We start from the raw sequence: 55,074 nt of genomic DNA, 5'->3' as shown, positions 1-55,074 counted from the left end.
TCGATCGCGCCGCCCGCCCCGACCCGCAAGGCCGCCGAGCGCACCAAGCACGCGGTAGTCAAGCAGTACCCGGTCGGCCACTTCGACGTGTACTTCGACGACGTGTTCGAGCAGGTCGTGCGCGATCAGACCGACTTCCTGGTGTCCGTCCTGCGCCCGTGACCGGTGGGGCACCATGGATGTCATGGAACAGCTCAGCTCGCGCACGATCTATACCAATCCGTGGATGCGGCTGCGGGAGGACACCATTCGCCGCTCCGACGGATCCGTCGGGATCTACGCCGTGGTCGACAAGGCCGACTGGGCGATGGTCGTCCCGTTCGACGGGGAGGGTTTCCATCTGGTCGAGCAGTACCGGTATCCGCTGGGGACGCGGTGCTGGGAGTTCCCCGCCGGCACTCCGCCGCAGGGCACTGCCCCGACCCCGGTCGAGTTGGCGCACAACGAGTTGCGTGAGGAAACCGGGCTGCGGGCCGACCGGATGACGTTGCTCGGCACCATGGCCTCGGCGCCCGCCTCGAGCAGCCAGCGCGGCCACTGCTTCCTCGCCACCGGCCTTACTCCCGGGGAGCCGCAGCGCGAACCCGAGGAGCAGGACATGCGCATGGCCTGGTTCTCCCGCGCACAGCTCGAGGCGATGATTCTGCGCGGGGAGATCATCGACCCACACGCGGTGGCGGCCTACGGCCTGCTGCTCATGCACGAACGCGGCCTCGGTTCCCCGGCGGGCGGCGTTCACGTGCCGGGCTGAGCGCTACTGCGGTGCGATGCGGGTGTTCTGGAACGAGGTGAACAACCAGCGGCCACCGGTGCGCACGGCCGTGCGGATCTGCACCGTCGGGGTCCGCGGCGCCAGCGGGTCCGCGCGCAGGACACTCACTCCGTAGGTGACGAGGACAGCCAGGTCGGCGACCGGAAATCGCACGGTCGTGCGCTCCGGATCCGAGAGCCGGGTGCCGTGCATGAAGCCGTCGAAGCCTTCCTGCATGACCGTCGCCAATTCCGCACGGCCCTGGATGAACTCGCCGATCACGGAGACGAAATCGGCATCCTCGGTGAAGGTGGCGGCGAACGCGGTGCCGTCACCGGCAGCCCAGGCGGCGGACTGGGCTGCCAGCAGCTGCCGCACGGCGGCCGCATCAGCGTCTGTGGTCATCGTGGTCTCCTCTTCTCGCTGTGACGAGCCTACTGTGCGGTACTGCGGCTGTGCGAAACGCTCGATGTGCCACTGCTGGAACGCAATACGCTGCTGCCGACCGCTGGCTACGCCCCGCCTTCCATGAGTCGCCCGCCGCCCTCCGCACCATCGCTGCCGCATCACTCCGACCGGATTCAGAGCAGCAGGCGCATCTCGAATTCCATTCGGGGGTCGCCCGGCTCGACCGGCCCGCGCCGTCCCGTAGGCACGAATCCGTGCCGCCGGTACAGCTTCTCGGCGGCGGTATTGCCCTCGGCCACGTCAAGGCGCACCGTCGCACAGCCCCACTCCGCCGCCCAGCTCACTGCCGCGTCGATCAGCAGATCCGAGATACCGCGGCCGCGGACACGCGGATCCACCCACATCGAGATCAGGTGGGCGCTCGCCGCATCGGTGATCACCCCCACCGTGCCCACCGTCTCGGTGCCTGCCGTCGCCGCGAACTGCGCCCGCGCTCGCAGCACGTCCCGCCAGTCCTGCGCGGTCCGTGCCAGCGCCTGCTCGATGGTCTGGCCGAACACCGCCGGCGCGTCGCGCAGCGCGCGCAATCGCACCTCGCGGAATACCGCCCACTCGTCGGGCTCCAGCCGTCTGATTCCGACGGTGCCGTCAGTTTCCCCCATGCTGCGATTCCAGCATGCCGCCCCGGCGCCGGGCAACGCGATTTCGGGCTGGGAACGACGACAGGGGCGCATCACCGGGTGGGTGATGCGCCCCTGGGGGTCGAGCTGGGATCAGATCGGCTGGAAGCCCGCGCCGACGCCGCCTGCCCGGTTCAGCACCTCGAGGATGACCCCGATGGGCTGGAAGTAGGCGGGCGAGTGGATCGGGTTGGCGCCGCCGGTGCACGGGACGTCGAAGTCGAGCGGGCCCAGGCCGGTGAGCCTGCCCTGGTTCATGCCGACCAGGCGGTCGCCGACGACGACCGGGCCGCCGGAGTCGCCCGGCTGCGAGCAGTACTGGTTGATCGAGGTGCCTTCGAGCTCACCCCACACCACGCCGCAGCTGCGGCCGCTGGTGCGCCCGTCCGAGCACACCGTGGTGCCGGGTCCGGGCGGGCTGCCGATGCCGGCGACGGTGGTCTGGCCGACGGTGCGGACCGGCAGTACCTTCGACGCATCCAGCTGCAGGACAGCGAAATCCAGGTAGTCGCCGTCGTCGGAGAAGGCGACGGTGCCGATGACACCCGCGTTGAGCGCCTGCTCGGCGCCGACCCGCGCCCCCGTCGGCGCGCAGTGGCCGGCGGTGAGGCCGACAAGGCGGCCCGCGTTGTCATGGCCGATGGCGGTCAGCGAGCAACCGGAGTTGTTGTCGAAGACGATGCCCGAGGCCGCGCCGAGCACCACGCTCGGATCGGCCGACACGCTGCCCGCGCCTGCGGACGCGGTGAGCGCCCCCGCGATGGCCGCCGCGAACGCCGCCATCCGTAGAAACCTCATCAAGTACCTTTCTCGATGGCCGCGGCATTCCGCACGCCCGAGTACCTTTCGGGCGCCGGGGCGTCGTCGTTACGCCGACCGCGAACCGGGGCGACCGTACCGCGCCCCGGCGACAAGCGGCTAGCTCACAGGTAGGAAATGTCGTTGACGAGGCGGACAGAGGCGCCGCCGTCGGGGTAGAACTCGGCGATGCACAGCGACGCCAGGTCCAGGTGCAGGCGGTACAGCAGCGACGGGCCGACGCCGAGGGCCAGCTGCAGCAGCGTCTTGATCGGAGTGACATGGCTGACCACGACGATGTTCTGGCCCGGATACAGCGCGACCAGATCCCGGCGCACGCCCGCCACGCGTTCGCGCACCTGATCGAAGCTCTCGCCGCCGGGGGCGGGAATCGACGGGTCGCCGAGCCAGTCCGTGTGCAGTTGCGGATCGCGCTGGGCGGCCTCGGCGAAGGTGAGACCCTCCCAGTCGCCGAAATCGGTTTCGATCAAGCCGTCGAGGACACGCAACGGCACATCCAGGGCCGCGGCGGCGGCTTCGGCGGTGGACCGCGCGCGCTGCAGCGGAGAGGTCACGACGGCGGCGATATCACCCTTGGCGGCAAGCATTTTCGCGGCCCGCTCGGCCTGTTGGCGGCCGAGATCGGTGAGCGGCGGATTGCCGCGACCGGAGTAGCGGCGCTCGATCGACAGCTCGGTCTGGCCGTGACGCAGCAGCAACAGCCTCGTCGGCCTGCCGAGCGCACCGGTCCAGCCGGGAGCGTTGGCCGAAACCGGCTGTGCCGCTGTGGTCTCGCCATCGAGCGCCGGGTCAGCCGCGCCGGTATCGGCCTGCTCGCTCGCCCTGGCACCGGCGGCGGGCACGGCCACCTGGTCGCCCGGGGCGTGCCCGGCAGAGACGGCTTCGCGGACGGTGCCGACGACGGCGCCGTCGTCCATCGCCTCGTTCGCCAGCCGGTCGGCGTGGGAGTTCTCGGCGCGTGGAATCCAGGTGAAGCTCACCCGGTCGAAGCCCGCGACGAGCGCCCGCGCCTGTTCGGCGAGCGGAATCATCGACGGGTGCTTCACTTTCCAGCGTCCCGCCATCTGCTCGACGACGAGCTTGGAGTCCATCCGCACCGTGACCACCCGCGCACCGAGCTCGGCCGACGCCTCCAGACCGGCGATGAGACCGCGATATTCGGCGACATTGTTGGTGGCGATGCCGACGTATTCCTTGCGCTCGGCGAGCACCCGCACATGATCGGCGGCGAAGACCACCGCGCCGTAGCCGGCCGGGCCCGGATTGCCGCGCGAGCCACCGTCGGCTTCGACGATCACCTCGTGCACGCTCATCGGCGCACCGATCCGATCACAGCCCCGATTCCTTGGTACGCACCATGATCGCGCCGCACTCGGGGCAGCGGACCACGGCGTCGGGCGCGGCCTTGGCGATGCGCTGCATCTCGCCGCGATCGATCTCGATCCGGCAGGCGCCGCAGCGGCGGGCCTGCAACAGGGCTGCGCCGACGCCGTGCGCCGAACGCTGCTTGTCGTAGACGGCGAGCAGTTCGTCGGGGAACAGGCCGATCAGCCCGTCCCGGTCCTTGTCGCACCGCTGCTGCGCCACGTCGAGATCGGCCAGTGCCTCGTCGCGCAGGCGCTCGGCGTCGGCCAGGTCCTGATCGGCCTTGCTCAGGCGGGCGCCCGCGTGGTCGTGGTCGGCGGCCATGGCTTCGCGCTGCTCCATCACGGTCAGCAGCTCGTCCTCGAGCACCGAGCGGCGACGCTCCAGGCTGCCCAGCTCGTGCTGGATCTCGGAGAGCTGCTTGGCGGCGACGGTGCCCGCGGTGAGCATGCCGCGGTCGCGGTCCTCGCGCTTGCGGACGGCGTCGACCTCACCCTCTAGCTTGCGGATGTCGCGATCCAGATCGTCGATGCCGATCTCCACCGCGACGGCCGCGTCCTTATAGCCGTTGCGCTCGGCCGCCAGGCGCGCCACCTCCTGCTGCTCGGGCAGCGCGCCCCTGCGGTGCGCGATCCGCGTCAACTCGGCATCGACAGTGGCGAGCTGCAACAGCTTGGACTGGACCGACGGTTCGACATTCAACGCGCACGAACTCCTGAACACAGTGGACGGATGGGTTGTTCAACCGTACCGCGCCGCGGGGGGTGCGCACGCCATGACCCGAGGACTGCCGCCGGGCCGGCGTTCGCTCAGCCGTCGACGTGGGCGTGGGTCAGCCGGTGACCGTCCACGGGTCGGTGCGCAGGGTGGATACCCGCGTGGCCAGGCCGGGCAGGGCGGTGCGGACGATCTGCTCGGCCTGACCACACCAGGGGAACTCGGTGGCCCAGTGGGCGGCGTCGACGAGGGCGGGGCCGCCGCGGCGGAGGTGTTCGTCGACGGGGTGGTGGCGCAGGTCGGAGGTGAGGTAGGCGTCGACGCCGGCGCGGATGGCCGCGTTCAGGTAGGAGTCGCCCGCACCGCCGCAGACGGCCACCCGCTTGACGACGCGATCGGGGTCACCGGCCGCGCGGACGCCCCAGACGGTGCGCGGCAGGCCGACTCCGACGCGGGCGGTGAATTCGCGCAGGGTTTCGGGCTCGGGGAGTTCGCCGATGCGGCCGATGCCGAGCGAGGACGGCAGCGGTGCGCGTTCGGTGACGTGGTAGGCGGGTTCCTCGTACGGGTGGGCCGCGCGCAGGGCCGCCAGGACGGCCAGGCGCGAGGTCGGCGCCGCGACCACCTCGACGGCGTCCTCGGTGACGGTCTCGACGGTGCCGACGACGCCGAGCGCCGGATTCGCGCCGGGCAGCGGGCGGAACTGGCCGGTGCCCGCGGTGTACCAGGCGGCTTCGCGGTAGTCGCCGATCGCACCCGCGCCCGCGGTGAACAACGCCGACATGAGCGAGGCGGTGTGGGTCTGCGGGACCTGGATCACCCATTTGTCCACGGAGGCAACCGGTTTGGGGTCCAGCGGACCGGTGACCGTGAGGCCGACGGCGGCGGCCAGCGCATCGGAGACGCCGGGGTCGGCGGAGTCGGCGTTGGTGTGCGCGGAGAACAGGGCGCAGCCGGAGCGGATCAACCGGTGCAGCAGAGCGCCTTTGGGCGTGTCGGCGGCGACGGTGTCGACCCCGCGCAGCAGCAGCGGGTGGTGCACGACCAATGCCTGTGCGCCCCACTCGATCGCCTCGTCGACCACGGCGGCGGTGGCGTCGACCGCGAACACCACCTTGGTGACCTCCTGCGCCCGCTCACCACAGACGAGCCCGACCGAATCCCACGATTCGGCCAGCCTCGGCGGATACGCCGCGTCGAGCACCCCGATCAGTTCGGCCAGGTCGGTCACCGCCGCCTCCTTCGTTCCGTCGACATGCCCGTCACCCTCGGGGTGACGGGATCACCTTGCACCACAACGATGTCCGCCGATTTCCGGCCGCACCCGACTCGCCGACCCCAGCCGGTGCGGAGCGAGTAGACGCCGGGCTCCGGTGGCGGATCGATTCCCGGACTCCGTCGGCACCGACCTGCACCGACCTGCACCGACCTGCACCGACCTGCACCGACCTGCACCGACCTGCACCGACCTGCACCGACCTGCACCGACCTGCACCGACCTGCACCGAGGCGATATCACCCGTCGCCGAGCGGACGTCGAAACCGGCGTGCGGGGTTCGGCAGGCGCGCTCACCACAGCACGGCCCGCAGACCTTCGATCAACCGGTCGACTTCGGCCGGGCCGCGCACGGCCACGCGCAGATGGTCGGGGCTCAGACCGGGAAAAGTGTCGGCGCGACGGACGGCGATGCCGCGGTCGGCCAGGCGCTTGCGCACCAGTTCGCCGTCGGGGACGCGCAGCAGGAGGAACGGCCCGGCGGCCGGGGTGTGCACGTCGATCCCGAGAGCGGTCAGGCGATCGATCATGGCGGTGCGCTCGGCAGCGATCAGGCGGGCGTCGCGCTGGGACTCGACGACAGCCGACGGCGCGGCGGTGGCGATGATCGCCTCGAGCTGGAGGGTACCCAGCGGCCAGTGCGGACGACCGTGGCTGAGCCGGGCCAGCACCTCGGGAGCGCCGAGGGCGTAACCGCAACGCAGTCCGGCCAGCGCCCACGTCTTGGTGAGGCTGCGGAGCACGATCACGTCGGGTGCCGACAACGCGGCCAGTGACTCCGGCTCGGCGTGCAGTCCGGGGTCGGCGAGCGGCGCCGTCTCGGCATGCGCCACAGGCTCGGCATCCAGCGCAGGCTCGGCGGCCGCCACAGGCTCGGCGAGTGCCGCATGTTCGGCGTATGCCGCATGTTCGGCGTATGCCGCGGACTCCGCGGGCGCCACAGGCTCGGCGTGCTTTGCGGGCTCGGCGTGCAGCGCGGGCTCGGCGAGCAGCGCGGGCTCGGCGTGCAGCGCGGGCTCGGCGAGCAGCGCGGGCTCGGCGAGCAGCGCAGGCTCGCCGTGCAGCGCGGGCTCGGCGTGCTTTGCAGGCCCGGCGTGCAACGCGGGCTCGGCAAGGTCCCGCACCACCGCGTCGGCGAAGGCTTCGTCGACGACGACGAGGCGCCCTGGCCGCCGCAACGCGTGGATGGTGGCCGCCGGGTGCAGGATCGAGGTGGGGTTGGTTGGATTGCCGAGTACGACGAGATCGGCATCCTCGGGGACCAGCGCGGGGTCGAGTGTGTACGGCCGTTCCAAGATCACCCGCGTCACCGGGACGCCCGCTTCCCGCAATGCCAGTTCGGGCTCGGTGAAGGACGGGTGGATGACAGCGGCCAGGCGCGGGGCCAGGCGGGGCAGCATGGCGAACCCTTCGGCGGCGCCTGCCAGCAGCAGCACCTCGTCGGGGGTGCGGCCGTGGCGGGCGGCGACGGCGGCGCGGGCGGCGGCCTCGTCCTCAGCGCTCGGGTAGCGACCGAGGTCGTCCAGACGGGCGGCGAGGCGACGGCGCAGCCAGGCCGGTGGGGCGGCGCCGCGGACGTTCACCGCGAAATCGAGCATCCCAGGGCGCGCTTCCACGTCGCCGTGGTGGCGCAGCATCGCGGGGTCGACGGAGTCCTGGAACACAGTTGAACACCCTACGTGGCGGCGATTCGGCGGCTCGGGCGAGAATGGCTCCGTGGGACAGCTGCACGTGTCATTCATCTGCACAGGAAACATCTGCCGCTCGCCGATGGCGGCGAAGATGTTCGAGGCGCATCTGTACCGTGCCGGTCTCGCGAACCGGGTACGGGTGACCAGCGCGGGCACCGGATCGTGGCATGTCGGCGATCCGGCCGATCCGCGTACCGAGACGACGCTGCGCCACGCCGGCTATTCCACCGACCACATCGCGGCCACCTTCGGTCCCGAACATCGCGACGCCGACCTGATCGTCGCCCTCGACACCGGGCACGACCGGGAGCTGGCGCACCGCGGCGTGCCCACCGAACAGCGCAGGCTGCTGCGCAGCTTCGACCCCGCCGCCGACGGCCGTGACGTGCCCGACCCGTACTACGGCGACCAGTCCGACTTCGACCTGGTCCGCGATCAGATCGAAGCCGCTGTCCCCGGCCTGCTCGACTGGGTGCGCGCCGAACTCGACGTCCGCACCCCCGCCGACGCGCAACGCTGATGCGCAAACTCACGTTCCTGCTGCGCCCGAGCTGGCTCATCCTCGCCGTGATCGTCGCGGCGTTCGCCTACCTGTGCTTCACCGTCCTCGCGCCGTGGCAGCTGGGCAAGAACACCAGCACCGAGCACCGCAACCAGCTGATCGCCGACTCGGTGCAGGCCGACCCGGTGGACGTGGTCAGCGTTCTCGACGGAGACCCGACCGCGCACACCGAATGGCGCAAGGTCACCGCGAGCGGCGCGTTTGTCCCTGACTCGACCGTCCTGGTACGCCTGCGTCATCTCGACGGCGCCCCCGGCTACGCCGTCCTCGACGCCTTCCGCCTGGACGACGGCCGCACCCTGCTCGTCGACCGCGGCCTGGTCGCCGCCGTCGACGGCACCCGTCCCCCGGCGATCGCCGCGCCCCCGACCGGCCCCCAGCGCCTCGAAGCCCGCGTGCGCGCCTCCGAAGGCGTGGTCGCGGACAAGCCGCCGAGCACCCAGGACGGCTACCGCCAGGTGTATACGGTCGACACCGCCCAGGAATCCACCGTCCTCGGCACCCGGCTCACCGATATCCCCACCGGCACCGACAAGGGCGGCTACCTCCAACTGGCCGAGGGCCAGCCCGGCGCCTTCACCCCCACCCCGCTCCCCCAGCTCGACGCGGGCCCCTACCTCTCCTACGGCCTCCAATGGTTGGCCTTCGGCATCATGGCCCCCCTCGGCCTCGGCTATTTCGTCGTCGCCGAACTCCGCGCCCGCCGCCGCGACCGCGCCGGCACGGAAGGCACCTCGACCACCGAGACCACCCCGGCCGACGAGCAGGCCACCCCGGCCCCGCCGACCACCGAAGCCCGCCTGGCCGACCGCTACGGCCGCAACCGCTGACGCCGACACGACCTGCTTCGTCAAACCGGTATGCGGCGACATGCCGCGGGTGCTGACCATCGTGTTCGGCTTCGAAGCCGTCCAGCCCGGCCGCTGAGCACCGGCTGATCCGGCATACAGGCGAGGCGTCGAACGGACATCTTCGGCCGATGAACGCTCCCGTGTTCAGACCTCCACGTTCGGGTCCGCACGGCGTCTGTGCCCGTTCTGGTCTATCCAGCCCTCGTGATCATCCTGCTGATCAAGCGGCACTCCATAGAACCGGCCGCCGCTCAGACAGGTCAGCCCCGCACCGCGTGCATCCCCGCAACCAGCACCGATACCACCAGCGCGCCCACCTGAACCGCCTCGGACATGCGAACCGCCCGGCGCAGATCGGCCGTGGTCGGCGCGGGCCCGTCACCCAGCGTCGGCCGGAGTTCGGCACCGTGCCGGTACTGGGTCCGGCCACCGAGTCGAACACCGAGGGCACCGGCCATCGACGCTTCCACGACACCGGCATTCGGGCTCGGGTGCTTGGCCGCATCCCGCCGCCACGCCCGCCACGCGGCGGCGGGCGTCCCACCGACCAGCGGCGCGAGCGCGGCTGTGATCAGTCCGGTGACCCGGGCGGGAACGACATTCGCCAGATCATCGGTCCGCGCGGCAGCCCACCCGAACCGCAGGTACCGCTCGTTGCGGTAGCCGACCATCGCGTCGAGCGTGTTGACAGCCCGGTACCCGAGCAGCCCCGGCACCCCGGCGACAGCGCCCCACAGCAGCGGCGCGACGGTCGCGTCGGCGGTGTTCTCGGCGACCGATTCCAGCGCCGCGCGGGCCAGCCCGTCCGCGTCGAGCACCGACGGATCACGTCCGCACAGCGAGGGCAACAGCTCCCGTGCCCCGTCGATGTCACCGGCGTCGAGCCGCTCGGCCATCGCCTGCCCGGCGCGCGCCAGGCTGCGTCCGCCGAGGGCGGTCCACGTGGCCAGCGCGGTCGCGAGCACACCGCCGCGCGCGGCCAGCACCCCGATCCCGACCACCGAGCCCACCGCGACCACCTCGTGCACCACACCGGCACGTCGATCGTCGGCATAGGTCATCTGTTCCAAAGCCGCTGCCGCTGAGCCGAATCCGGCCACCGGATGCCAGCGGCGCGGATCGGCGAACACTCGATCGAGCGCGAATCCCAGCATCAGCCCGACCGCGGTCGATGTCCCCTTCTGCACCCGGCCGAGGGTAGCCGACAGCGGGAATGTCACACCCGTCCCCGCTGGTTCGTCATCTCTGCGACCACCCTCATACACTCGCCCGGACCGGGCCAGACGACCGAACGGCGAACCACGATGACCGACGCACCCCAGCAGCTCGACCAGGCCGAACTGGCCCGCCGCTTCGAGGAACACCGCCCCTATCTGCGCCGCCTCGCCTACAGCACGCTCGGCAGCCTCACCGACGCCGAGGACGTGGTGCAGGACGCGTGGCTGCGCCTGCAACGCCACCACGAGGCGGGCAAGGCGGGCGAGATCGACAATCTGCGCGCCTGGCTGACCACCGTTACCGGCAGGCTCGCCCTCGATCAGCTCGGTTCGGCGCGTGCCCGCCGCGAACAGTATGTCGGCGAGTGGCTGCCGGAACCGCAGGTCACCACCTGGGACGACCCGGCCGACCGGATCTCCCAGGACGAACGGGTCACCACCGCGCTGCTGGTCGTGCTGGAATCGCTGTCCCCGGCTGAGCGAACGGCTTTCGTCTTGCAGGACGTGTTCGGCATGACCGGTCCCGAGGTCGCCGAGGTCGTCGGCCGCACCCCGGCCGCCGTCCGTCAGCTCGCCTCCCGTGCCCGCAAGCACGTGGAGTCCGGCACCCCGCGCTTCCCCGCCTCGCCCGCCGAACAGGAGAAGGTCGTCTCGGCGTTCTCGCTGGCCTGGCGCTCGGGCGATCTGAGCTCGCTGCTCGGCATCCTCGACGAGAACGTGGTACTCACCGCCGACGGTGGCGGCAAGGTGCCCGCCATCCGCCAGCCGCTGCACGGCGCCGAGCTCATCGCCAAGGCGCTGCTCGGTTGGTACCACGCGCCGTCGGCGTCCGGGGCGTGGGGCCGGGCGGTCCTGGTCAACGGTGTGCCCGGCCTGGTGGTGTTCGACGGCGCCAATACCGGCGTCTTCTCGTTCGTCATCGATGCGGGCCGCATCGTCGCGATCAATATCGTCCGCAACCCCGACAAGCTGCACGACCTGCCGACCGAGGGCGCACCGGACTGGTACCTGGGCGCAGGCGAGTAGGAGCTCAGACGCCGAGCGAATACCCGTGCGCCGCGGCCACTTCGGATGACAGCAGTTTTCCGTCGACGGCCGTGAGCCCGGCAGCCAGTCCGGGATCGGCGGCGCACGCACCACGCCAGCCCTGGTCGGCGATCGCGGTCGCGAACGGCAGGGTGGCGTTGGTGAGGGCAACGGTGGAGGTGTGCGGCACGGCGCCCGGCATGTTCGCGACGCAGTAGAACAGCGAATTCGCCACGGGGAAGGTGGGATCGGCGTGCGTCGTCGGCCGGGTGGAGGCGAAGCAGCCGCCCTGGTCGACGGCGATGTCGACGAGCACCGAACCGGGTCGCATCCCCGCGACGAGCTCGTCGGACACCAGCTTGGGCGCCTTGGCGCCGGGCACCAGCACCGACCCGATCACCAGATCAGCGGCGAGCACGGCCTTTTCGATCTCGAGCGCGTGCGAGGCGAGGGTGCCGACCCGGCCCGCGAAGCGGGCGTCGAGCTCGCGCAACCGCGCCAGATTGGTATCGAGGACGCTCACCCTGGCGCCCATCCCGACCGCGACGCTCGCCGCGTTGGTCCCCGCGACGCCGCCGCCGAGCACCACCACATCAGCCGGGCGCACACCGGGGACCCCGCCGAGCAACGTGCCCTCGCCGCCCATCGGCGCCATCAGGTGATAGGCGCCCACCTGGGTGCCGAGCTTGCCCGCGACCTCGCTCATCGGCGCGAGCAGCGGCAGCGAACCGTCCGCGCCCCGCACCGTTTCATACGCGATCGCGGTGATCCCGGAGTCCAGGATCGCGTCGGTGCATTCCTTCGACGCGGCCAGGTGCAGATAGGTGAACAGCACCTGGTCGCGCCGCATCCGCGAATACTCCTGCACGATGGGCTCTTTCACCTTCAGGATCAGCCCGGCCTCGGCCCAGACCGCGTCGGCGTCCGGCACGATCCTGGCGCCCGCGGCGAGATAGTCCTCGTCGCCGAATCCCGAACCTGTTCCGGCACCGGCCTGCACGAGCACCTCGTGCCCGTGCGCGGCCAGTTCGGTGGCGCCCGCCGGGGTGAGCGCCACCCGGAACTCCTGCGGTTTGACCTCCGCCGGCACACCGATCGTTTCGCCTGTTCCCGTCATTGCGCCAGCTTAGGACTCCCGCCGACGGGAGTCAGCCGGTTGGATCATCGCGTGTCGGAGCCAGGTTCACGGTGACGGTGTCACCGATGCCGCCGCGGGAGCGGCGCCGGTGGTGGTCGTCGCAGGCGGCGCGGCGGACGTAGCCGCCGGTGTGGTCGTCACCGGTTGCGTCGTGGCAGGCGGCGCGACGGTGGTCGTCGGCGGTGTTTCGCCGCACTCGCCGGGGCCACAGTTGTCGGTGCCGCAATCCGGACCCGGCATGCAGGTGTGGCCCGGCGGCAATCCGCATTCGTTGTGTCCACAGCTGTCCGTGCCGCAATCCGGGCCCGGCACACAGGTGTATCCCGGCGGCGGCTCCTGCGTCGGCGACTGATACCACGACGACTCCGGCGCCTGCGTGGGCGAGTGATACCACGACGACTCCGGCGCGGACTGGCCACCCGGCACCGCGGCACCGCCGTCGCCCGGATTCGCAGACGGCGTCACCGAACTCGTCGCAGGCTTCGTCGTGGTGACCGAGGTCTGGGACACCGAACTCGACCCCGGCTCACCCGTACCTGACCCGTTCGACGAACATGCGGTCAACGCCAACACCAACGCGACCAGGGCCAGCAGCACCCGCACCAGCGCGCGTGACCGGCCACTCCTTCGCTTCTTCAGCAACTCATCTCCTGCAGTGGTGGAAACCCGCGCCCGGTGAACCTGGCGCGGGCGATCGAATCCCCGAGTTCTGAAACCAGTCGTTTCGACAACTAATCATTTTGTCTGCGGCCGCCGTTAACAGTCCTGACCGGCCGCAGCCTCGGAAGCGCAGCCAGCAGCCCTCAGACCGCGAATACCTCACCCCGCACCGGAATGCGAAGCTGCCCAGCGCGATCGGCATACGCGAAGGTGCGCTCGAGATAGTCCAGCGACTCGCTGAAGTGGCCCCAGCCCTCCGCGTGCACCGCGACGACGACCGCGTCACCGAGAACGGCGGCGGCCTGAACGGCGGTGCGCGCGTTGAGCGTCACGTCGCTGTCGCCGAACCGGCCGATATTCGCGGCGCCGATATTGAGCACCGCGACGTCGATCCGCCCGATCCGCTCGACGATCTGCTCGACCAAGGGGACGGACGCGTTGTCGCCGGAGACGTAGACGGTCGGCTCCCCCTCGGCACGCAGTACGAAACCGGTGACCACGCCGCTGAGCGGCTCGCAGCCCTCGGGCCCGTGCAGCGCGGGCACCGCGGTGACCTCGACATCGCCGACCGTGACGGTCTCCCATGGGACCAGCCCGCGCACGCCGTCGATCCGGCCCGCGGCATCGGGTGTCGAGAGCACGGTCTCGACCTGAGCCAGCAGCGCACGCCCCGCGGTGTCGAGGTTGTCGGCGTGCTGATCGTGCGAGAGCAGCACGACATCGATCGTGCCGATCGCCTCGACCGGCACGGCGGGACCGCTGAGCTTGTGCAGCGTGATCGGCCCCGGGTAGTCGCCCGGCTCGTCGAAGGTCGGGTCGGTGAGCCAGGTCAGGCCCGCGTACCGGAAGCGCAGGGTCGGACCACCGATGTGCAAGGCGTCGAGCAGCATTGGGCGGGTGATCGTCTCGGTCATGCCGACAACTTTCGCCGACGGCGACACTCCACGACAGTGGCCTCCAGGTCGACCATCGCTAAGATCGGGCCATGCGCTCGGTGGCGGTCATCGCGTTCGACGGGATCAGTCCGTTCCATCTGTCGGTGCCGACGCTGGTGCTCGGCCGGTCCGGCACCGGCATCGACGGCGATTCGCCCTACGACGTGCGAGTATGCGCCGAGCAACCCGGAACCCTTTCCACCGCAGCGGGTTTCGACATCACCGTGCATCACGGCCTCGACACGGTGGCCACGGCCGAGCTGGTGGTCTTCCCCGGCTGGCTGCGCGGCCTGGACGTCTCCCCCGCTCTGAACGACGCGGTGCACACCGCGCACGCGAACGGCGCCCGGCTGGTCGGCCTGTGCCTCGGCGCCTGGGCGATCGCGGCGACGGGCCTGGCCGACGGCCGCGAACTCACCACGCACTGGGCCGCCGCGGAGGCCATGGCCCGCGCCTATCCGCGAGTCCGGGTGCGCGCCGACACGCTGTGGACCGACCTCGGCGACGTGATCACCTCCGCGGGCGTCGCCGCCGCCCTGGACTGCTGCCTGCACATCGTCCGCGGCGACCTCGGCGCCCGCGCCGCCACCGAGCTGGCCCGCGCGCTGGTCACCGCGCCGCACCGCAACGGTTCGCAGGCCCAGTTCATCCCGGTCGCGGTCCCCGAGGAGGACACCGCAGACCCGATCGAGCAGGCGATGGTGTGGGCGCGCACCCACCTCGAGACGGGGATCGATCTCGACATCTGGTCGCGCGCGGCGCTCATGTCGCGACGCACCTTCACCCGGCGCTTCCGCGAACGCACTGGCACCAGCCCCCAGCAGTGGCTGTTGCAGCAGCGCACCGACCATGCCCGGCTGCTGCTGGAGGCGACCGACGAGACCGTCGACCGGATCGCGCGCGACACCGGTTTCGGCAGCGCGGTGAGCCTGCGCCACCACTTCCATCGCATGCTCGGCACCAGTCCGGCGGCCCACCGCGCCCAGTTCCGCGGGGCGGCGCGATAATCACCGCATGATCATCAAGGTGTCCGGGTTCGCGCCGGAAATCGACGACACTGCCTGGATCGCGCCGAACGCGACCGTCATCGGACGGGTGAGCCTGGCCGCCGAGGTCGGCGTCTGGTATTCGGCTGTGCTGCGGGGCGACCTCGAGCAGATCATTCTTGGCGCGCGCACCAATATCCAGGACGGTTGCGTCCTGCATGCCGACCCCGGTTTCCCGCTCACCGTCGGCAGTGGAGTCTCGGTGGGACACAACGCGATTCTGCACGGCTGCACCATCGGCGACGACGTTCTGGTCGGCATGGGCGCGACCGTCCTCAACGGCGCGGTGATCGGCGCGGGCAGCCTGATCGCGGCCAATGCCCTGATCCCCGAGGGTGCGCAGATTCCGCCCGGCTCGCTGGTCGCCGGTGTTCCTGGCAAGGTGCGCCGGGAGCTGACCGAGGCGCAGCAGGACGGGATCAAGCTCAACGCGGCCGTCTATGTGCACAATCTGGCGGCGCATCGCACGGCCGAGGTGTTGTGAGTCGTCACACTGAGCAAGTGACCAGTTGGGATACCTGATAGCATTTGCCCTGCGTATTGCGTCCGGCCATAGAGTGCGGCGGCCGGCACCGGATACGCGAGGTAGGAGGTATCACGGTGGCATACATGCATTCCGGTGTGCACCGAGCAGGGGGACGGCTCAGCGTGGCCGATATCGCCGCCCAGCCCGGCGGAATCGAGGCACTCCAGTGCCGGGTTCACGAATTACGTTCTCGCGGGGTTCACTTCGCGGCCAATGCGATCGAGCAGGAGATGGTCGCGCTGGATCTGTCGCCACAAGGATAATGGGACGATGCCTACCGTCTCGTCGATCCTCGCGCGGATACTGGAAAAGCCCGTCACCGACGGGGAGAAGCTGCTCGACAGTGCGCTGTCGGCGTTTCTCGACTTCGGCATCAAACGCACGAGTATGGGCGAGATCGCCCGGCGGGCAGGCATCAGCCCCGCCACCCTGTACCGGCGCTACGAATCCAAGAACGACCTGGTCGAAGCGGTGGGCGTGCGGGAGGCCCAGCGCTATGTCGCCGAGATCGACGAGCGGGTGCGCGCGGTCACCGAGCCCGGCGAACAGCTCGTCGAGATCTTCGTCGCGTTCGTGACGACCATCGCGGGCAACGAACTGCTGCGCAGGCTGCTCGGCACCGAACCGGAGATCATCCTGCCCAGGCTCACCACCGAAGCGGGCCCGATCCTCGCGGTCGGGCGCGGCTATCTGGCCGACAAGCTGCGCGAATTGCAGGCGGGCGCGACGGTCCCCGACTTCGAACCCGACCTGGTCGCCGAGATCATGGCGCGGCTCGCTCTCTCGCTGGCGCTCACCCCGGACGGCCTCATCCCCCTCGACGACCCGGCGGCGGGCCGCGACTTCGCCCGCCGCACCCTGCTACCGATGGTCGGCATCCGCGTCGCTCACTGAGCGTTGGCACCGGCGCAAACGTGCAATCCGGGGCCGCTCAGTCAGAATTCTGACTGCATCGCACCGTTTCGCACGTTGACGCCAGGCACCCCGAACGCGGCGGCGACGGCCTCGTCGATGCTCGCCTCCGCCACGGGAACACCGTCTTCCAGCACGCCACGCACTCGCGCCACGATCGCCGCCGCCGCCGGGCACGCCGGATCGGGCAGCGGCAACCGGGCCACGTACTGGGTGATCCAGCGCCGCCGTCCCGAATACAGCCGATTGCCGCATACCGCGTCGTAGAACCGCAGTCCCAGGGCCGAATTCGCCACACCCATCAGCAGATACGCGAGATCGGTCGCCTGCTCTCCAGTTCCGAGATCGGTGAGCGAGATCCAGTAGCAGTCGCCGTTGACCACCGCGCCGGACCGGTCCAGCGCGAACCGGGGCCGTTCGCTGATGTCGGGGAACACCAGTTTCGGCGCGCCCCACAGGTGCGGGCGCTGCGGAACCCAGATCTCGAACCACTTCCGGCCGCCGTCGAGCACGTACCTGCGGCCGGACAGCACCCGCTCGTGTGAGCGCAGATACTCCGCGGCGGAGGGGAATTCGGCGAGGTCGATGGGTGTGCGGCGCGGCTGCAGGAGGTCGTAGGGGTAGAGGACCCTGGTGCCGCGGTCCCGCCCGATCCGCCACGGTTGCAGATCGTGGTGGGTGATCAACTGCCGCAACAGTTCCGGTTCCGGCGTCGGGTCCATCTGGTCCCAGCGGTCGGAGATGAACACCCGGTCGGCGGTGGTCTTGATGCCGACGCGGATGCGGGCGGTGTCGCCGAAGGTACGCCAGGTGCTGTCCGCGATGGTGCTGAGCCAGCTGTCGAGGGCGGGGCGCGACATGCGCCAGGCGGTGTCGCCGGACAGGTCGCCGGCTCGCGCGGCGGTCGACCTGACGAGCTCCGAGGGGTCCGCACCTGGTCGAGCGTCGCCTCGCTCCCGAGACCGTCGGCCGCACCCGGTCGGTGTCGTGTCCGGGTGCGACGCGCTCGTCGACGACATTCGCCGCGGTCGTTTGCCGACCATCCCGTCGTCCGATCCCGTGGACAGCACACCCACTTCGACGGCGAACACCCGTCCGCCGTCGCCGACCAGGCAGGCGCTGTCCCCGGCCAGCGCATCGAACAAGCGGGTGGTGCAGTCGGGTTCGGCGCCGGGTTCTTCGTAGACCGAGACATACCGGCAGTCGCAGTCCGTGGGCGCGCGCGTGGCGACCGTGACCGCGGGCAGCACCGCGGCCGCGAAGAGCTTGGTGTCGCCGAGGTCGTAGAGCTCGGCCGGATGCAGCTCGCTGGTGAGGATCCGGCGCATATTCGCACCGGCCCTGGTGGTGAGAAAGCGGTTGGCACAGAGCAATCCGAGGACGCCGTCGGCGGCGAGCAGCCGGGGCGCGATCGCCACGAACGGATGGGTGAGGTCGATGCGCCCGCGCAGACCGAACTGCTTGCTCAGCAGCCGTGCCGTCGAACCGCCGAGCTGCTGGGTCCGCACATACGGCGGATTGCTGATGACGAGGTCGAACGAACCGTCGGCGATGCGACCCGACGCGGCGAGAAAATCGCCTGCCCGGCAATCGATCTCGATGCCGGCGGCGGCGGCGCGCTCGGCCGTTTCGCCGACGGCCCGCCGGTCCAGGTCGTAGCCGGTCAGCCGTACCGTGACATCCGGTGCGGCCTCCCGCTGCACCGCGAGGAGTAGCTCGCCGTCACCGCAGGCCGGATCGAGCACCCGGAGCTCACCGGTGCGTGGCGCGTGCAGTAGCGCCCGTCGCGCCAGGAACCGCGCCAGCGCGGGTGGGGTGTAATGCCTGCCGTGCCGTTTGCGCTCCTGCGCGTCCCGGGCCTGCGAAGCCATGCGCTCGATTGTGCCCCGGGAGGCCGTTGTCGTGCGGCAGGCGCGAGGACGCGGACAGGCATCCGAGCGAAAAACCGATTGCTACCTGCCAAGACATCATTTCGTCCGGCAAACGGTGGCTTGTGCCACCGATTTTGGGGTCACTACCGGCCATGACCAGTCTGTATCGTCTGTCCGGTTTCATTCCGAGTGATGAAGTTCGAGGACGATGTCGAGATTCAGGACACTGACGGCGGCACTGACCGCCGCAGCGCTCACCTTGCTGCCCGCAGCACTACCCGGGGCGGCGCATGCCGACCCGGCGCAGTACGCACCGACCATGCTCATCCTGGACGCGTCCGGGTCCATGCAGCGCCCCGACCAGGGTGCCACCATGATGGATTCGGCGAAGAAGGCCGTGCGTACCTTCGTCGACTCGGCGCCGGCCGAAGCCGAGGTCGGGCTCGCCACCTACGGCACCGGCACCGGCAACGACGAGGCCGACAAGGCGGCGGGCTGCCGCGACGTCCAGATCTTGCAGCAGCCCGACACCATCGACAAGCCCGCGCTCACCAGCGCCGTCGACGGTATCCAGGCCCGCGGTTGGACCCCCATGGGCACCGCGCTGCGCCAGGCGGCAGACGCGCTGCCGTCGTCGGGGCCGCGCTCGATCGTGCTCGTCTCCGACGGTGACGACACCTGCGCGCCGCCCGACCCCTGCGAGGTCGCCAAGGAACTGAAGCAGAAGGGTGTCGACCTCGTTGTCCACTCCATCGGTTTCGCCGTCGACGACAAGGCGCGCGCCCAGCTCACCTGCATGGCGCAGGCTACCGGCGGCACCTACAGCGACGCCGCCGACGGCGCCGCACTGGAACAGATTCTGCCCAGGGTGAGTTCGGCCGCCCTGCGCAACTACCAGGCCACCGGCACCCCGATCACCGGCACCGCCACCTACGACACCGCCCCGGTCGCGAAGCCCGGTCAGTACCTCGACACCATCGGCCAGCACGAGAAGCGGTTCTACGCCGTCGACGTGCCCGCCGGAGCGACGGCGTACTTCACCGGCATCGTCGCCTTCCCCCGAGCGCCCCTCGGCGCCGCCACCGGCGGAATCAGCGCGCTGGAATTGCGCGTCTACGGCCGCGACGGCGCGTACTGCAACATCCGGGAACGTGAGCTCGAATCGCGCACCGGCGACGGCGTCGCATTCACGGTCAGCAACACCCTGGAGCGGGCCACCGAGGAGCCGAGCGGCGGCAGCTCCGACTCCTGCAAGGGCGGCGGCCGCTACTACTACGAACTCCATTGGGATGAGGTCCCCGCCGGCCTGCCCGCGCGGCTACCGGTGGAGCTGATCGTCGGGATCGAACCGGGTGTCACCGATCCCGGCCCGAGCTCGGTCACGAAGAAGACGTCGTTCGCCGCACCGGCGGGCCCGGCCGAGCCGGTCAGCGGCGGCGGATCGTTCACCGTCGCCACGACTCTCGACGGGAGCGGCAAGTACACCGACACGATCCAGAACGGCGAATACGTCTTCTACAAGGTGCGCCTGAACTGGGGCCAGGGGCTGGCCTATCGCGTACGGTTCGCCGAAACCGGCGGGGCGGGATACACCACAGCCACGAACGTCACCACGACCGTGTACTCGCCGGTCGGCGGCCAGATCCACGAGGACACGAACGCTTACACCGGGCGGCAGGCCACGGATCTCGAAGGCGCGACCGTCCCGATCCGCTACGCGAACCGAGACGCCGACGAGATCCCCGTGCAGCAGCAGTCGGTGGCCGGGTGGTACTACATCGCAGTCAAGATCGGGATGCCGTCGGGCACGACGGCCATGCCGCCGACTCCGGTCGAACTCGACCTCACCGTCGCGGGTGCCGCCGAGGCGGGGCCGACCTACCTGACCGCTAGTCCCGACGTGCTCGGTGAGCAGTCACAGCCCGGCACCGAAAAGCCTGTCGCCGTGAGTGGTTCGGACTCGAGGACGCCCTGGTTCGCCATGGCCGGCATCGGTGTCGGCGTGGTCGCTCTGATCGGCATCGGTATCGCGATCCGGTTGGTCTCCCGGCGTCGCGCCTGATTCACTTCCCGAGCCCGCCCGCACCCGAATTCGTGGTGCGGGCGGGTTCCGCGTTCCCGGCCCTACTGCTAACGTGGTCTCAAAATGAGACTAGGTCTCCGTACCGACCGAGGGAGCCGCACGATGGCGCCGACCGACCACGACACCAGCGATTTCGCCGCACTCCAGCGCCTGGCCGACGAGCGCTGGACCTGCAGGCAATTCCGCCCCGACGAGGTCGACCGCGCGACCATCGAACGACTGCTGAGCCTCGCCCAGCGCACCCCGTCGTGGTGCAACACCCAGCCGTGGCAGGTCGTCGTCACCGCGGGCGAAGGCACCGAGCGATTCCGCAAGGAACTGCTCACCCACATCCAGACCAACGGCACCGCACCGGATTTCGAGTTCCCCGCCCAGTACGCCGGTGCCTACCGCGACCGCCGACGCGAGTGTGGCTTCCAGCTCTACGACAGCGTCGGCATCGCCAAGGGCGATCACGAGAAGACACTGCGCCAGATGGTCCGCAACTTCGAATTCTTCGACGCGCCCCACGTCGCCATCGTCACCTCCGAAGCCGACCTCGGCGTCTACGGCGCCATCGACTGCGGCCTCTGGCTCGAATCCTTCCTCCTCGGCGCCCAAGCCCTCGGCCTCGCCGCCGCCCCCCAAGCCGCCCTGGCCTCCTACTCCCCCTTCCTCCGCGACCACTTCGACCTCCCCACCCACCGCAAGGTCGTCTTCGGCGTCTCCTTCGGCTACCCCGACCTCGACCACCCGATCAACACCTTCCGCACCGCCCGCGCTCCCCTGGACGACCAGATCACCTGGCACACCAGCTGATTCGAGATCACCACGCGCTGACGCAGATCGGCGCTCGGCCGATACTCACACCAGAGCGTGGCGATCGTCCGTCCAGGGTTGTCTCAGGCGGAACGCGAGGTCGAGAGGAGGCCGGGTCCCGGTTCCGGCACGACGTCACGGGCGGCGATCTCGGCTTCGCACTCGTCGCAGGTCAGGTGCACATGGGCTTCGCCGGTGCAACCCTTGTGCCGGTACTCCACCGGTGGGCCGTCCGGCGCCATGTACGCATCACCCCAGTCCCGGATCGCCATCAGGATCGGGTAGATGGCGTGACCTTTCTCGGTCAGCCGGTACTCCTCGTAAGCGCCGTCCTCGGCTGGCCGCTTCATCAGGATCTCGTGCTCGATCAACCGATCCAGCCGATCCTGCAACCGGCTCCGCGAAATCCCCAGCGCACTCTGAAACGCGTTGAACCGCCGCACCCCGGCAAAGCAGTACTTGAGCACCAGCAACGTCCACCGGTCCCCGAAGATCACCAGCGGCCGCGTGATCGAACACGGGACGTCAGCGAGTTCCTCATAGCGCACCCTGCCATTATGCGCGTTATCACCGCCCGGGGCGGCAGGTGTCGGCACCGGCCGAAGGTGGTCATGTCGGTTCCCGCTCGGTGGTGACAGCGTCGGGCTGCAGCGCCCGCACCACATGGGAGGCCAGCTGGTCGACGAAGTCGGCACCGGCAGGCTGGCGCGTGAGCGTAGTGCGCAGATGCAGGGGCCCGATGAGCAGTTCGAGAGCGAACCGCGCGTCGGTGTCCGGGGGAATCTCACCGCGTTCGGCAGCACGCTCGAACAGGGGCCGCACCGCGAGAAATCGACTGTCCCAGAACGCATTGCGCACTTCGGCCATCTCCTCGGTGTCGGTGACGTAGGCGAGCGCCCGCGAGAGACCGCCGCCCAGCGGCGTCTCGAGATAGGCCGCGAGTTCGGTGGCGAACGCGGCGAGGTCACCCCGGAACGTACCGGTATCGGGCAGGGGAAGGGCTCGCCGACTGTATTCGAGCAGCACGTCGAGGAGCAGGTTCTCGCGACTACCCCACCGTCGGTAGATGGAGCTGTCACGGACCCCGGCCCGGCGGCTGATGTCGGGAATCCCGACCCGATCGACGCCGTGCTCGATGATCGCGTCCAGCACCGCCTGGTGGACCGCCTCGCGCACGCGCGCCGACCGGCCCCCCGGTCGCCGCTGCGGCGCGTCTTCGTCTGTCGTGGTCACACCTCGAGCTTAAAGCAGAATCCCTTGCTTTTGATCACCGGAGCGGCTTAGGCTCGCTGAAGCAGAAAGTTCTGCTTTTCTGAGGTAGCCGTCGGACGGAAGGGTTCACCGATGACATCGTTGTCAGCATGGGCGAAGAAGGTGGTGGTCAGCGCGTGCGCACTGACCAGAACTACCGAATACGCGACCCGCCGGGTCGGCCCTGCTCCGTTCCTGCCCGCGTTGTTCGCCGATCGGTTCACCCATCTGGGCGGGATCGCCGACGCGGAGTTCCGCGCCCAGCTGGCCGGATGCCGGTCCTTCGACGACGCGCGGTGGACCTCCTACTGGCAGGCCATCGCCGAGCAGCATGTGGCCGACGCGAACGAAGCGCTGGCACAGCTCGGCGTTCCTGGCACCGACGAACTGCTCGCGACCACCGACAGCGGGATACGGGAAGAGCTGGGTGCGCGATTGTCACCGGCGGTATCCCTGCTCGCGGACCGAGGCCCGGTGGCAGACCCGGATGCGGTGGCGAAGTTCTGCGCCGAGCACCCCGATTCAGCGCAACCCGCCATCGCGCTGGACGGCCTGATCAAGGCGATGGTCTACGAATTCGTCGCCGCGTGGCCGGGTTGGACACCGCGCCGGTTGACGGCCTACGAGCGGTCGCATCGGCTGGCCGAACTCGTCCTCACCTGTCTGGCTCCGGCGATGGATGTGTCCATCGAGCCGGTGCGCATTCCGGTTCCAGGTGGGGACGTGGTCCGCGGATACCTGATGTTCCCGCTCGATCCGGCTGCCGCCGAGATGCCGATCGTGTTGTGCAGCAATGGTGTCGAAGGAACACTCGCGGAGCTGATGCTGCCGATGCTGACCCATCGTCGTGCCGGGATGGCCCTGTTCGTCATGGAGATGCCCGGCACCTATTCCTACCGGCAGCCGCTGGCTCCCGACGCGGAGCGGGTGTACTCGGCGGTCGTCGAGCACCTCGCCGCGGATCCGCGGGTGGACAGTGCTCGCATCGGGATGCTGGGAGTCAGTTTCGGGGCCTACTGGGCGACCCGGATGGCCGCGGTCGATCCGCAGATCTCGGTCGCGGTCGCCAACGGCGCGCCCGCGCATCGCAGTTTCACCTCGGCTGCGGCGCTGGGTCTTCCGGAGATCATGGTGTCGACTCTGCGCAACGCGACAGGATCGGCGAGCATCCACGAGATGGCGGGCAAATTGCGTCGCCTGTCGCTGGCCCACCTGTACCGGCACATCGACATTCCGCTCTTGGTCATCAACGGCGCCAACGACACCCTGCTGAGCACCCAGGACTCCATCGACATCGCCATCGGTGCGCCCGAGGCACAGCTGGTGCTCTACGCCGACGACGACCACTGCGCGATGGGGCACGGCGAACAATGGAGCGCACTGTCGGTGCGATTCCTTCGCGAGCACTTGGTCATCCGTCAGAGCGTGGGGTGCTGATCCGGTGCGTCAGCCGCTCCCCCGGATCCACCGGGTTCTCGACCGCGCGACCCGTCGGATCACGCTGCAGGCCGACACCGGCGCCGGGTGGACGACGATCGATGGCTCTGCGCCTTCGTTCGTCGTCCCGGCGGCCTTCACCGAGGAGTACGAGATCTCCCGGTACGAGCTGTTGGGCGTGCCCGACGGTGCCTGTGTCCTGCCCATCTGTCCGGTGTCGTTCCGCGATTTCATGCTCTACGAGAAGCACGCTGTCGACGCCGCGCGCGGCATGGCCCGACGGTTCGTGCCTGCCGGCTACCGCCTCGGGCTGCTGTTCGAGACCCTGACCCGGCGCACATTCCCGCCCTACCGGCCGCCTCGGCTCTGGAACGAACAGCCCATCTACTACATGTCCAACGCGTCGACGATGATCCCGTCCGGAATCCCGGTCAGCGGCCCCGGCTACAGCACGGCGCTCGACTTCGAACTGGAACTGGGCGTCGTTCTGGGTGCGCCGCTGCGCGATGCGACCGCCGAGGAAGCACTCGCCGCGATCGGCGCTGTCGTCGTCATCAACGACTTCTCCGCGCGAGATGTCCAGTTGGCCGAGATGCGTTCGGGATTCGGGCCACAGAAGTCCAAGCACTTCGCCACCTCGATGTCGACGACGGCGGTCGCCGGATCGGCGGTGGCCGACCGGATCGACTCGCTCACCGCATCCGTGCAGATCAACGGGCGCACTGTAGCTCGGACCGGCACCGAGGGAATGCGCCACAGTCTCGGCGCGGCGATCGCGCATGCGTCCCGTGGCGAGCAACTGTTCCCAGGTGAACTGATGTCGACCGGAACGCTGCCCGGCGGCAGCGGGATGGAACTGGGCCGATGGCTCGCCCCCGGCGACGTCCTGCGGCTGGAGATCGACGGGATCGGTGTCATCGAGCACCTGATCCAGGGGTGAGGGCGCACGAGTGACTATCGATCAGGTTTCCGACTCCGTGTATGTCGTCGCCGGAACGAATGTCAACTGGGCGTTGATCAGCAACGGCGCCGGTGTCACCATCATCGACGCCGGATACCCCGCCGACACCCCGCTCGTTCTCGACTCGGTTCGCGACATCGGCCACGATCTCGCCGACGTCACCGCCGTTCTGCTCACCCATGCGCATCTGGACCACATCGGCGCCGTCCCACGCCTGGTCGAACTCCTCGGCGTTCCTGTCTACACCGGCGCCGAGGAAGTCCGGCACGCCAAACGTGAATACCTGCAACAGATCACGCCGGGGCAGATGGTGCGGACGCTGTTCGCGCCCGGCGGAGCGCGGTGGGTGCCGCAGACCCTGCGCGCCGTCCACGGCCGGATCGGCACCAGTGTTCCGACCGCGACACCGGCGCGGGCCTCGATCCTGTCGACGTTGCCCGGCGGGCTCGTCGCCCTGCCGACGCCCGGCCACACCGACGGGCACACCGCCTATCTCCTGCCTTCCGAAGGTGTTTTGTTCTCCGGTGACGCGCTGGTGACCGGTCACCCGCTGTCACGACGGACCGGACCACAACTGCTGCCGCCCGTGTTCAACCACGACGCCGCACGCACGCTCGTCAGCGCCCGCGCGCTCACTCGACAGCCGGCGCACACGCTCGTCCCCGGCCACGGGCGGCCCACCCGGCTCGTCCTCACGGACTGCACCGACACACTTCGATAACCCCGATCCGGGGCCCGCCACCGTGCTGGGCCGGATTCGACCTCTACCGCCGAGCACCGGTCGCCTCTCGCCCACAACGATTGTGCGCGGCGACCGGAACAACAGGAGCCGTGGTGCGAATACATCGACAGACCACCGAGTTCGGACCGACACCGCCGACACGACACCGAACAGCCGCGCGGACGATGATGGCCTGCGCCATGATGCTGGCCCTGGGCGGCTGTTCGCTGCTGCCGGGTGAGTCCGGCGACGCCTGGAACCGTCCGACCGAGATCACCGCGGACTTCGAGAACATCGCGGGCATGTACGAGGGCAACGACGTCATGGTCCTGGGCCTGGCGGTGGGCAAGGTCGACAAGATCGTGCCCAAGGGCACCTACGTCGAGGTCCACATGACCATCGACGGCGACGTGAAGATCCCCGAAGAGGCGATCGCCGCGATCATCTCGCCCTCGATCGTCACCGACCGCCACATCGAGATCACTCCGCCCTTCACCGGCGGCGAATTCATGAAATCCGGTGGGCACCTGCCCAAAGCGCGCACCAGAACGCCGGTCGAGCTGGACACGATGATCAAGACCATCGACCAGTTCTCCGCCGCGCTCAAGCCGGAAGAAGGACAGGAAGGACTCGGCCCGCTCTCGGGCCGGGTCCTCTACCCGGTACTCAACGGCAACGGCCAGAAGATCCGCGAGACCCTCGACGCGCTGTCCTCGGCTTTGAAGGTCGGTGTCGACAACAAGGACGCCATCTCCACCATCATCATCAAGCTCAACGAGCTGACGACGATGCTGGCCGACAACGATCAGTCGGTCCGCGATTTCAGCGACCGGATGACCGCCATGTCGGGTCTGCTGGCCGAGCAGGCTCCCGGCCTGCAGGCCACCCTGGACCAGCTCAACGCGTTCCTCTCCAACAGCTCCACGACGTTCGGTGAGCACGCCGACGAGCTGTCGACCTCGCTCACGGGGCTGACCAACGTCACCAACCAGTTGCGCGCCAACTCCGGCGCGATGGTAGAGATCGTCGACATCGTCCCGCTGCTGATGCAGAACATCGACGGCGCGATGAACCACGATCAACGGTTCGTGCGAATACACGCCCAGCTCGGCACCGCCCTCTCCGGCGAGCTCGTCAGCGTGTTCTGCGAGCGGATCCAGCTGAAGTCCGACGGCTGCCGCTCCGGGAACATGCAGGATTTCGGCCCCGACTACGGGCTCACCGCCGCACTGCTCGGACTGACCGAATGACAACACTGGGGACGTCGCCACGTTCCGCTACCGGCTCGACGGTCCGCTCACGGCATCGGCGTCACCCGCCGCGGACAGGGACTCGCCCGAGCAACCGCATCGGCCGCGGTGGCACACGCGTCGGCAGCTGGACTCCTCCCCCAGTGGCGAGCACGAGTCCCCCAGTCCCGAGCCGTCGCCCGGGCACTGGGTTTCCGCGAACTCGGCGCTCAGCTGTGCGTCAGACTCCAGCCTGCACCGCGCCGAATCCATCGTGATGAATCAGCTTGAATCCTGCGCGAGCGCGACTAGTCGGGTACGGAGATCATCATCGGGTTCGACCGCGGCTGCCGCCACCACCCGGTCAGCGACTTCTCCTGGCAGAGTCTCTCCGTACCAGGAAGTCAGGACACCGATGGCCGCACGACGCAGCCGCACGGGGTAGCCGCGCAGCGCGGCCTGCACCAAAGGCTCCCCGGTTCCCGGCGTGGCGCGGCCCAGCATCGACAGCACGGATTCGAGATTGTGGTCGCTGATGCCTTCTTCGCCCCACCGGATAGCCTCAACCCCAGGGCCGCAAGCGATCTCGTCGAGTGGAAGTAGCGTTCGCGCGAGTTCGGCGATGCGGGCGACGTCGGCGTCCGGCGTTCGTCGCACCACCCACGCCCACACGTACCCGTTCCGCGGATCTTCGCCGAGGTGTGCCACGGCGTGCGAATACGCATCGACACCGACAGCTTCGGCTACTCGTAGCGCCCTGTTGAACCCGAAGGGGCCGTGCGGGTCGGCAAGCCTCGCCGTCACGTACTCGGTCCAGTCAGGACTGGCGAGCAATGTCGCGTAAGCCTCGGCCGTCCGAGTGACTTCGGCCGGCGGCCAGTCCAGTTCCGAAGACTGTTTCCTCAGCAGGTAGACAACCGACTGGACACCCGAGATACGGCTCAGTGTCGGCACCGCCACGGCCAGCAGGTCGGCGTACCGGGCCAGGACCGGCAGGGCATCTAGGTACTGCCGGATGTCCGCGGCGGGGCCACCGATGGCCGACAGCGCCTTGAGAATCTCGGCCGCACCGTCGAGAAGTTCGTCGTCGACCACGGATTCGGCGAGCGCGCCCCGGAGATCACCCGTGGTCGCGGCAAGATGAGCGAGGTATTCGTTCATCACCCCATTGCGGAAACCGTACCGCAGCAACCACGCTTTGATCTCCGGATCATCTGTTCCGGCCAACCGTTCCACGGCGTGGATACGTCCCCAGCCGTCGACCCGACGGGCCATCTCGAACACGGCGCGATCCCGATCCGGCTGCGAATTGGCCAGCGCCACAACCGCATACAAAGTCAAATCGCCCAGCGAACCCAGCACGAGCAGGACCTCCCGGTCCCGGCTGTCACCGACCACGCCGAGCATCACCATGCCGAGCGCCACCGCACCACGGCGCGTCCCCAGATCGGTCAACTGCCTGGCCACCGACCGAACCCGCTCGGCAGGCATTGTGGCAGCGCGCAATTCTCGACATAGATCGTCGGCCACGGCGAGCGCTCGTTGTTCGGCGAGCAGGTCGTGCAGCGCCGCTATCGCGGCATCATCGGGTTCCTCGACGAGTGCCCGCACCGCCGCCACGATCTCGGCCGCCGACGCGGTCTCGTTCGCGAAGTGATGTGTCTGGATACCATCCAGCACAGTCGAATTCAGAAACTTCCGCTCACCGGGTACCTCATCCGGATACGGATGCCCCTCCCGCGGCAACGGTCCTGGACCGTGCACAGCGGCGAGTTCGAGTGCATGAGCGAGATACGTGGTCTGGTCGTCATCGGGAACCAGCCACGCGCCGGGCTTCACCGGCAGGGGCGCACGGCGCCCTTTCCACGAGAATTATTCACGGCCACACCGTAACCGACCCCGCCCGAGAACTCCAGTGCACCCTCACTGGGTGGATGGACTGCTCTCGATCGAATTCGCCCGCAACCTTCGTCGCAGCTTGACGGCCACGACATCGCGCAGCGGTGCGTCCGGCATCTTCCACCAGCCCGAGGTCTGCCACTTCGATCGGGTCGACAACAGGTCCACCTCGCACTGCTCGGCGGCAGCGAGATCCACCGGTCCGGTAGCACCGGCGAAGATGCCCTCGCGCCGGCGGTCGACTCGATTCAGAATGCGCTTGCTGCGCGGGATGTTCTTGCGTGAGCTCTTGTCGTTCTCGCCGTAGCAGTTACGACGATCCTTCGCGTAACTGAGCGCCTTCTTCTCCTGCGGACTTCTCCGAACCACCGATCCCCGTCCCTCCGTGTGGAGGTCAGGCTACGGGCCGATGCGCCAGGCCGCACGTGAGTTTCCAGCCTGCCGGATTCCTACTCACGGATAATCGTTCGGCAAATGGCCGAGCGCGTGGTGGGATCTCGCGGTGATCAAGATCCGACAGTATTCCTACTTCGCGCTGTACAGCGAGACGATGTCGGCGGTCGAGATGACCGCCCACCTGACCATGGAGCCGGACCGAGCACGAGTGCAGGGAAGTAAGTCCGCGGAGCATCGCCTTCCTCGATCCCACAGCTGGCAGATCGCCCGGCACAGCACCGAGAGCATCGACGAACAGATCGAGCACCTGATCGGTCGGCTGACACCGGTACTCCCCCGGCTGATCTCACTGATCAACCGCCCCGACGTCGACGCGAGCATGCAGGTCGTGCGCTACTACGACGATCCCGATGGCGTCCATGGTGCGCCCGGCGGCACGATGTCGGCCGATGTCCACAAGTGGCCGCGTCCACTGGGTTGGCATCTCACGACAGCCGTGCTCAAGTTCCTGGTGGCGACCGGAGCGGAGCTCGATATCGATGAATACAACTGAGGCGCGCGAAACGGCCGCCGCCACTTCCCATTCGGGAAGAGGGCGACGGCCGAGGTACAGCTGGCGCGCTGGGATCAGAGCGGGATGTTCTTGTGGTGGCTCTTGCGCGCAGGCGCCGAGGCCAGGGCCGCGGCGATGATGCTGCGGGTCTTGGCGGGGTCGATGACCTCGTCGACGACGCCGATGGCGACGGCGCGTTCGACGCCGCCTGCGATCTGCTCGTGTTCGGCGGTCAGGCGCTCGTGGAGGGCTTCGCGTTCGGCTTCGGGGGCTGCCGCGAGTGCCTTCTTGTGCAGGATGCCGACGGCGGCCTTGGCACCCATGACGGCGACTTCGGAGCCGGGCCAGGCGTAGACGGCGGTGGCGCCGAGGGAGCGGGCGTTCATCGCGATGTAGGCGCCGCCGTAGATCTTGCGGGTCACCAGGGTGACGCGCGGGACGCGGGCTTCGGCGAAGGCGTGCAGCAGCTTCGCGCCGCGGCGGACGACGCCCTCGAGTTCCTGGCCGACGCCGGGCAGGTAGCCGGGGACGTCGGTGACCACGATCAGCGGGATGCCGAACGCGTCGCACAGGCGCACGAAACGTGAAGCCTTCTCGGCGCTTTCGGAGTTCAGGCAGCCGCCGAGGCGCAGCGGGTTGTTGGCGAGCACGCCGACGGTACGGCCACCGAGGCGACCGAGACCGACGACCATGCTGCGGGCGTAGCCACCCTGCAGTTCCTCGAAGGAGGATTCGCCGTCGACGTTGTCGAGCAGCTCGTGGATGATCGGCTTGACGTCGTAGGCGCGCTTGGGCGAGGCGGGCAGCATCGCCTTCAGGTCGATATCACCGTGCTCGGCCGCAGCCTGGTCGAACTCGCCCTGCTCGGCGAACATCGAGACCAGCCGACGGGCGCGGTGCATGGCATCGGCTTCGTCGTCGGCGGCGATGTGGCACACGCCGGACTTCTTGAAGTGTGTGGTGGGCCCGCCCAGGGTCTCCATGTCGACGTTCTCGCCGGTCACCGAACGCACGACGTCCGGACCGGTGACGAAGACACGGCCCTCGGGGGCCATGATGACGATGTCGGTCAGCGCGGGACCGTAGGCGGCGCCACCGGCGGCGAAGCCGAGCACCACGGAGATCTGCGGGACCAGACCGGACGCGCGGACCATCGCCTCGAAGACCAGGCCCACCGCGTGCAGCGCCTCGACACCCTCGGCGAGGCGAGCGCCGCCGGAGTGCCACAGGCCGACGACCGGGATACCGGAGTCGATGGCGGTGTCGATCGCGTCGACGATGTGCTTGCAGCCCTCGACGCCCATCGCGCCGCCCATGACGGTGGCGTCCGAGCAGTAGGCCACGGTGCGGACACCGTCGACCTCGCCGATCGCGGCCAGGACGCCGGACTTGTCCCGCGGGTGCAGCGGAAGCACGGTACCGGGGTCGAAGAATCGCTGAAGCCGGCCGAGCGGGTCACGCGGATCGGTCGTCGTGTCGTTAAACGCGGGAGCAATGATGGTCATCGCGTCGTCGTCTCCTGCCTTCGAAGAGAGTTGCCGCTACGGCGGCTGCGTAGGGCGAACCGCCGGTGGGGTCGAACCATTCAGTTGGCGCGACCCCACCGGCGATCGTGAATGCAGTCGGCGGCTATGCCCGACCGAAGGCGAGCGCGACGTTGTGCCCACCGAAACCGAAGGAGTTGTTGATCGCGTACTCGATTTCCTGGTGCCGGGCCTGCCCGTGCACCACATCGAGATCGATCGCCGGATCCTGGTTGTCCAGGTTCAGCGTCGGCGGAACGACGCCGTCCCTGATGGCGAGCACGGTGAGCACGGACTCGAGGGCACCGACGGCGCCGATCGAGTGGCCCAGTGCCGACTTCGGTGCGTATACCGAAGCGTGGTTGCCCACGGCCAAGTTGATCGCGTTGGCCTCGGCGGCGTCGCCGATGGGGGTCGCGGTCGCGTGGGCGTTGATGTGGGTGATGTCCTGCTTGGTCAGACCGGCGGTCTGGATCGCACGGGTCATCGCCCTGGCCGCACCGGTGCCCGCGGGATCGGGAGCGACCAGGTGGTAGCCGTCGGAGGTGATGCCCGCACCCAGCAGACGCGCGTGGATGGTGGCACCGCGCGCCTTGGCGTGCTCCTCGGTCTCGATGGTCATGAGCGCCCCGGCCTCGCCGAAGACGAAGCCGTCACGATCCTTGTCGAACGGCCGTGAGGCGCCCTTCGGATCGTCGTTGCGGGTGCTCGTGGCACGCATCATGGAGAAGGCCGCGATCGGGACATCGGAGATGAAGCCCTCGACACCGCCGGTGACGACCATGTCGGCGTCACCCATCACGATCATCCGCCACGCGTTGGCGATGGCTTCCGAACCCGACGAGCACGCCGAGACCGGAGTGACCACTCCCGCCCTGGCCTTCAGCTCGAGACCGACGACGGCCGACGGACCGTTCGGCATGACCATCTGAACAGCAAGCGGCGAGATCTTGCGATAGCCACCGTTCTTCAGCTTGTCGACCGAGTCGATCAGCGCGTCGCCGCCACCGAGACCGGTGCCGATCGCGACACCCAGACGGTCGTGGTCGACCTCCGGGCTGCCCGCGTTCTTCCACACCTCGCGACCGAGGACGGTCGCCAGGCGCTCGACATACGCCATACGGCGGATCTCGACCCGGCTCAGGAGCGTGTCGGGGCTGACTTTCAGGTGACCGCCGATCCGCACCGGCAGGTCGTATTCCTCGATGAAGGGATCGTCGAGAACGTCGATTCCGCTCTCGCCGTTGAGGAGTCCCTTCCACGTCGCATCGACGTCACCCGCGATCGACGTGGTCGCCGCCATGCTGGTGACGACGACGTTGGGGAAATTCCCGTTCAGGGTGGAAGGAGTGGTCACTGGTTCAGCCCTACTCGGCGTCGAACTTGGCCTTGAGCTCCGCGGCGGCGTCGGAGTTCTCCGCCTCGAGCTTCTGGATGTAGGAGACAGCGTCACCCACGGTCTTCAGGCTGGCAAGGTCCTCGTCGGGGATCTTGACGCCGTACTTGTCCTCGGTCTGCACAGCGATCTCGACCATGGACAGCGAATCGATGTCCAGGTCGTCGACGAAGGACTTCTCGATGGTCACCTCGGAGGGTTCGATACCCGTAACCTCTTCGATGATCTTGCCGAGTTCTTCGACGATCTGTTCCTGGGTCAGAGCGGCCACTTTGGTGGCTCCCTTCTTGTTCTCATTTGGTAGGGGTCTTGAACGGCCGGCACCTCGTCGTGCGCGACCGCGTGGGGAAAGCTAGCCGGAGATGGTCAGTTCGACCAACGCGGGGAGGTCATCCGGGGTCTTCAGGGCCAGGTTGGGCGTGCCCTTCAGTTCCCGCTTGGCAATTCCGACGAGGGTGCCCGCCGGCGGCAGTTCGGCCACGGCCGAGACAGCTGCCTCGCGGACGGTCTCGGTGCACAGGTCCCAGCGCACGGGGCGGGTGACCTGAGCGGCGAGCTTGTCGATCGCGTCGGCGCCCGAGGTGACCGGCTTGCCGTCGAAGTTCGACAGCAAGGTTCGGATCGGGTCGCTCGGCGAGATCTGAGCGATGGCATCGGCGACAGCAGCCTGGGCCGGGGCCATGAAAGCGGTGTGGAACGCACCGGCGACGGGCAACGCGCGGACCCGTGCCTTCTCCGGCGGGTTCGCGGCGAGCTCCGCCAGAGCTTCCAGGCGACCCGCTGCCACGATCTGGCCGACCGCGTTGCGGTTGGCCGGAACGAGATCGAGTTCGGCGAGCCGTGCGAGCACGGCGGCTTCGTCGCCACCGAGCACCGCGGACATGCCGGTCGGCTCCTGCGCACACGCCTTGGCCATCTCCCGGCCGCGGATGGCGGCCAGGCTGACCGCCTCGTCGGCGGTGATGACGCCGGCGACAGCGGCTGCGGCGAATTCGCCGACCGAGTGTCCGGCGACGATGGTATCCGCCGGAATCGTCTCGGGGGCGATTTCGGCGAACGCGAGCAGGGCGGCGGCCACGACGAGCGGCTGGGTCACCGCGGTGTCGACGATCTCCTCGGCCGTCGCGGTGGTACCGAGACGGACCAGGTCGAGGCCGGCGGCCTTCGACCACAGCTCGAGGCGATCAGTCGCACCGGGAAGTGCGAGCCAGGGCGCGAGCATGCCGGGTGTCTGGGACCCCTGTCCAGGGGTGAACAACGCGATCACTCCCTAAGAAAACACTGTGACCCCCGCCGCACGAGATGTCGGCGCGAATGAAGCTTTCGGACGGGTTTTGTAGGGGTCCCACAAAATCCGAGGTGGGGTGTCCCGATCGACCGATTGCCCGATCTCGTTACAGGGGCTCGTAGCCCACTGGGGTGGGCGGGGTTTCTGTGACGGAGGGTGACGATTCGTTATGTGTTCGTGTCAAACGGCCCACTGTGGCCGCGATCCGGAGCACATAGGCGTCTCGTGGATTCATGGGATCACGTCCGGTGATCTCGCCGATTCGTTTGAGACGGTACCGAACGGTATTTGGATGGACGTACAGCTGACGCGCGCACGTTTCTACTGCTCCACCACAATCCAGGTACGCGTCGAGTGTGTCGGATAACGAAGATCCGGCAGCAGCCAACGGGAGCACAAGATACTCGTTCAACGCCTCTATTGCAGCTCTATCGCCCAGCAGGGCCCGTTCCGGTAACAACTCCGCCGCGTGAACGGGCCTTGGCGCGGCGCGCCAGCCCACCACGGCCTCCATGCCCGCCAATGCCTCGATCGCGCTGGCGTGCGCGGCGCCAAGGGTGCGCATGGTCGGGCCGATCACCACCGGGCCCTCGGAGAACACGTCGGCGAGCAGGTCGGCCAGGAACGGCGAGGCGATCCCGGCGTCACCCAGGTGCCCGCTGACGACCATCACCAGCCGCGCACCCTGCACCACCGCGAGCGCGGCCCTGCCGTGTCTGCTCGCGATGGTGTGCACCGCGCCGACAGTCGACACGCCCTGGTCCGCCGGCGGCGTACCGACCAGCACGGTGGCGGGCGCAGTGGCGTCCCAGTTCAACGTGGCGGCCCTGGAGAGCATGTCGGGACCCGTGTCGCCGCGGACCACCGCGTCGACCACGAGGGCCTCCAGGCGGGTATCCCACGCGCCGCGCGACTCGGCCGCGCTCGCGTACACCGAGGCGGCCGCGAAACCGAGCTCACGCCCGTACCGCAGCACCGCCTCGGTGAGCGCGACCAGCTGACGATCGTTGCGTGCCAGCGCGGGCAGCCACTGCTCGAAGAAGTCCATGGCCACCCGCACCATGTCCACGGTCTGGCGCAGCGTCAGCCGCCGCGCCAGATCCTGCGGAATGACCTGGAACGCGTCCAGGCTGAAGCGGATATCGGAGTCGGGATCCTGCAACCACTCCAGGAAGTTCACGACCGCCGTCTGCACCAGCATCTGGACGCCCGCACGCTGCGCGGCGTCCAGATCGGCGAAGAACGGCAGCCGATCCTGCATCGACCCCACCGCCTCGGTGGACAGTCGGCCCGAGAACTGCTTGACCCGCTTGAGCAGCGTGTCGGGCAGCGGATCACGGGTCTGCCGATTCGGGGACAGTGCCCCCGTCGGCAGATAGACCTCGTGCTCGCTGGTGCCCTCGGTGATCCGACGGGGCCGCGGCGGTTTGCGCTCCACAGTCCAATAGTCCGCTACGCGAGTTCCTCGCCTGCGTCCGCACTCGGCTTCGGCGCGGCGGAGACGTCGTCGATGCGGTATTTCGCCGCCGCTTCGACCGCCTTCGCCTTGTCCAGCGTGCCGTCCTTGACCAGGCCCTCGAGCACCGCGACCACGATCGACTGCGCGTCGACGTTGAACACCCGGCGGGCGGCCGGGCGGGTGTCGGAGAAGCCGAACCCGTCGGTGCCCAGGGTGATGTAGTCGCCAGGCACCCACTGCCGGATCTGGTCGGAGACCGCGCGCATCCAGTCCGTCGCGGCCACGACCGGGCCCTGCGTCTGCGCGAGCGCCTGGGTGACGTAGGGAACGCCCGGATCGGTGTCGGGGTGCTTGAGGGCCTGGATCTCCTTGTCGAGGGCCTCCCTGCGCAGCTCACCGAACGAGGTCACCGACCATACGTCGGCCGACACTCCCCACTCCTGCGCCAGGATCTCCTGGGCGCGCAGACCGTCGGGCACGGTCACGCCGGAGACCAGGATCTGCGCGCGGATGCTGCCCTCACCACCACGCTGGTACAGGTACAAACCCTTCAGCAGGCCTTCGACGTCGAGGTCGTCGGGCTCGGCGGGCTGCTGGTAGGGCTCGTTGTACAGGGTGATGTAGTAGAAGATGTTCTCCCCGGCGAACGCGCCGTCCTCGGGCGGATTCGTGCCGGGCAGCGGGCTCACGGCCGGGGTGGTCCCGCCGTACATCCGGCGCAGGCCGTCGCGCATGATGTGCGCGATCTCGAAGGAGAACGCCGGGTCGTAGGTCACCACGGCCGGGTTCGTCGACGCCAGCAGCAGCGACTGCCCGTCGTTGTGCTGCAGGCCCTCGCCGGTGAGCGTGGTGCGGCCCGCGGTGGCGCCGAGGACGAAACCGCGCGCCAGCTGGTCGGCGGCGGCCCAGAAGCTGTCGCCGGTGCGCTGGAACCCGAACATCGAATAGAAGATGTAGAGCGGGATCATCGGCTCGCCATGGGTGGCGTAGGACGTGCCCGCCGCGGTGAAGGTCGCGGTGGAACCGGCCTCGTTGATGCCCTCGTGCATGATCTGGCCGACGGTGCTCTCCTTGTAGGCGAGCATCAGTTCCGCGTCGACCGAGGTGTAGAGCTGGCCGTTGCGGTTGTAGATCTTCAGCGTCGGGAACCACGAGTCCATGCCGAAGGTGCGGGCCTCGTCGGGGATGATCGGCACGATGCGCTTGCCGATCTCCTTGTCGCGCAACAGCTCCTTGACCAGGCGGACCAGCGCCATCGTGGTGGCGACCTTCTGCTTGCCCGACCCCTTGCGCACCGAGCGGTAGGCCTCGTCACCGGGCAGCGTCAGCGGCTTGGCCGGCGAGCGGCGTTCCGGCACGAAACCGCCGAGCGACTGACGCCTGCTCAGCATGTACTGGATGGCCGGGTTGTCCATGCCGGGGTGGTAGTACGGCGGCAGGTACGGATCCTTCTCCAGCTCGGCATCGGTGATCGGGATGCGCTGCAGATCGCGGAAGTCCTTGAGGTCCTGCAGCGCCAGCTTCTTCATCTGGTGGGTGGCGTTGCGGCCCTCGAAATGCTTGCCGAGGGTGTAGCCCTTGATCGTCTTGGCCAGGATCACCGTCGGCTGGCCCTTGTGCGCCATCGCCGCCGCGTAGGCCGCGTAGACCTTGCGGTAGTCGTGGCCGCCGCGCTTGAGGTTCCAGATGTCGCTGTCGGACATGTTCTGGACCAGCGCCTTGGTGCGCGGGTCGCGACCGAAGAAGTGGTCGCGCACGTACGCGCCGTCGTTGGCCTTGTAGGTCTGGAAGTCGCCGTCGGGCGTGGTGTTCATCAGGTTCACCAGCGCGCCGTCACGGTCGGCGCCGAGCAGCGCGTCCCACTCGCGACCCCAGACCACCTTGATGACATTCCAGCCCGCGCCGCGGAAGAACGACTCCAGCTCCTGGATGATCTTGCCGTTGCCGCGCACCGGGCCGTCGAGCCGCTGCAGGTTGCAGTTGATCACGAAGGTCAGGTTGTCGAGCGCCTCGTTGGCGGCCACCTGGATCAGGCCGCGCGACTCCGGCTCGTCCATCTCGCCGTCGCCGAGGAACGCCCAGACGTGCTGGTCGGAGGTGTCCTTGATGCCGCGATCGTGCAGGTAGTGGTTGAACCTGGCCTGGTAGATCGCATTCATCGGGCCGAGGCCCATCGATACCGTCGGGAACTCCCAGAAGTCCGGCATCAACCGCGGGTGCGGGTACGACGGCAGGCCGTGGCCGGGTCCGCCGTGGCTGTATTCCTGCCGGAACCCGTCGAGCCGGTCGGTGCTGAGGCGGCCTTCGAGGAAGGCGCGGGCGTAGATGCCGGGCGAGGCGTGGCCCTGGATGTAGATGTGATCGCCACCGCCGGGATGGTCCTTGCCGCGGAAGAAGTGGTTGAAGCCCACCTCGTAGAGCGCGGCCGAGGACGCGTAGGTCGAGATGTGGCCACCCACGCCGATGCCGGGGCGCTGCGCGCGGTGCACCATGATCGCGGCGTTCCACCGGATCCAGGCGCGGTAGCGGCGCTCGACTTCCTCGTCACCGGGGAACCACGGCTCGTTCTCGGTGGGAATCGTGTTCACGTAGTCGGTGGAGGTGAGCGCCGGAATCGAGACGCGGCGTTCGCCCGCACGCTCGAGCAGCCGCAACATCAGGTAGCGGGCGCGGCCGGGGCCTTCGCGGTCGAGCATGTCGTCGAAGGATTCCAGCCATTCGCTGGTCTCCTCGGGGTCGATATCCGGAAGATACGACGCCACTCCCTCGCGGATCACCCGGACCCGCTCACCGGTCGGTCTGGTGGCGGACTCGGCGCCTGCGGCGGGTGCCGCCGCGGCGGGATCGTTCGCGGAATTCGCTGATACAGAGTGGATCAGGTCGGTCAAATCTGCTCCTCGTACTGGGGGCTGAACTGCTTGTTGGCGTCGCTATCCCCGGGCCTGCCCGCTAGGTGTGCGGGCCACCCGTCACACACGTTTCGGGCGCACCCCCATCCTTACCGAAAAGGTGGCGCAGGTCATCCCTCCCGGGCAGGTACTGGGCGGTATTTCCCTGGACCGCGACGTGCCGGCGCATTCGCAGATCCACTAGGTTTGGCTGTGGGAACCACGTGAGCGAGAGGGATCGGACAACGATGAGGCTGCTGGACGCGCGCCGGCTCGGGCTGGGCTGTGCCGCTGTCGCCGTGACCGCGGGCATGGTGGTGGCCGGCTGCGCCGAGCAGGTGCCTGGCACGCCGACCACCGATCCCGCCGAGGTCGCCGCGTACCAGACCGAGGCGGCCGCGTCCTCGTCGGCCGCCGCGTCGTCCAAGGCCGCCGCCGCGCAGGCCAAGGCGACCAGCGACAACTGCACCAAGTTCCCCACCACCACCGGCGCAGGCGTGACCGCCTTCAACGAGTTCGTCACCGCCCACGACAGCAACGCCCCCGACTACGCCGCCAAGCGCGAGGCCGCCGCCACCACGCTCGACAACGCCGCTCTCGCGGTCGAGACCGGCGTCACCACCGCGGCGGGCGCGCTACCCGCCGATCTCGCGGAGAAGTTCACCGCCTACGTCGTCGCCGCCCGCGAGCTGTCCGCCGAGACAAGGAAGATGACCTACAGCTCGCAGGTGACCAAGCTCAACGACGCCAGCCGCACGATCAACCAGGCCCGCACCGCGGTCCACGACGCCTGCCCGAGCCGCTGAATTCGCCCCGCCGACACGCGGCATACGGTCCCAATTCATCCGATCGGCTTGCGCTGCGGCCGATAACCATGTTCGCTTGCACCTATCTTATTGTCGGCAGTTTAGGGAGGACACCACCGTGGTCGCCGCGGCGGACGCGCAGAACTACGCTCAGAAGCTTGGCATTTCTCACGGCTTGGTCGTTCAGGAATTGGGCTGGGACGAGGACACCGACGACGACTTGCGCGCCGAGATCGAGGAGGTCAGCGGCGGCGAGATGGTCGACGAAGACTCCGACGAGGTCGTGGACGCCGTCCTGTTGTGGTGGCGAGAAGGTGACGGCGACTTGGCCGACGAGCTGATGGATGCCATCGGCCCGCTGGCCGACGAAGGCTTCATCTGGGTCCTCACCCCCAAGACCGGTCAATCGGGCCATGTCGATCCGAGCGAGATCGCCGAAGCCGCACCCACGGCCGGCCTGACCCAGACATCCACCATCAGCCTCGGCAGCTGGACGGGCTCGCGCCTGGTCCAGCCGAAGGCACCGTCCAAACAGCGTTGAATCCGCCGTTCGCTAAGGTCTCAGCCGGACGAGAACGCTCGGCTGAGACCCGACACGACGGAGGATTCGCCCTATGCCGCTAGAGGTTGGCACTCTCGCGCCGGACTTCACGCTCAAGGACCAGAACAACCAGCCCGTCTCCCTGTCGGACTACCGCGGCAAGAAGAACGTGCTGCTGGTGTTCTATCCGCTCGCCTTCACCGGCATCTGCCAGGGCGAGCTGTGCAAGGTTCGTGACGAGCTGCCCAAGTTCCAGAACGACGACGCCGAGATCCTCGCGATCTCCGTCGGTCCACCGCCCACCCACAAGATCTGGGCAGCAGAACAGGGCTACCTGTTCCCCCTGCTGTCCGACTTCTGGCCACACGGCGCCGTCACCCAGGCCTACGACGTCTTCAACGAGAAGTCCGGTTACCCCAACCGCGGCACCTTCGTCGTCGACAAGTCCGGTCACATCACTTTCGCCGAGATGAACGGTCCCGGAGAGGCCCGTGACCAGGCGGCTTGGGAGAAAGCGCTCACCGCGCTAGATTCATAAACCGTCACCGCCGGTTCCCACCGGCGGTGCCCGGGCGTATAGCTCAGCGGTAGAGCACTGGTTTTACACACCAGCGGTCCGCGGTTCGATCCCGCGTGCGCCCACAGATGTCGACCGGACAGCGTTGCTGTCCGGTCGACCGAGGACGGAGGATCATGCTCTCGCTCGATCTCCCGCATCCACCTCGACACAGCCCTCGCCCGCCTCGGAATCCAGTTGACACCCGAAACCGGTGTCGCAGACTGGAACACCGCGGTCCTGCCCGCTGAACTCGGCGCCGGGCATGCGATACCTATGGCAAATGTTCGACCCTCCACGATTGCGTGGTCGGCCGCACAGACGTTGGCGGTCACGATGACGCTGGTCCAGCACCGTCGTCTGCTGGTCACCGCCGGGTGGCTCGCAAACCCACTGCACCCACAGATATCAGATCTGCTACCCGGTTCCGGGCGAGCGCGAGGGACCGCTGCAGGCGCTCGCCGCCGAATTCGTCGTTGCCCGTGTAGACGAACTCGACCTCATCGATGCCGATGAAACCCAGAGCCGTGCGCAGGTACGGCTCTACGTGATTCGCGCTCGCCAGCGGACCACCCATCTCATACCCGGCGTCGCCGGTGCCGACGATGACGAAGGCGCGCTTGCCGGAGACGAGTGGTGTGTACGGTGCCGCGGCCTCAGGGTCGAATGCAAAGGTGCGCCCGACCCGGACGATCTGGTCGATGTAGGCCTTCAGCATCGCCGGTACCCCGAAGTTGTACATCGGGACACCGAGCACCAGCACGTCGGAGGCGAACAGCTCGTCCACCAGTTGGTCGCTGTAGGCCAGGGCCTCGCGCATCTGCGTGGTCCGCTCCCCTGGCGTGGTGAAGGCGGCGGCGATCCAGTCCTCGGTGAGGTGCGGAGGCGGTTCGTGGCCGAGGTCGCGGCGGATCACCGTGTTGCCGGGTCCGCCCTCGCTCCAGCGTTCGACGAACTCCTGGACCAGTGTGCGGGTGTGTGAGCGCGACCGGCGCGGGCTGGCATCGAGCTGCAGCAGCTGGACCATCTCTGATACTCCTGTCAGGGCGGGGAACTTGCGGAACCGAGCCTGCCCGACGGGGAATATCCGCGTAAGAACGCACATTTCTGTTACCCGGTACCCTTTTTCATACCTTTGCCGGTGAGACGAGGATGTGGCATGGCGAAGCGTAAGCAGGATCTCGATTTCGACTGCCCGGTCGAGGTCACCCTTGATGTGATCGGCGGCAAATGGAAGGGCATGATCGTCTTTCATCTGAGTGAGGGAACGGCGCGGTTCAACGAGATGCGCCGCGCCATGCCGCACGTGACCCAGCGAATGCTGACCGCGCAGCTGCGCGAGCTCGAGCGCGACGGCGTCCTCACCCGCACCGTGTATCCGGAGGTCCCGCCCCGAGTCGAGTACGAGCTGACCGACTTCGGCCGCGGTCTCGTCCCGATCATCCTGCTGATGGAGACCTGGGGCGAGCGGTACCGGGAGCAGCTCCGTCAGGCCGGGTAGTCAGCCGGGCTGAGCACCGGATTCGAATCGCGTCCTGCGCGCGCGGGGTACCGGCGCCACGCGGAATTCGGGATACTGTTCGTTACCCCGCAGACCGGGCGCTTCGACCCATCGGAGGACTGCCGTGGCCACAGCGATGACCGATCCGTCGACAATCCTGATCGCGCAGGGCACCGAAGGCGGTGGCGCTGCCCTCGATCAAGTCGCGGTGATGACCGGCGCGGCCGCCGTGGTCGGCGCGGTGCTGCTGGTGGTGGCCTACCTGCACCGGACGCGGCGCATCACCTGGCTGCGGCGCCTGGCCGACTTCAGCGGTCGCATCATGAACCGCCCCGGCTGGGTGGCGCTGCCGATCGTGATGTTCCTCGCGACCATCCTGACCGCGTTCCTCGGCTTCATCTGGGATGTGAGCCTGCACGTCGGCAAAGGTCGCGACGCCGGACCGCTGGCCAACCCGGCGCACTACTTCATCCTGGTCGGCCTGTTCTTCCTCTTCATGGCCGGAATGCTGGCGATCGTGCTGCCGCTCGACGAGAAGCCGGGCAGTGCCGCGGTGCGCATCACCCGCGACTGGTACGCGCCCGTCGGCGGCATCTTGATCGCGGGTGCCGGTTTGTACGCGCTGATCGGTTTCCCGCTCGACGACATCTGGCATCGGTTGTTCGGCCAGGATGTCACCCTCTGGGGGCCGACCCACCTGATGCTCATCGGCGGTGCGGGCCTGTCGTTGATCGGCGTGCTGCTGCTCGAACTCGAAGGCCGATACAACCGGCCCGATCCCGACCGGATCGACGGGCGGGTCTTGTGGGCGGTTCAGGCGTTCGCTTTCGGCGGTCTGGTGATCGGCCTGTCGGTGTTCCAGGTCGAGTTCGACTTCGGCGTCGAGCAGTTCCGGCTGGTGCTGCAACCGATGCTGATCGTCTTCGCCGCGACGATCGCCCTGATCTCGGCGCGGTTGACGCTCGGCCCACTCAGCACGCTGCTGCTCGTTGCCTTCGCCTTCTGTGTGCGGTATGTCGTCGCGGTCCTCGTCGGGACCGGATTCGAGGCGCCGCACAACGTGTTTCCGCTGTATCTCGGTGCCGCGATCGTGGTCGAACTGCTCGCCCTCGTGCCGCTGGTTCGCCGCCCGCTCTGGTGGGGCGCGCTCACCGGATTCTGTGTGGCGACGGTGGGTGTCTGGCTCGAATCACTGTGGATCGAGCGGATGTTCGTCAATCCCTGGGTCGCCGGGATGTGGCCGGAGCTGCTCGCCATGGCAGTGCCGGTCGGCGTGGCGGGCGGTGTGATCGGCGCGATGCTCGGCACCGTCTTGCGCGGCGAGGCATTGCCCAGGCCCGCGGTGCGGCGTGGAATCGTGGTCGCCGCCGTGGTGATCGCCGCAGCGGCGACTACGAACGGCCTGATCATCCGGGTACCGGAGAGCGCGTCGGCGACCGTCACGCTCACCGATGCCGCTCCCGCACAGGGCGGGCGGATGGTCACCGCCGACATCCGGCTCTCCCCCGAGGATCTGATCGGTTCCGATCCCGAATGGGTGGAGATCCTGTCCTGGCAGGGCGGCACCGGCGACGACAGTCCCGGCCACGGCCTCGTCGTGGACAGACTGCGCCGCATCGCCGACGACCACTTCGTTTCCACCCGGCCGGTGCCCGTGCACGGCACCTGGAAAACGCTGCTGCGCCTGCAGGATGGGCGCATGCAGGCCGCGCTGCCGATCTTCATGCCGCTCGATCCCGGTATCGGCGCCGCGGAGGTGCCCGCACCCGCGAGCTTCACGCGGCCGTTCGTCGAGGAGATCACGGTCTTGCAGCGCGAGCGATCCTTCGACCATCCGTCCTGGCTGATCGGCCTGGCGGGCCTGGTGGTGCTGGCGTGCAGCCTGGCTTTGATCGCGGCGATGTCGTGGGGCGCTGCCCGCATCAACGACCGCTATCTGGCGGCGGGCCGCACACAGGGCCAGAAGCCAACGGCCCAAACATGATTCGCCAGGACGACGTCGACCTTCTCGCCGACCACTCCCTGCTGCTGGCGATTCCGGCCTTCCTGCCCGCGATCGCGCTGGTCGGTCTGGTGCTGTTCATCGCGATGCGTGACCGGCGCGCGGAGAAACGCGAGAACGCAGAAACAGAAACACCATCCGCGCAGACCGAGGAGCATCCGTGACCCATCGCCTGGGCCGGTACGGGCTACTCACCCTCGCTGTGAGTTCGCTGCTCGTCGGCTGCGCATCCGGCGACCGGTCCGGGGCGAGGACCACCCCGAACGGCGAGCCCGCGGCCCGCACCATCGACATCCGGATCGCGAACGGCACGGTCTCCCCGGCCAATACGCGCACCGAAGCCGAGGTCGGGGAACGTATCGTGTTGCGGGTCGACAGTGACACCACCGACGAACTGCATGTCCACTCCGACCCCGCGCAAACCTTTCCCGTGACCGCGGCTTCCGGGCAGGAGTTCGGCTTCACCGTGACGGTGCCAGGCCAGGTGGAGATCGAACTGCATCACGCTGGACGGACGGTGACGACGCTGCTGGTCCGGCAGTGAGTGTCCTCGCCCACGGTATCGGCGGTGCCGCGGACCTGCCGATACCGCTCACCTACGCGCTGGTCGGTGCGGCGTGGGCGCTGACCTTCTCGTTCGCGCTGCTGTTCTTCGCCTGGCGCAGGCCACGATTGGACCCCCGCTCGCCGGGATACGTACTGCCCGCACCGGTCCGCCGGGTAATCGACGCGCGCGCGACGCGAACGATCGTCGCCGCGGTGAGTGTGGCGGTGACCGCCTGCGTAATCGTCATCGCGGTGTTCGGCTCCTCGGACCCGGCCCGGAATCCAGTGCCCGGAGTGCTGTACGCCGGCGTCTGGGTCGGGGTGATGGTGGGGTCCCTGCTGATCGGGCCGGTCTGGAAGGTCGTCTCCCCAGCCAGAGCGATGCATCGATGGGGTTGCCTGCTGCTGCGATGCCCGCCGGAACGCGGACTTCTCCACTACCGCGAGGAATGGGGGTACCGCCCCGCGGCGCTCGGCCTGTTCTCCTTCGTCTGGCTGGAATTGGCTTGGCGCGCGCCGGGATCGGTGGGTTCGGTGCTGACCTGGCTGCTCGGCTACCTGGTCGTGACCTCGATCGGGCTCGTCCTGTTCGGCACCGTCTGGGCAGAACGGGCCGATCCGCTCGAGGTGTACAGCACGCTACTGGCGCACCTGAGCCCCTACGGGCGCGACAGCGCCGGACGGGCGGTGTTGCGGATGCCACTGAACAATCTCGCGGGCACTCCGGCACTCGCCGGTTCCGTGGCCGTCGCGGCGACGCTGCTCGGATCCACCGCCTTCGACAGTTTCTCGACCTTCCCGCGGTGGCGCGAGCTGGTCGACGATCTGGCGCCGGTCGTCGGCGCGGAGCTGGTGCACACCGCCGGGCTGCTGGTCTTCATCGGGGTGGTCGGCGGGCTGTTCTCCATCGCCGCGCGTGCCACCGGCGGCCTCTCCCCCGCCGATCGCGCGTTGCTGCCGCGGCAGCTGGCCTGCAGCCTCACTCCGCTCGTCGCCGGCTATCTCATCGCCCATTACCTGACATTTCTGATCGAGAAAGGCCAGGCGACCGTCCTGCTGTTCGCCGACCCGCTCGATCGCGGCTGGAACATCGCCGGCCTCGCCGATCGAGAGGTCGCCTACGTGCTGTCGAGTCATCCGAGCGTGCTCGCCACCTGCACCGTGCTCGCCGTCCTCGTCGGTCACATCCTCGGCGTCGCCGCTGCCCACGACCGCTGCCTCGTCCTGCTCCCGCCACGCCACCGGCTGACCGGCCAGCTCGCGTTGATGCTGACCATGGTCGGTTTCACATTCACGGGCCTGTATCTGCTGTTCGGAGGTTAGCGCTCTGCACCCGGTAGCGACGAATGGGGAGTGGCGCACGTCACAACCCTCTCCTGTCAGTAATTCGCGGGCTGTCTCGTTCAGAGTGCACGCGAACCAGACAGGAGCGAATCATGCAGCATCGCATCGTCGTCCTCGGTGCCGGATACGCCGGCGCCTCCGCCGCCGGTTACCTGGCCCGCCAACTCCACCCCGACGACTTCGAGATCACCGTCGTCAACGCCGAAGCCGATTTCGTCGAACGGTTGCGGTTGCATCAGCTCGCCGCCGGGCGCGAGCTGCGGCATCGACCGCTGGCGGAGGTGTTCGCGGGCACCGGGATCCGGCTGCGGGTGGCACGCGTGGCCGACATCGATCCCGTGCACCGCACCGTCACGGTCGTCGACACCGCGGGCACCGACCGGATCGACTACGACACCCTCCTCTACACCCTCGGCAGCGGCGCCGACCAGTCCGTTCCCGGCGTCGCCGACCACGCCTTCCACGTGGCCGCGCGTCCGTCCGCGGTGCGCTTGCGCGCGCGTCTCGACGCGTTGGCCGAGGGTGGCAACGTCCTGGTCGTCGGCGGCAATCTGACCGCGATCGAGACCGTCACCGAGATCGCCGAAGCGCATCCACGGCTCGAGGTCGCCCTTGCCACCGGTGGCGAGCTGGGTGGCTGGCTCGGTCCGAAGGCTCGCAGGCACCTGCTGCGGGCATTCGACCGCCTCGACATCACCGTCCACGAGCACACCCCGATCGGGCGGGTCGAGCCGTCGACGGCGATCGGTACCGACGGCACCGTGCTCGCCGCCGACGCCACCGTGTGGGCCGCGGGGTTCGCCGTGGCGCCGATCGCCGCCGATGCAGGACTCGCAGTGGAAGCCGGCGGCCGGATCAGGGTCGACCGGCAGATGCGATCGGTGTCGCACCCGGGTGTCTACGTCGCCGGTGACAGCGTCTTCGTCCTCGGCGAGAACGGGCATCCCCTGCCGATGTCCTGCGCGTCCGCGGGGTTCACCGGCATGCAGGCGACCGCCACGATCATCGGTGACCTGACCGGGCGCAAGATCAAGTCGACCGCGTTGTCCTATGTCGGCAACCACATCAGCCTCGGACGCAAGGACGCCATCTTCCAGCTGGTCGACGGTGACGCCCGCGCGAGGACCGGCGCCCTGCGCGGGCGCCCGGCGGCCCTGGTCAAGTCGGCGATCGTGGCGACCAGCGGCTGGGCCATCAGCCATCCGACCTTCGGAAGGCCCAGTCACCGATTCCGCGCGGCCGGATCCAGAGACCGTTCGACCGAGGTCGTCGCAGGCTAAGTTCGTGCTCATGGACACTGCCACCGTGGCGCGTTTCGAGGCCAGCCGGAATCGGCTGGCCTCACTCGCCTATCGTCTCCTCGGCTCGGCCGCCGACGCCGAGGACACGGTGCAGGATGCGTTCCTGCGGTGGCAGGCCGCCGACCGGGAGTATGTCGAGGTGCCCGAGGCCTGGCTGACCAAGATCGTCACGAACCTGGCGATCGATAGGCTCCGTTCGGCGGCGGTGCGCCGCGAACGGGCGGTCGGCGCCTGGATGCCCGAGCCGTTGCTCGACGGCGATCCGATGCTCGGCCCGGCCGACACGGTCGAGCAACGGGAGTCGGTGACGCTGGCGGTACTGACCCTGATGGAGCGGCTGACGCCGGTGGAACGCGCCGTCTACGTGCTGCGCGAAGCCTTCGCCTACAGCCATGCCGAGATCGCCGGCGTGCTCGGCATCACCGAATCCGCGAGTCAGCAACACGGCCATCGGGCCCGGCGCCGAATCACCGCCGCGCGCAACGGAAACGACATCGATCGTGCCGCCGCGCACCGTATCGTGGCGGCGTTCGTCGACGCCGCCGCCTCCGGCCGGACCGAACGCCTGGTCGCGCTGCTCACCGACGACGCGACCGGCGTCTCCGACGGCGCCGGGCTGGCCGGAAGACTGATCCGGTACACGAGCCCGGAACGGATCGCCGTCGCGATCCGCGCCGGCTTCAAGCCCTCCGAGGCCAAACGGAGACTGGCCGGCGGCTCACCGTCGATTCACGCCGCCGTGGTCAACGGCTGCCCCGCCGTGCTCGCCACGCTCGACGACCAGGTTCTCGGTGTGGTGGTCCTGGAGGTCAGGGACGGCAAGGTCGCAGGCACCCGCGGCATCGCCAACCGAGAACGACTGCAGCGCCTCACCCTGGAATGGCAACGCCAGGACCACGGTGCCCCACTGATCGAATCCTGGTAGTCCGTGGTCAGGATTCAGCGGGGCTCGAGGATGACGACCGGGATCTCGCGCTCTGTCCACGACTGGTAGGTCGCGAAATCGGCGTAGAGGTCGACAAGCAAGGGCCACAACTCCGCTCGCCGCGCGGCATCGGCCACCACGGCACGAACGGCCCGGCGCTCGGGACCGATCTGGATGTGCGTGTCGGGGTGCGCGCACAGGTTGCGATACCACTGTGGATGTTTCGGCAGCCCACCCTGCGAGGCGACCACGACGATGTCCTCGCCGTGCACCAGGTAGAGCAGCGGAACGATGTACTGCCGGTTCGTGGTGCGCCCGCGATGTTCGAGCAGCAATGTCGGCACCGGTTTCCGGAAACCGGCGCCGATGCGCCACGTGCCGCCGATGCGGCCACCGGTGCGCCGGTACACCGCGACCTGCGCGCGACCGACGAGCTTGAACATCTTCGGCAGCAGCGGCGAGTCGAGCTGGCGAGGACGGGGCGGATGGGACATGCGCTTCTCCTGCAAGGGGTTTCGGTCAGCTCAGCGCGACGCCGAGTTCGGTGGCGAAGGTCTTGATCATGTGCTGCACGCCGATCTCGTTGCGGCCGATGATCATATGGTCGTGCTGGCCGTGCCGGACACCTTCGCCGCACTGGGGCAGCATGGCGAAGTCCTCGTCGCGGACCGCGGCGTGCACCTGCGCGTAGATGCTGTCGTAGACAGCGCGCTGCTCGTCGGAGGTGGCCGGAATCTTGGCCATCCAGCTGTGCCGGACGGTGCAGCGGGTCGGCGCGCCCGCGGGCAGCATATCCAGGATCTCCACGCCGACGGGACTGTTGGCGAGCACCAGGTTCGGATAGACCCAGTAGATGACGCCCATGTTCATCAGCGGGTCCCACGAGCCGGTCGGATCCGAGTCGAGCGCGGTGATCCAGTTGAACGGGAATCCCATCCGATGGTGACGGCCGAAGACGTCATGGGTGGAGGTGTTGGCCACCGTGTTCTGCCCGATCACGCTCTGGCCGTGGACGAACGGGAAGTGGTAGCTCTCGGCGAAGGCCTCGAGCGCGCCTTTCCAGCTGACCTCGGAGGTGAATTCGCGCTCGTCGTGATAGCCGTAGGAGGCGTAATCCAGTTGCGCCAGTTCAGGTCCCATTTCGCCGAGGTGTGCATCGATGTCGATGGCGGCGTCGGCGGAGAGCACCGCCCAGATGAAGCCGTGGCGTTCCTGGCTCGGCAGTTCGACCAGGCCGTAGTCGCCGCGATCCATCCCGGTGAAGCCCTCTGCGCCGGGGACGCCGGCCAGTTCGCCGGTATTGCGGTAGGTCCACGCGTGATACGGGCAGGTGAAGCGGGTGGCGTTGCCGGAACCGCAGGCCGGTTGCGCGCCGCGGTGGCGGCAGTAGTTCAGCAGCACGTGCGCGGTGCCGTCGCGGTCACGGGTCACCAGCAGCGAGTCGCCGAGCACGGTGCGCACCACGTAGTCGTTGAGGTCGGGGATGCGCGCCGAGGGCACGATCATCAGCGGGGTGCGGCGCAGGATCTGCGATTCCTCGACCTCGGTGATCTTCGGGTCGCGGTAGTAGTGCAGCGGCACGCGCAGCGGGGTGGGCGCCATGTCGGTGGTGCGGTCGAGTACCAGGCGCAGGGCGCGACGGGTCAGGTCTTCGGTCAGCCCGGCGGCACCGGGCTCGATCTGGGCGGTCATGACAATGACCATACATATTGGCGTATATGTATGGTCTACTTTTCGGGTGAACGGTTTCCCCGCTAGGGTCGGCGAGTACGCCACGACCGGAGGGGATGCGATGCGCACACACGGCTGGTCGGGCACCACGCCGGCCGACGACACCGAAGCCGTCGAGCGCATCATCGCCGCCGCCCGCACCGCCATCGAGCGCAGCGGCGCCGACTTCACCATGGCCGAGATCGCCCGGGACCTCGGTGTCACCCGCCAAACGGTGTACCGCTACTTCGCCAACGCCGACGCGTTGCTGACGGCGACAGCCCTCACCGAGACCGGCCGCTTCCTCGATGTCCTCGCCGCCCACCTCGACCACCTGACCGACCCGGCCGAAGCCGTGGTCGAAGGCATCGCCTACACCCTCGAAAGCCTCACCGCGGACAAGTATCTCGGCCTGCTCTTGACCCCCGGCCGCGCCGGCGCCTCCTCCCCCGGCATCACCTCCGACACCGCATTGGCCTTCGGCCGCTCGATCCTCGAACGCTTCGCTGTCGACTGGGCAGCCGCGGGGATCGACGACCGCCGTCTCGACGAACTCGTCGAACACATGCTGCGCATCGTGCAGTCCTTCGTCCTCGACCCGGGACGCCCACCCCGCCATGGCGCCGACCTCCGCACCTACCTCACCACGTGGGTCGCACCGGCACTACGAACCTGAGGCCTTCTCTCGCCGGCTGTCGTGTTTGGCGACGGTCAGTGTGCAGGCACCGCCCTCGCAGGTGCGTTGCAGTCGGCTGGATCGCGGCTGGAACATCGAGCTGCGGCGGCCGAGGCATCGCGCCTCGGCAAGGCCGGCGCGAGCAGGGCTTCCACCTCCGCCGATTCGGTGATACTTTGACACCAGGCATGAAGTTACCGGCCAGTAACATGACTCTTGTTGCTGGTCACCGACTTATCGGGGGGCTGCACAATGACCACTGCCACGATCACACTCGGGATCATCGGCATCAGCATCACCCTGTTCTGCTGGGGGATGCTCTTCACCGGGATCACCCGGATGATTCGCGTCTTCCGCACGGGCAGGCCCGACCGGTCACGGCTTCGCCCGTTCCTGCCGCGAGCGAGGACCGTCGTCGTCGAGATCGTCGCGCACACACGGATGAACAAGTTCCGGACCGTCGGCTGGGCGCACTGGCTGGTGATGGTCGGGTTCCTGCTCGGGATGGTCTTCTACTTCGAGTCCTACGGCCAGACCTTCGATCCCGAGTTCGGCTGGCCGATCATCGGCGATACCTTCGGCTACCACCTGCTGGAGGAAGTCCTCAGCCTCGCCACCATCATCGGAATCGTGGTGCTGATCGCCATCCGGCAGCTGAATCACCCGCGGCGACCCGAGCGGCTGTCCCGATTCGGTGGGTCGAATTTCCTTGCCGCATATCTCATCGAGACGATCGTGCTCATCCACGGCCTCGGTGATGTCCTGGTCAAAGCGGGCAAGATCGCCACCTACGGCGGCGGGCACGTTTCGACCGACCTGTTCACCATGCAGGTCGCCCGAGTGCTACCGGCCAGCCCGCTGATGATCTCGATCTTCGCGTTCGTCAAGATGCTCGCCGGCGCGGCGTTCCTGTATCTCATCGGCCGCAAGCTCACCTGGGGCGTTGCGTGGCACCGGCTTTCGGCCTTCTTCAACATCTACCTCAAGCGTGAGGACGACGGCGGCGTCGCGCTCGGTGCCGCCAAACCCATGATGTCCGGCGGCGCGATCCTGCTGATGGAGGACGCCGACCCCGACATGGACACGTTCGGTGTCGGCAAGGTCGAAGACTTCACCTGGAAGGGCTTGCTCGACTTCACCACCTGCACCGAGTGTGGTCGCTGCCAGAGCCAGTGCCCGGCGTGGAACACCGGAAAACCGTTGTCGCCCAAGCTGCTGATCATGTCGCTGCGCGACCACACGTATGCCAAAGCGCCCTATCTGCTGGCCGGTGGCGACAGGGACCAGCTGTCCGAAACGGACCGCGCCGAGGCCGAGCGTCCGTTGGTCGGTGGCGAGGACGTGCACGGCGTCATCGACCCCGAGGTGTTGTGGTCGTGCACCACCTGTGGTGCCTGCGTCGAGCAGTGCCCGGTCGATATCGAACACGTCGACCACATCATCGACATGCGCCGCTACCAGGTACTGATCGAGTCGGAGTTCCCCTCCGAGCTGGCCGGTCTGTTCAAGAACCTGGAGAACAAGGGCAACCCGTGGGGCCAGAACTCCAAGGACCGCCTCAACTGGATCAAGGAAGTCGACTTCGACATCCCGGTCTTCGGTAAAGACGCCGACAGCTTCGACGGCTACGAATACCTGTTCTGGGTCGGCTGCGCCGGCGCCTACGAAGACCGCGCCAAGAAGACCACCAAGGCCGTGGCCGAACTCCTGGCCACCGCGGGCACCAAGTTCATGGTCCTGGGCGCGGAGGAAACCTGCACCGGTGACTCGGCGCGCCGCGCGGGCAACGAGTTCTTGTTCCAGCAGCTGGCCATGCAGAACATCGAGGTCATCAACTCGGTGTTCGAGGGTGTGGAGCAGTCGCGTAAGAAGATCGTCGTGACCTGCGCGCACTGCTTCAACGCGCTCAACAACGAGTACCCGCAGGTCGGTGGCACCTACGAGGTCGTGCACCACACCCAGCTGCTCAACCGTCTGGTGCGTCAGAAGAAGCTTGTTCCGGTCGCGTCGGTGTCGCAGAACATCACCTACCACGACCCCTGCTACCTGGGTCGGCACAACAAGATCTACAACGCCCCGCGTGAGTTGATGGAGGCCTCGGGTTCGACCCTGGTCGAGATGCCGCGCCACGGCGAGCGGTCGATGTGCTGTGGTGCCGGTGGCGCCCGGATGTGGATGGAAGAACAGCTCGGCAAACGCATCAACGTCGACCGTGTCGACGAGGCGCTCTCGACCAACCCGACCAAGATCGCGACCGGTTGCCCGTTCTGCCGGGTCATGCTCAACGACGGTGTCACCGCCCGTCAGGAACAGGGCCTGGGTGAGGGTGTCGAGGTCGTCGATGTCTCGCAGCTGATGCTGGACTCGATCACCCGCATCGACGCCGCCGAACTGTCGGCGAACCTGCTCGTCGTCCAGGAACCCAAGGCCGAGCCCGAACCCGAGCCCGAACCGGAACCGGCCCCGGTCGCCGAGGTCGCGACCGAAGCCGCGCCGAAGGCCGCGCCTGCCGGTGGTGGCCTCGGGATGAAGGGTGCCGCCAAGGCACCCGGTGGCGATCTGGGCATGAAGGGTGCCGCCAAGGCCCCCGGCGCGAAGGTCCAGGCAGCGTCCGCCCCTGCGGAGACCTGAGGAAGTCGCGCTCGAGGACATCACCTCGGCTGAATTCGAAAAGGTCTGGTCGGCCGCTCGCGACGCGCTAGAACGCCAGGCCGACAGCTGAACAGAGCTCGCGGGCAAGGCAAGCGCGCAACAGGGGCTCTGCGGACGAAAGAGGGTGTGCCCCATGCCCTCGCGTGGGGCACACCCTGAAACCGTTGCCGTGGACTACGAGGCGACCTTCGTACGGTGCTCGTCGGGCCCGGCGACGGTCAGCTTGCACGCACCGTCCTCGCAGGAGCGCTGCAGCCGACCCCTCGATATCGTCTGCATCAACCCGATCGCCCAGCAGGTCGGGCAGCCGCGCAGCGCGATCAGCCCCACGGGTAGGAGGAGCAGGCCGGCCGGGCCGGCGAGTGGGATCAGGGCGACCGAGCCGATCAGGGCGGCGAAGCCCACTGTGCCGCGGGCCAGGTGTTTCGGTAGGGATGAGCTGGCGAAGTCGGGGCTGTCAGGTTTCGTTCCGGTCATCGTTTCCTCCAGGAACCAGGTCGGATGCGGATTGCAGTGTTTCGCGTACCGTCGCGCGTGCTCGGTGCAGGCGTGACTTCATCGCGGCGGTACTCAGTCCGAGGGCATCGGCGACCATCCGTCCGCTGTAGCCCTGGATGTCGCGCATGATCAGGACGCGACGCTGATCGGCGGGCAGGGCGGCGACCGCGGCCGCGACCCGCCCCGCTTCCAGGCGTTGCAGGACCTCGTCCTCGGCCGAGGCGGCAGCGGCGATGTCCGGCACCGGCGGGTGATCTCGCAGCGCCACCCGTGCTCGCCGCAGGCACTCATTGCGGACGATGCGGAACATCCACGACGCCAGTGCGCCGGAGGCCCGCAGCATCCCGATCTTGCGGTACAGGATGATCAGTGCTTCCTGCGCCGCGTCCTCGGCGTCTTCCGGTGTGGCGCACAGGGATCGGGCGAAGCGCTGGATGTTCGGGTGCGCGCCCGACACCAGCGCGGCGATCGAATCCACATCGCCACCCTGCGCCGCGACGATCAGCTGGTGGTCGGGCCAGGTCGACTCAGCCACGCCCGGCTCGTTTGCGCTTCACGACGACCATGCACGTGCACAACGCCACCAGGCCGACCACAACACCGATTCCGATGATCACAACAAACCTCCGTATCCGGTCCCGACATTGTGTCGGGACACAGATAAGAGGCAGCGGCCGGCCGAAAGGATTCAGGGCTCGTGCGAACTCAACGACGGGCGGTGACGATCCAGGCCCGCGAATCGAAATACACGCCGGTGTCGCTCGTGTGCTCGGCGAGGGTCGCGAGCAACCGCGCGCGAGTTCGCCCGGCCGCGTCGGCGTCGAGAGCGGCGAACATGTCCAGGAATCCCTGCAGGCGGGACAGGTTGGCGAGGGCCGCCTCGCTGTCCGCGCCGTAGTAGACCGGCTCGTGCACGTCGGTGAATTCGATGTCGGTGAACCCGGCCGCCGCCAGGATGGTTTCGGTGGTCACCGGGTCGGCGAGGGCGAACGGACCTGGACCGTCGGCCGGCGCCGTGGCGCGGATCCGCACCAGCGCGGACGCCCACTCGTTGCGGTCGTGCTCCTGCCAGACCAGCAGCACCAGCCGTGCGCCCGGCCGGAGTGCCAGCCCGATATTGGTGAACGCGGCGACCGGATCGGCGAAGAACATCGAACCGAACCGGCTGATGCAGAGATCGAAAGACGAGGGCGGGAACGGATGAACCTGCGCATCCGCCTGCTCGAAAGCGATGTTGGTCAGCTGCTCGTCGTCACTGAGGCGACGAGCCTGGTCGAGCATCGGCGCCGAGACGTCGACACCCAGCGCACTCCCGTCGACGGCAGCGCGGGCGGCCTCGCGCGTGGTCAGGCCGGTGCCGCAACCGATGTCGAGCACCCGGTCATGGGCGCCGACGCGGGCGGCGGCACGGAAGAGTGCATTGTGCGGGCGCAGTTCCGCGTCGTAGTCGAACAGGTCGGTTTCGGCCGATTGCCGGGCACTGCGCTCATCGGGCATCGCCGTCACCGCGTCCTCTCGAGGTCCGAGGCTCCATCTCACCACGCCGCGCCGCCGGTATGTGGTGGGCGGCCCCCCGGGGGGGCCCCACCCCCGGGGACAAGGGCGGGGCGGGTCCGAGGGGGGCGGCGCTGGCCGCCCCGCTCGGGGTGGGGTCCACGGCGGCGCCACCGCCCACCGACAAAC

58 protein-coding genes and 1 tRNA gene (1 of these 59 cut by a window edge) are annotated in these 55,074 nt (G+C 68.5%); 32 read left to right on the top strand and 27 right to left on the bottom strand.

Annotation, left to right across the window (positions count from 1 at the left end; translation table 11 throughout):
* Both ACWF9G_RS08405 and ACWF9G_RS08400 read left to right on the top strand, forming a co-directional pair.
* A protein-coding gene (locus tag ACWF9G_RS08405; RefSeq protein WP_452514551.1) for an alpha/beta hydrolase crosses the window boundary here: on the top strand, nt 1-162 show its 3' portion. The gene continues 726 nt to the left of window position 1, outside the view; 162 of the gene's 888 nt are visible here — the last part of the coding sequence; its start codon lies off the left edge, out of view; its stop codon occupies nt 160-162.
* Nucleotides 163-175: 13 nt separating this feature from the next.
* The gene (locus ACWF9G_RS08400; protein ID WP_452514550.1) at nt 176-751 is read left to right on the top strand and encodes an NUDIX domain-containing protein; all 576 of its coding nucleotides are present in this window, start codon (nt 176-178) and stop codon (nt 749-751) included.
* Between the two features lie 3 nt (nt 752-754).
* On the opposite strand, the gene ACWF9G_RS08395 is transcribed toward ACWF9G_RS08400, so the two are convergent.
* From ACWF9G_RS08395 to ACWF9G_RS08365, 7 genes are all read right to left on the bottom strand, one after another.
* A complete protein-coding gene (locus tag ACWF9G_RS08395; RefSeq protein WP_452514549.1) occupies nt 755-1,156 on the bottom strand; it encodes an SgcJ/EcaC family oxidoreductase in 402 nt (133 codons plus the stop codon).
* 176 nt (nt 1,157-1,332) lie between these two features.
* Nucleotides 1,333-1,821: a GNAT family N-acetyltransferase gene (locus ACWF9G_RS08390; protein ID WP_452514548.1), complete on the bottom strand. Its 489-nt coding sequence runs from the start codon at nt 1,819-1,821 to the stop codon at nt 1,333-1,335.
* A gap of 111 nt (nt 1,822-1,932) precedes the next feature.
* Nucleotides 1,933-2,637 carry a S1 family peptidase gene (locus tag ACWF9G_RS08385; RefSeq protein ID WP_379308085.1) on the bottom strand — a complete coding sequence of 235 codons (705 nt, stop codon included), beginning with the start codon at nt 2,635-2,637 and terminating at the stop codon, nt 1,933-1,935.
* Between the two features lie 125 nt (nt 2,638-2,762).
* Nucleotides 2,763-3,971 (bottom strand): bifunctional RNase H/acid phosphatase, encoded by a 1,209-nt coding sequence (locus ACWF9G_RS08380; RefSeq protein ID WP_452514547.1) that lies wholly within the window; start codon nt 3,969-3,971, stop codon nt 2,763-2,765.
* A 16-nt stretch (nt 3,972-3,987) separates the two neighbouring features.
* On the bottom strand, nt 3,988-4,725 hold the full coding sequence (locus ACWF9G_RS08375) for a zinc ribbon domain-containing protein (RefSeq protein WP_379308083.1): 738 nt from the start codon (nt 4,723-4,725) through the stop codon (nt 3,988-3,990).
* A 130-nt stretch (nt 4,726-4,855) separates the two neighbouring features.
* On the bottom strand, nt 4,856-5,971 hold the full coding sequence (locus ACWF9G_RS08370) for a Nif3-like dinuclear metal center hexameric protein (RefSeq protein ID WP_379308082.1): 1,116 nt from the start codon (nt 5,969-5,971) through the stop codon (nt 4,856-4,858).
* A 338-nt stretch (nt 5,972-6,309) separates the two neighbouring features.
* Complete coding sequence (locus tag ACWF9G_RS08365) at nt 6,310-7,680, bottom strand: aminotransferase class I/II-fold pyridoxal phosphate-dependent enzyme (RefSeq protein ID WP_452514546.1); 1,371 nt, start codon at nt 7,678-7,680, stop codon at nt 6,310-6,312.
* A 52-nt stretch (nt 7,681-7,732) separates the two neighbouring features.
* Here ACWF9G_RS08365 and ACWF9G_RS08360 point away from each other — a divergent pair, with 52 nt between their 5' ends.
* Nucleotides 7,733-8,227 carry a low molecular weight protein-tyrosine-phosphatase gene (locus ACWF9G_RS08360; protein WP_379308080.1) on the top strand — a complete coding sequence of 165 codons (495 nt, stop codon included), beginning with the start codon at nt 7,733-7,735 and terminating at the stop codon, nt 8,225-8,227.
* Nucleotides 8,227-9,099 carry an SURF1 family cytochrome oxidase biogenesis protein gene (locus ACWF9G_RS08355; protein WP_379308079.1) on the top strand — a complete coding sequence of 291 codons (873 nt, stop codon included), beginning with the start codon at nt 8,227-8,229 and terminating at the stop codon, nt 9,097-9,099. The genes ACWF9G_RS08360 and ACWF9G_RS08355 overlap by 1 nt, the downstream gene beginning before the upstream one ends.
* A 281-nt stretch (nt 9,100-9,380) precedes the next feature.
* On the opposite strand, the gene ACWF9G_RS08350 is transcribed toward ACWF9G_RS08355, so the two are convergent.
* Entirely contained in the window at nt 9,381-10,307 is a 927-nt protein-coding gene (locus ACWF9G_RS08350; protein ID WP_452514545.1) for a cobalamin biosynthesis protein, read from the bottom strand.
* Nucleotides 10,308-10,424: 117 nt separating this feature from the next.
* Here ACWF9G_RS08350 and sigJ point away from each other — a divergent pair, with 117 nt between their 5' ends.
* On the top strand, nt 10,425-11,363 hold the full coding sequence (sigJ, locus tag ACWF9G_RS08345) for an RNA polymerase sigma factor SigJ (RefSeq protein ID WP_452514544.1): 939 nt from the start codon (nt 10,425-10,427) through the stop codon (nt 11,361-11,363).
* Between the two features lie 4 nt (nt 11,364-11,367).
* On the opposite strand, the gene ald is transcribed toward sigJ, so the two are convergent.
* Entirely contained in the window at nt 11,368-12,480 is a 1,113-nt protein-coding gene (gene ald / locus ACWF9G_RS08340) for an alanine dehydrogenase (protein ID WP_452514543.1), read from the bottom strand.
* 109 nt (nt 12,481-12,589) lie between these two features.
* Here ald and ACWF9G_RS08335 point away from each other — a divergent pair, with 109 nt between their 5' ends.
* Complete coding sequence (locus ACWF9G_RS08335) at nt 12,590-12,853, top strand: hypothetical protein (RefSeq protein WP_452514542.1); 264 nt, start codon at nt 12,590-12,592, stop codon at nt 12,851-12,853.
* Between the two features lie 138 nt (nt 12,854-12,991).
* Nucleotides 12,992-13,180: a hypothetical protein gene (locus tag ACWF9G_RS08330; RefSeq protein ID WP_452514541.1), complete on the top strand. Its 189-nt coding sequence runs from the start codon at nt 12,992-12,994 to the stop codon at nt 13,178-13,180.
* Nucleotides 13,181-13,304: 124 nt separating this feature from the next.
* Here ACWF9G_RS08330 and ACWF9G_RS08325 read toward each other — a convergent pair whose 3' ends face one another.
* On the bottom strand, nt 13,305-14,075 hold the full coding sequence (locus ACWF9G_RS08325) for an MBL fold metallo-hydrolase (RefSeq protein ID WP_452514540.1): 771 nt from the start codon (nt 14,073-14,075) through the stop codon (nt 13,305-13,307).
* 71 nt (nt 14,076-14,146) lie between these two features.
* Between ACWF9G_RS08325 and ACWF9G_RS08320 the strand changes: the two genes are divergently transcribed.
* The 4 genes from ACWF9G_RS08320 (at nt 14,147) to ACWF9G_RS08305 (ending at nt 16,562) form a co-directional block, all read left to right on the top strand.
* The gene (locus ACWF9G_RS08320) at nt 14,147-15,103 is read left to right on the top strand and encodes a GlxA family transcriptional regulator (protein ID WP_452514539.1); all 957 of its coding nucleotides are present in this window, start codon (nt 14,147-14,149) and stop codon (nt 15,101-15,103) included.
* Between the two features lie 7 nt (nt 15,104-15,110).
* Nucleotides 15,111-15,626 (top strand): gamma carbonic anhydrase family protein, encoded by a 516-nt coding sequence (locus ACWF9G_RS08315; protein ID WP_379308071.1) that lies wholly within the window; start codon nt 15,111-15,113, stop codon nt 15,624-15,626.
* 125 nt (nt 15,627-15,751) lie between these two features.
* Nucleotides 15,752-15,931 carry a hypothetical protein gene (locus ACWF9G_RS08310; RefSeq protein WP_379308095.1) on the top strand — a complete coding sequence of 60 codons (180 nt, stop codon included), beginning with the start codon at nt 15,752-15,754 and terminating at the stop codon, nt 15,929-15,931.
* Between the two features lie 7 nt (nt 15,932-15,938).
* Nucleotides 15,939-16,562, top strand: coding sequence for a TetR/AcrR family transcriptional regulator (locus tag ACWF9G_RS08305; RefSeq protein ID WP_452514538.1), 624 nt, complete (start codon nt 15,939-15,941; stop codon nt 16,560-16,562).
* Nucleotides 16,563-16,603: 41 nt separating this feature from the next.
* Here the strand turns inward: ACWF9G_RS08305 and ACWF9G_RS08300 are convergent, their stop codons facing one another.
* Nucleotides 16,604-18,451 (bottom strand): Eco57I restriction-modification methylase domain-containing protein, encoded by a 1,848-nt coding sequence (locus ACWF9G_RS08300; RefSeq protein ID WP_452514537.1) that lies wholly within the window; start codon nt 18,449-18,451, stop codon nt 16,604-16,606.
* A 208-nt stretch (nt 18,452-18,659) separates the two neighbouring features.
* Here ACWF9G_RS08300 and ACWF9G_RS08295 point away from each other — a divergent pair, with 208 nt between their 5' ends.
* Nucleotides 18,660-20,513 (top strand): vWA domain-containing protein, encoded by a 1,854-nt coding sequence (locus ACWF9G_RS08295; protein WP_452514536.1) that lies wholly within the window; start codon nt 18,660-18,662, stop codon nt 20,511-20,513.
* A gap of 123 nt (nt 20,514-20,636) precedes the next feature.
* Nucleotides 20,637-21,332 carry a nitroreductase family protein gene (locus ACWF9G_RS08290; RefSeq protein WP_452514535.1) on the top strand — a complete coding sequence of 232 codons (696 nt, stop codon included), beginning with the start codon at nt 20,637-20,639 and terminating at the stop codon, nt 21,330-21,332.
* Between the two features lie 83 nt (nt 21,333-21,415).
* Here ACWF9G_RS08290 and ACWF9G_RS08285 read toward each other — a convergent pair whose 3' ends face one another.
* Nucleotides 21,416-21,928, bottom strand: coding sequence for a winged helix-turn-helix transcriptional regulator (locus ACWF9G_RS08285; RefSeq protein WP_452514534.1), 513 nt, complete (start codon nt 21,926-21,928; stop codon nt 21,416-21,418).
* A gap of 13 nt (nt 21,929-21,941) precedes the next feature.
* Entirely contained in the window at nt 21,942-22,565 is a 624-nt protein-coding gene (locus tag ACWF9G_RS08280; RefSeq protein WP_452514533.1) for a TetR/AcrR family transcriptional regulator, read from the bottom strand.
* A 111-nt stretch (nt 22,566-22,676) separates the two neighbouring features.
* On the opposite strand from ACWF9G_RS08280, the gene ACWF9G_RS08275 reads away from it, so the two are divergent.
* From ACWF9G_RS08275 to ACWF9G_RS08255, 5 genes are all read left to right on the top strand, one after another.
* Complete coding sequence (locus ACWF9G_RS08275; RefSeq protein WP_452514532.1) at nt 22,677-24,020, top strand: alpha/beta hydrolase family protein; 1,344 nt, start codon at nt 22,677-22,679, stop codon at nt 24,018-24,020.
* 4 nt (nt 24,021-24,024) lie between these two features.
* Nucleotides 24,025-24,960: a fumarylacetoacetate hydrolase family protein gene (locus ACWF9G_RS08270; protein WP_452514531.1), complete on the top strand. Its 936-nt coding sequence runs from the start codon at nt 24,025-24,027 to the stop codon at nt 24,958-24,960.
* Between the two features lie 10 nt (nt 24,961-24,970).
* A complete protein-coding gene (locus ACWF9G_RS08265) occupies nt 24,971-25,702 on the top strand; it encodes an MBL fold metallo-hydrolase (protein ID WP_452514530.1) in 732 nt (243 codons plus the stop codon).
* 200 nt (nt 25,703-25,902) lie between these two features.
* The gene (locus tag ACWF9G_RS08260; RefSeq protein ID WP_452514529.1) at nt 25,903-26,952 is read left to right on the top strand and encodes an MlaD family protein; all 1,050 of its coding nucleotides are present in this window, start codon (nt 25,903-25,905) and stop codon (nt 26,950-26,952) included.
* A gap of 54 nt (nt 26,953-27,006) precedes the next feature.
* Nucleotides 27,007-27,222 carry a GNAT family N-acetyltransferase gene (locus tag ACWF9G_RS08255; RefSeq protein ID WP_379308093.1) on the top strand — a complete coding sequence of 72 codons (216 nt, stop codon included), beginning with the start codon at nt 27,007-27,009 and terminating at the stop codon, nt 27,220-27,222.
* On the opposite strand, the gene ACWF9G_RS08250 is transcribed toward ACWF9G_RS08255, so the two are convergent.
* Complete coding sequence (locus ACWF9G_RS08250; protein ID WP_452514528.1) at nt 27,214-28,386, bottom strand: hypothetical protein; 1,173 nt, start codon at nt 28,384-28,386, stop codon at nt 27,214-27,216. The two genes, ACWF9G_RS08255 and ACWF9G_RS08250, sit on opposite strands and share 9 nt — an antisense overlap.
* A 468-nt stretch (nt 28,387-28,854) precedes the next feature.
* On the bottom strand, nt 28,855-29,199 hold the full coding sequence (locus ACWF9G_RS08245) for a hypothetical protein (RefSeq protein ID WP_379308060.1): 345 nt from the start codon (nt 29,197-29,199) through the stop codon (nt 28,855-28,857).
* 133 nt (nt 29,200-29,332) lie between these two features.
* Here ACWF9G_RS08245 and ACWF9G_RS08240 point away from each other — a divergent pair, with 133 nt between their 5' ends.
* Entirely contained in the window at nt 29,333-29,779 is a 447-nt protein-coding gene (locus ACWF9G_RS08240; protein ID WP_452514527.1) for a DUF4279 domain-containing protein, read from the top strand.
* A gap of 74 nt (nt 29,780-29,853) precedes the next feature.
* Here the strand turns inward: ACWF9G_RS08240 and ACWF9G_RS08235 are convergent, their stop codons facing one another.
* The 6 genes from ACWF9G_RS08235 to aceE form a co-directional block, all read right to left on the bottom strand.
* Nucleotides 29,854-31,284, bottom strand: a complete 1,431-nt coding sequence (locus ACWF9G_RS08235; protein WP_379038898.1) for an acyl-CoA carboxylase subunit beta — start codon at nt 31,282-31,284, stop codon at nt 29,854-29,856.
* A 124-nt stretch (nt 31,285-31,408) separates the two neighbouring features.
* Entirely contained in the window at nt 31,409-32,659 is a 1,251-nt protein-coding gene (locus ACWF9G_RS08230; RefSeq protein ID WP_379308057.1) for a KasA/KasB family beta-ketoacyl-ACP synthase, read from the bottom strand.
* 10 nt (nt 32,660-32,669) lie between these two features.
* Nucleotides 32,670-32,969: a meromycolate extension acyl carrier protein AcpM gene (gene acpM, locus ACWF9G_RS08225; RefSeq protein WP_019046010.1), complete on the bottom strand. Its 300-nt coding sequence runs from the start codon at nt 32,967-32,969 to the stop codon at nt 32,670-32,672.
* An 81-nt stretch (nt 32,970-33,050) separates the two neighbouring features.
* Nucleotides 33,051-33,965, bottom strand: a complete 915-nt coding sequence (locus ACWF9G_RS08220; protein ID WP_452514526.1) for an ACP S-malonyltransferase — start codon at nt 33,963-33,965, stop codon at nt 33,051-33,053.
* Nucleotides 33,966-34,092: 127 nt separating this feature from the next.
* Nucleotides 34,093-35,394, bottom strand: a complete 1,302-nt coding sequence (locus ACWF9G_RS08215; protein WP_379308092.1) for a PucR family transcriptional regulator — start codon at nt 35,392-35,394, stop codon at nt 34,093-34,095.
* A gap of 44 nt (nt 35,395-35,438) precedes the next feature.
* Nucleotides 35,439-38,222 carry a pyruvate dehydrogenase (acetyl-transferring), homodimeric type gene (gene aceE, locus ACWF9G_RS08210; RefSeq protein WP_452514589.1) on the bottom strand — a complete coding sequence of 928 codons (2,784 nt, stop codon included), beginning with the start codon at nt 38,220-38,222 and terminating at the stop codon, nt 35,439-35,441.
* Between the two features lie 359 nt (nt 38,223-38,581).
* On the opposite strand from aceE, the gene ACWF9G_RS08205 reads away from it, so the two are divergent.
* The 4 genes from ACWF9G_RS08205 to ACWF9G_RS08190 all read left to right on the top strand — a co-directional run bounded on the left by ACWF9G_RS08205 (nt 38,582) and on the right by ACWF9G_RS08190 (nt 40,322).
* Nucleotides 38,582-39,139 (top strand): hypothetical protein, encoded by a 558-nt coding sequence (locus tag ACWF9G_RS08205; RefSeq protein WP_452514525.1) that lies wholly within the window; start codon nt 38,582-38,584, stop codon nt 39,137-39,139.
* A gap of 118 nt (nt 39,140-39,257) precedes the next feature.
* Nucleotides 39,258-39,680 (top strand): DUF3052 domain-containing protein, encoded by a 423-nt coding sequence (locus ACWF9G_RS08200; protein ID WP_189033190.1) that lies wholly within the window; start codon nt 39,258-39,260, stop codon nt 39,678-39,680.
* 73 nt (nt 39,681-39,753) lie between these two features.
* Nucleotides 39,754-40,218 carry a peroxiredoxin gene (locus ACWF9G_RS08195; protein ID WP_452514524.1) on the top strand — a complete coding sequence of 155 codons (465 nt, stop codon included), beginning with the start codon at nt 39,754-39,756 and terminating at the stop codon, nt 40,216-40,218.
* Nucleotides 40,219-40,250: 32 nt separating this feature from the next.
* Nucleotides 40,251-40,322: transfer RNA gene (locus tag ACWF9G_RS08190), tRNA-Val, on the top strand.
* A gap of 281 nt (nt 40,323-40,603) precedes the next feature.
* Here the strand turns inward: ACWF9G_RS08190 and ACWF9G_RS08185 are convergent.
* Complete coding sequence (locus tag ACWF9G_RS08185; protein ID WP_452514523.1) at nt 40,604-41,263, bottom strand: FMN-dependent NADH-azoreductase; 660 nt, start codon at nt 41,261-41,263, stop codon at nt 40,604-40,606.
* A gap of 132 nt (nt 41,264-41,395) precedes the next feature.
* Here ACWF9G_RS08185 and ACWF9G_RS08180 point away from each other — a divergent pair, with 132 nt between their 5' ends.
* The 7 genes from ACWF9G_RS08180 (at nt 41,396) to ACWF9G_RS08150 (ending at nt 47,855) form a co-directional block, all read left to right on the top strand.
* A complete protein-coding gene (locus ACWF9G_RS08180; RefSeq protein WP_379038891.1) occupies nt 41,396-41,737 on the top strand; it encodes a winged helix-turn-helix transcriptional regulator in 342 nt (113 codons plus the stop codon).
* Between the two features lie 136 nt (nt 41,738-41,873).
* Complete coding sequence (locus tag ACWF9G_RS08175; protein WP_452514588.1) at nt 41,874-43,721, top strand: hypothetical protein; 1,848 nt, start codon at nt 41,874-41,876, stop codon at nt 43,719-43,721.
* Nucleotides 43,718-43,903: a hypothetical protein gene (locus ACWF9G_RS08170; protein WP_379308048.1), complete on the top strand. Its 186-nt coding sequence runs from the start codon at nt 43,718-43,720 to the stop codon at nt 43,901-43,903. The genes ACWF9G_RS08175 and ACWF9G_RS08170 overlap by 4 nt, the downstream gene beginning before the upstream one ends.
* Nucleotides 43,900-44,283, top strand: coding sequence for a hypothetical protein (locus tag ACWF9G_RS08165; RefSeq protein ID WP_452514522.1), 384 nt, complete (start codon nt 43,900-43,902; stop codon nt 44,281-44,283). The genes ACWF9G_RS08170 and ACWF9G_RS08165 overlap by 4 nt, the downstream gene beginning before the upstream one ends.
* Nucleotides 44,280-45,608 (top strand): hypothetical protein, encoded by a 1,329-nt coding sequence (locus ACWF9G_RS08160; RefSeq protein WP_452514521.1) that lies wholly within the window; start codon nt 44,280-44,282, stop codon nt 45,606-45,608. Before ACWF9G_RS08165 ends, ACWF9G_RS08160 begins: the two co-directional genes overlap by 4 nt.
* A gap of 113 nt (nt 45,609-45,721) precedes the next feature.
* The gene (locus ACWF9G_RS08155; protein ID WP_452514520.1) at nt 45,722-46,909 is read left to right on the top strand and encodes an NAD(P)/FAD-dependent oxidoreductase; all 1,188 of its coding nucleotides are present in this window, start codon (nt 45,722-45,724) and stop codon (nt 46,907-46,909) included.
* A gap of 10 nt (nt 46,910-46,919) precedes the next feature.
* The gene (locus ACWF9G_RS08150; protein ID WP_379308044.1) at nt 46,920-47,855 is read left to right on the top strand and encodes a sigma-70 family RNA polymerase sigma factor; all 936 of its coding nucleotides are present in this window, start codon (nt 46,920-46,922) and stop codon (nt 47,853-47,855) included.
* 14 nt (nt 47,856-47,869) lie between these two features.
* Here ACWF9G_RS08150 and ACWF9G_RS08145 read toward each other — a convergent pair whose 3' ends face one another.
* Nucleotides 47,870-48,349: a nitroreductase family deazaflavin-dependent oxidoreductase gene (locus tag ACWF9G_RS08145; RefSeq protein ID WP_452514519.1), complete on the bottom strand. Its 480-nt coding sequence runs from the start codon at nt 48,347-48,349 to the stop codon at nt 47,870-47,872.
* Between the two features lie 25 nt (nt 48,350-48,374).
* Nucleotides 48,375-49,547 (bottom strand): aromatic ring-hydroxylating oxygenase subunit alpha, encoded by a 1,173-nt coding sequence (locus ACWF9G_RS08140; RefSeq protein WP_452514518.1) that lies wholly within the window; start codon nt 49,545-49,547, stop codon nt 48,375-48,377.
* A 100-nt stretch (nt 49,548-49,647) separates the two neighbouring features.
* Between ACWF9G_RS08140 and ACWF9G_RS08135 the strand changes: the two genes are divergently transcribed.
* Both ACWF9G_RS08135 and ACWF9G_RS08130 read left to right on the top strand, forming a co-directional pair.
* Entirely contained in the window at nt 49,648-50,241 is a 594-nt protein-coding gene (locus ACWF9G_RS08135) for a TetR/AcrR family transcriptional regulator (protein ID WP_379308041.1), read from the top strand.
* 252 nt (nt 50,242-50,493) lie between these two features.
* Nucleotides 50,494-52,872, top strand: coding sequence for a (Fe-S)-binding protein (locus ACWF9G_RS08130; RefSeq protein ID WP_452514517.1), 2,379 nt, complete (start codon nt 50,494-50,496; stop codon nt 52,870-52,872).
* A gap of 195 nt (nt 52,873-53,067) precedes the next feature.
* Here the strand turns inward: ACWF9G_RS08130 and ACWF9G_RS08125 are convergent, their stop codons facing one another.
* The 3 genes from ACWF9G_RS08125 to ACWF9G_RS08115 all read right to left on the bottom strand — a co-directional run bounded on the left by ACWF9G_RS08125 (nt 53,068) and on the right by ACWF9G_RS08115 (nt 54,888).
* On the bottom strand, nt 53,068-53,370 hold the full coding sequence (locus ACWF9G_RS08125) for a hypothetical protein (protein WP_452514516.1): 303 nt from the start codon (nt 53,368-53,370) through the stop codon (nt 53,068-53,070).
* Nucleotides 53,351-53,926 carry an RNA polymerase sigma factor gene (locus tag ACWF9G_RS08120; protein ID WP_452514515.1) on the bottom strand — a complete coding sequence of 192 codons (576 nt, stop codon included), beginning with the start codon at nt 53,924-53,926 and terminating at the stop codon, nt 53,351-53,353. The genes ACWF9G_RS08125 and ACWF9G_RS08120 overlap by 20 nt, the downstream gene beginning before the upstream one ends.
* A gap of 170 nt (nt 53,927-54,096) precedes the next feature.
* Nucleotides 54,097-54,888, bottom strand: a complete 792-nt coding sequence (locus ACWF9G_RS08115; protein ID WP_452514514.1) for a class I SAM-dependent methyltransferase — start codon at nt 54,886-54,888, stop codon at nt 54,097-54,099.
* Between the last annotated feature and the right edge of the window lie 186 nt (nt 54,889-55,074).

The organism is Nocardia sp. NPDC055029 (assembly GCF_053608525.1).
The sequence above is the reverse complement of the archived record's forward strand: the minus strand, read 5'-3'. Positions and strand labels throughout refer to the sequence as shown.

What these genes read in the sequence shown, in the direction of transcription:
- ACWF9G_RS08310 (WP_379308095.1), top strand. Translation starts at nt 15,752, where the DNA reads ATGCATTCCGGTGTGCACCGAGCAGGGGGACGGCTCAGCGTGGCCGAT.
- ACWF9G_RS08140 (WP_452514518.1), bottom strand. Translation starts at nt 49,547, where the DNA reads ATGACCGCCCAGATCGAGCCCGGTGCCGCCGGGCTGACCGAAGACCTG.
- ACWF9G_RS08290 (WP_452514535.1), top strand. Translation starts at nt 20,637, where the DNA reads ATGGCGCCGACCGACCACGACACCAGCGATTTCGCCGCACTCCAGCGC.
- ACWF9G_RS08275 (WP_452514532.1), top strand. Translation starts at nt 22,677, where the DNA reads ATGACATCGTTGTCAGCATGGGCGAAGAAGGTGGTGGTCAGCGCGTGC.
- ACWF9G_RS08145 (WP_452514519.1), bottom strand. Translation starts at nt 48,349, where the DNA reads ATGTCCCATCCGCCCCGTCCTCGCCAGCTCGACTCGCCGCTGCTGCCG.
- ACWF9G_RS08170 (WP_379308048.1), top strand. Translation starts at nt 43,718, where the DNA reads ATGATTCGCCAGGACGACGTCGACCTTCTCGCCGACCACTCCCTGCTG.
- ACWF9G_RS08385 (WP_379308085.1), bottom strand. Translation starts at nt 2,637, where the DNA reads ATGAGGTTTCTACGGATGGCGGCGTTCGCGGCGGCCATCGCGGGGGCG.
- ACWF9G_RS08315 (WP_379308071.1), top strand. Translation starts at nt 15,111, where the DNA reads ATGATCATCAAGGTGTCCGGGTTCGCGCCGGAAATCGACGACACTGCC.
- ACWF9G_RS08180 (WP_379038891.1), top strand. Translation starts at nt 41,396, where the DNA reads ATGGCGAAGCGTAAGCAGGATCTCGATTTCGACTGCCCGGTCGAGGTC.
- ACWF9G_RS08380 (WP_452514547.1), bottom strand. Translation starts at nt 3,971, where the DNA reads ATGAGCGTGCACGAGGTGATCGTCGAAGCCGACGGTGGCTCGCGCGGC.
- ACWF9G_RS08320 (WP_452514539.1), top strand. Translation starts at nt 14,147, where the DNA reads ATGCGCTCGGTGGCGGTCATCGCGTTCGACGGGATCAGTCCGTTCCAT.
- ACWF9G_RS08300 (WP_452514537.1), bottom strand. Translation starts at nt 18,451, where the DNA reads ATGGCTTCGCAGGCCCGGGACGCGCAGGAGCGCAAACGGCACGGCAGG.
- ACWF9G_RS08155 (WP_452514520.1), top strand. Translation starts at nt 45,722, where the DNA reads ATGCAGCATCGCATCGTCGTCCTCGGTGCCGGATACGCCGGCGCCTCC.
- ACWF9G_RS08325 (WP_452514540.1), bottom strand. Translation starts at nt 14,075, where the DNA reads ATGACCGAGACGATCACCCGCCCAATGCTGCTCGACGCCTTGCACATC.
- ACWF9G_RS08395 (WP_452514549.1), bottom strand. Translation starts at nt 1,156, where the DNA reads ATGACCACAGACGCTGATGCGGCCGCCGTGCGGCAGCTGCTGGCAGCC.
- ACWF9G_RS08175 (WP_452514588.1), top strand. Translation starts at nt 41,874, where the DNA reads ATGACCGATCCGTCGACAATCCTGATCGCGCAGGGCACCGAAGGCGGT.
- ACWF9G_RS08235 (WP_379038898.1), bottom strand. Translation starts at nt 31,284, where the DNA reads ATGACCATCATTGCTCCCGCGTTTAACGACACGACGACCGATCCGCGT.
- ACWF9G_RS08400 (WP_452514550.1), top strand. Translation starts at nt 176, where the DNA reads ATGGATGTCATGGAACAGCTCAGCTCGCGCACGATCTATACCAATCCG.
- ACWF9G_RS08125 (WP_452514516.1), bottom strand. Translation starts at nt 53,370, where the DNA reads ATGACCGGAACGAAACCTGACAGCCCCGACTTCGCCAGCTCATCCCTA.
- ACWF9G_RS08205 (WP_452514525.1), top strand. Translation starts at nt 38,582, where the DNA reads ATGAGGCTGCTGGACGCGCGCCGGCTCGGGCTGGGCTGTGCCGCTGTC.
- ACWF9G_RS08115 (WP_452514514.1), bottom strand. Translation starts at nt 54,888, where the DNA reads ATGCCCGATGAGCGCAGTGCCCGGCAATCGGCCGAAACCGACCTGTTC.
- ald (WP_452514543.1), bottom strand. Translation starts at nt 12,480, where the DNA reads ATGACGGGAACAGGCGAAACGATCGGTGTGCCGGCGGAGGTCAAACCG.
- ACWF9G_RS08135 (WP_379308041.1), top strand. Translation starts at nt 49,648, where the DNA reads ATGCGCACACACGGCTGGTCGGGCACCACGCCGGCCGACGACACCGAA.
- ACWF9G_RS08355 (WP_379308079.1), top strand. Translation starts at nt 8,227, where the DNA reads ATGCGCAAACTCACGTTCCTGCTGCGCCCGAGCTGGCTCATCCTCGCC.
- ACWF9G_RS08260 (WP_452514529.1), top strand. Translation starts at nt 25,903, where the DNA reads ATGATGCTGGCCCTGGGCGGCTGTTCGCTGCTGCCGGGTGAGTCCGGC.
- ACWF9G_RS08295 (WP_452514536.1), top strand. Translation starts at nt 18,660, where the DNA reads ATGTCGAGATTCAGGACACTGACGGCGGCACTGACCGCCGCAGCGCTC.
- ACWF9G_RS08305 (WP_452514538.1), top strand. Translation starts at nt 15,939, where the DNA reads ATGCCTACCGTCTCGTCGATCCTCGCGCGGATACTGGAAAAGCCCGTC.
- ACWF9G_RS08195 (WP_452514524.1), top strand. Translation starts at nt 39,754, where the DNA reads ATGCCGCTAGAGGTTGGCACTCTCGCGCCGGACTTCACGCTCAAGGAC.
- ACWF9G_RS08390 (WP_452514548.1), bottom strand. Translation starts at nt 1,821, where the DNA reads ATGGGGGAAACTGACGGCACCGTCGGAATCAGACGGCTGGAGCCCGAC.
- ACWF9G_RS08185 (WP_452514523.1), bottom strand. Translation starts at nt 41,263, where the DNA reads ATGGTCCAGCTGCTGCAGCTCGATGCCAGCCCGCGCCGGTCGCGCTCA.
- sigJ (WP_452514544.1), top strand. Translation starts at nt 10,425, where the DNA reads ATGACCGACGCACCCCAGCAGCTCGACCAGGCCGAACTGGCCCGCCGC.
- ACWF9G_RS08150 (WP_379308044.1), top strand. Translation starts at nt 46,920, where the DNA reads ATGGACACTGCCACCGTGGCGCGTTTCGAGGCCAGCCGGAATCGGCTG.
- ACWF9G_RS08130 (WP_452514517.1), top strand. Translation starts at nt 50,494, where the DNA reads ATGACCACTGCCACGATCACACTCGGGATCATCGGCATCAGCATCACC.